This is a genomic window from Bacillus sp. ISL-41, from assembly GCF_018613235.1.
Taxonomy (GTDB): domain Bacteria; phylum Bacillota; class Bacilli; order Bacillales; family Cytobacillaceae; genus Mesobacillus.
Map to the genome: position 1 here is coordinate 1 of NZ_JAGGQP010000023.1, position 57,671 is coordinate 57,671.

Consider the following 57,671-nt stretch of genomic DNA (forward strand, 5'->3'; position numbering starts at 1 on the left):
AACAGGGCCGACAGGACCAACCGGACCAACCGGACCAACCGGACCAACAGGACCAACCGGACCAACGGGACCAACCGGACCAACCGGACCGACGGGACCAACCGGACCAACGGGACCAACAGGACCAACCGGACCAACCGGACCAACGGGACCAACAGGGCCAACAGGACCAACGGGGCCAACAGGACCGACCGGACCAACAGGGCCGACAGGGCCGACAGGACCAACGGGACCGACTGGGCCGACAGGACCAACGGGACCAACCGGACCAACCGGACCACAAGGACCAACAGGAGAATGTGATTGTCCAGATATTGGATGTATTTGTACTGAACAAATAAGAGAGCTTTTAGAACAAATTGTAGAAATTAATACTGATGATGACCCAGCTAATGATATTTCGATAAATATTAGGACTGAAAATGACGCTAGTACTGGAGCAGGATTCCCAGTTGAGATCATTGGTAATGGTGCAGTAAGACTTGAAGGTCCAGGAGGTCAACTAGTTGCTATAGTTAATATTTGCGAAATTGTTGCCATTTCACTTCAACAGGGTACGTTTACATCTAACGGATTAGAATTCCTAGTATTACCAGAGCCGGAGCCTCCATTAGATTGTGAAGAGGAATGTGAAGCTGCGATTAGAACAGCACTAAGTTCTATCCCACCAAATCAAGGAATTTCTATTAATGCCGGTGGAACTACTTTTACTGGTACGGTTGAGGGAGTATTTGTTGGTGCAGTTAATTTAGGTGATGATATAGCAATAGCAACATGTCATATAGGATATATTAGTTAAGGAGTTTTATTCCAACTAGTAGAGCATGTAAAAGAGGAAATTTGGCTATGTTAAACTTGCGTGATGATTTCTCTCGCTGCTTGCTTCGCTGTCACGGGAGGCCGGCGGCCCCTCCTCTGCCCTATTCACGCCTGTGGGGTCTCCCAGTTCCGTGCCTCCCTCAGGAGTCTCGCGCCTTCCGCTTTAATCAACGTAGTTTTAAAACAACATTGAGTTTTGACATAGCCAAAAAGTTAGAGGGAAGATTTTAATCTTTCCTCTATTTTGTTTTTTCTTGATAAACGTTTGTATTTATACAATTTGAGAGGGAATATTAAATAGATTCATTGTTAGATAGGCTGGTTCAAACGTAGAGCAATTGTCCCATTTAATGATTTTGGGCTCTGTTATTAATTCAAATAAACCGTGCATATAAAATGAGAATCATAATCCTTAAAGAATTAATAAAAGAAACATTTAATTAGTTAAACATAAATTACATTATACTGGTTTCTTTAAAATCAAAATCTCTTACCTCAAAAGGAATATCCTTAATGGTAATTTGGAGGTGTTTGCTATTGTTCCAAAAACTCAGAGCAAATGAATTCAATAAACGGTTATCACGTCTTCCTTATGCTAAAAAGCAACACGTAACTCAAGCAAGGAAAAGCAAGAAACAACAGCTCCATATTGTCTATGCAATGACCCTTGTAGCGATTTCGGGAGGAGTAAAAGTCATACTCGAACACGCAAATAAACTGACCAAAGCAGGAGCTAAAGTAACGTTGGTATCCCATTTCCAGCAGCCGTCATGGTTTCCGATTGAAGCCGAATATATCCAGGTTCCATTTGACATTGACCTGGCTAAAGGGATTCCGAATTGTGACGTGATTGTCGCGACTTATTGGGACCATATTCAGGCATGCATTGAAACGGGTATTGCCCCTGTTGTTTATTTTGAACAGGGTGATTTCCATCTTTTTGACTATGAAACAATGAATTCCACGCTGGAAAACTTCATTCACAAGCAATTTGATATCGTTCCATTCGTATACACTGTATCCAATCAAGCGTCGGAGCTAATCGGAGATGTTTATGGGAGAGAAGCAGAGGTTTTCCCGAATGCAGTAGATGACAAAATCTTCTCTGCACAGGGGGAAAAGGTGATGGGAGACCGCCCGTATATATTGATGGTTGGCGGTGAGAGCTCCTCGTTTAAGCGGATACCAGATATTATTGAAGCTTATGAAAAGGTAAAAAAAGAGATGGATATTGACCTTTATTGGATCACTCCAGAACAGCCATCAGACAAGATAAAAACCAGTGTCGCAAAAGTTTTTGTCAATCCTCCCCAACCAATGATCGGTAATTTATATAGAGGTGCGGATTTGTACGTATGCGGATCCTCTTATGAAAACTTCCCGTTGCCGCCTTTAGAAGCGATGGCATGTGGATGCCCTGTAGTTACCACTAATAATCGGGGGTCCCTGGAATATGCAGTTCATCAGAAAAATGCGTATATATGCAATATGAAGGACCCAGAGGATATGGCAGTCAAGATTTTAGAGGTTTTAAAAAATGATGAGATAAAAGAAAGTTTAATATCAAATGGATTAACAACGGCAAAACAGTACCATTGGGATACAATCATCCAGGACATCTACGCATATTATAAACAGATTGCATCTCATGACATAGAGGGTATGGATGATGACTGGGAGATAGCTGTCCAGCTTGAGGATTTTATAAAGCCCGGGGATTATGAGAAATTTAAAAAGTTTTTGAGAGTGACGAATGCCGATCTGGTTAAAGTGCCTGTCCTTCATGAGATAGAGAAAGTACCTCGAATAGCCAGATGGGAAGTAATGGCTCGCCGGAAAAATGGAGAGCAGGGCCTGACAGAGTATTGTTTTTGTCCTGTGAACGCGGTAAATAAGCTGCAGTTGCTGAATTACTCCGGTTACAGTTCATTTATAGTAAAGGACTATGAAAAAGCACTGGAAGAATTTCAGTCTCAATATGAACAGGGGAATCCAGAAGAAAAAGCTGTTACAGCCCGATGGATGATCCTGGCTCTCATGAGGCTGCAAAGAAAGCAAGAGGCTAAGAAAAGATTGAAGAATTTAAGGAACCTTTATCCTTACAATGCTGATTTTTACTTCCTGGCAAATTTAATCACAGATGAAGAAAATATGAAGGACTCCAATCATGAATATATGAAAGTACTCGGAGATGCAGCGTCTTATCCGGAATTCTTCTTTGATATTCAAAACTATTAAAATGATAGTGCCAATTTTAATAAGCCCTGCAGGATTTGCTCTAACCTGCAGGTTCTACTCAATCTATTATGGGGTGTTAAAATGATTAGTGTAATTCTGCCCGTATATAATGGGGAAAAGTTTTTGAAGGATACACTAGAAAGTTTATTAACTCAAACAGTCAAAGATTTAGAGATTATTATAATAAATGACGGTTCTACGGACCAAAGTGAGCAAGTGGTCAAATCATTCGATGATGAAAGGATTCGCTATTTCAAGCAGGAAAATAAGGGGGTGGCCGCCGCTTTTAATGCCGGTCTAACCCACGCTAAGGGTGAGTTCATTACCTTTCATGGTGCTGACGATTTATCTTTGCCGAATCGATTTGAACGATTGCTAGAAGGGCTTTGTGATGAAAATATCGGCTATTCCCATTCTGATATGCTGCTGATTAGTGAAACAGGTCAGCCTTTTGGCTATTGGCAATCCTTTAATATTTCTCCTGATGATATTTATCCCTTTTTTCTAAACGTCGGTACCCCTTTCAATAATGCCAGTATTCTTTTCAGGAAGGAAGCGGTAGAAGGCATCCTGTACGATGAATCGATTAAAGTGGGTTCTGACACTGATTATATTGTCAAGGTGGCACAGGGTAAATGGGTTCCTTACCATGTTCCTGAACCATTGTACCTGTACCGAAGGCACCAAACGAATGTTACGAACCAAAAAAGTCAGGAGGTGCTTTCAAGGCATGTCAAATTGAATATAACGGATGAACACCTTGAAGCACTTGGTGAATTAAACGCAAGGAGCGAATCAGACTATCAAAAATTATTTGCGGCTAAATTGATTGCAGGGATAGCACTTTCAAGACGTTGGATGATGAACGAGGCTTACACATTATTTTACGAAGCCATTCCTTTGATTAAAACGGACCGGGAACGGGTCTTCTATGAAGCGATGAAGGGGCTGATCGAGAAAGACTACCAGCGGACAGTGAATCATTTTATTAAAATTCAAAAGCGTAATCATTTAGATGAAAACTACCTGGGGGAAGCCTTGCTTTCCATGAAAAAGTATGACGAAGCGTACCGGCATTTCATGAAGGCTCTCGAAATTGAACCCTCGTATCGTTCACCTATGCAGAACATTAAAGCAGTCGGGATGCTGAAAAGCCTGAATGTCATTGATAAACATATGTACAGATATAAATAACCCCCAAGTGGTAAGGGGGTTTTTTGTTGCTTATTTTACGCCAATGCCTTTGTAGGCCATGCCCAGAGCTTCGATTTCTTTTTTATCAAGGACATTCCTTCCATCCAGAACAAGCTTGCAATTGTCAAAGCGTTTGAAGTCATAGCTTTTAAATTCATCATGGAATGCTTGCAGGATAATGATATCAATTTCTTCTGGCTTTATTTTTGAAAAAGGCATTACACCAAATGAGGTTATCTCCTCGTCGGTATATAAAGGGTCTTCCACATAAACAATCGCATTTTTTTGCTTAAGTTCTTTGATGAGCAGCAAAGTCGATGACTTGGTGTGTTCTTTCACATTTTCTCGAAATGAAAGGCCAAGGATCAGGACTTTCTGCTGCTCCAATGTATGGATTCTTTCCTCAATGCCCTTTACGGCATAAATGGCCATATTATCATTGATCTCTCTCGATAACGTCACCAGGCCATTTTCCAAACCATTGTTAATAAAGAAGTAAGGATATACAGGAATGCAATGCCCTCCTACACCGATACCTGGTAAATGAAGATGGGAAAAAGGTTCGCTGTTGGCGGCTTTGATCACTTCTTTTATATTTACACCTAATTGGTCTGCATAAACGGCCAGTTCATTCACCAATGCGATATTCACATCCCGATAAACACTTTCGGCCACCTTGGTGAACTCCGCTGTCTCCAGGCTGCTGACCTGTAAAATATCACAATTTAGAGCGTTCTTATAAAATTCTGTCGCCAGCTTAAGACTTTTCTCATCAAGTCCGCCAATTACTTTTGGATAAGCTGCCAAATCTTCGATAATTCGATTGGAATAAACCCTTTCCGGACTATAACCCAGATAAAAATCCGTTCCCATTGTTAAGCCTGAAATTCCTTCAATTCTTTTGCCAAATCGATTCCTTGTATCACCAGTTGGCAAAGTTGTTTCAAAGATGACCAAGGTCCCCTTTTTAATTCCTTTGCCTATTTCTTCAACAGCGGAATCGATATATTGATAGAGTACCTCATCACGGTCATTAATTAAAACGGGCACGATGACAATGACGATTTCTGAGTTCGATACAGCTTCTGCTGTGTTAGTGGTGGCCATAAGGGTCTGTTTTTTATGAGCCTCCTGGACCAGGCTTTCCAATCCTGGCTCATTGCTAATATGGGAAATCCCTTTATTTACTGTTTCAATTACCTCTTCTTTAACATCCGCTCCAAACACCCGGTAATGCCCGCTGTTTGCAAAAACGGCAGCAAGTGTCAGGCCGATCTTGCCTAATCCCACAACCGTTATATTTTTCATAATCACAGCTCCTTTGAATGACTTATTGAACCTGGCTGGTTGCCATCACTTTTTATTTTATGCATACCATGCGGGAGGAGTACTTTTAACTTGCAGGCAATGAAGGCAACTGGATAGAATCCAGTGCCGCAATTAAGAAAAGGCTCAATAACGTTTAACTTTTTGCAGATATTTTCATAGCTTAATATGAGGATTTTAGTATGAGCAAAAAAGTGATGAAAGTTTGTTTAAGAAAAGAGGGATTTATTTGAGTATTCCTGAAAGTGCGGCTATTGGGATGAATGTTGTCATAGAAGACAATGTCCATATCGGAGAAAATGTGACGATAGGCCATAATACGGTCATATTGGAGGGCACTTATATTGGTGATCACGTAGCAATCGGGTCGAACTGCGTCTTAGGAGTAAAACCAGCAGGCAATAAAAAAATGAGGAAATCGGACGGTTTCCAGCAGCCATTGCGAATTCAACCCTATACCCGGATTGGCAGCCTTGTATCGATATATGCAAATACAGAAATACATGAGCATGTTTTTATCGGAGACCATGCCAGTATCAGGGAAAATTCGTCAATCGGCAGCGGTTCCGTAATTGGCAGAGGTGCGATGGTTGAACTGAATACGAGGATCGGGAAGAATGTCACCGTCCAGACGCTTGCGTATGTAACAGGTGACACCATTTTAGAGGACAATGTCTTCCTTGGGCCATGTGTTTCAATGTCCAATGATAAATACATGGGTGCGAGGGAGTTCGCTTTAAAGGGGCCCCATGTTAAAAATGGGGCAAAAATTGGCAATAACGCTTCACTGCTTCCGGGTATTACCGTGGGAGATCAAGCTATTGTAGGGGCTGGCTCTGTCGTCATAAAGGATGTTGACGGCCATACCGTTTCTGCAGGAGTGCCTGCAAAAGCAATTACACCCCGAGGGACAGAGGGGGGAGGAATTTCATGAGGATTCCAATGGTGGATTTATATAAGGAGTATGAACTATATGGCGAACCGATTAAACGGTCTGTACTCCAGGTATTGGAAAGTGGGTCCTATATCCTGGGTGGGCGGGGAAAGCAATTTGAAGACGAACTTGCCAGGTATCTGGGCTGCCGGTATGCAGCAGGAGTAGCAAATGGGACGGATGCTTTGTTGCTGGCTCTTGAAGCCCTTGGAATTGGAACAGGCGATGAAGTGATCACGACACCTTTTACCTTTTATGCGACGGGGGAAATGATTGCACGAGCGGGTGCCGCACCAGTTTTTGTGGATATAGAACCAGATACCTATAATATTGACCCCAATAAAATTGAAGCTGCGATTACGGAAAAAACGAAAGCAATCATCGTCGTCCATTTGTTCGGAAAAGCCGCAGAAATGGATGCGATCATGAAGGTTGCTTCCGCTCATAATCTTAAAGTCATTGAGGATGCCTGTCAGGCAATAGGGACGGAGTATCAAGGGGAAAAAGCAGGTACTATTGGAGATATCGGCTGTTTTTCATTTTTTCCGTCAAAAAATCTTGGCGCATTTGGCGATGCTGGAATGACGGTGACAAATGATAAGGATATAAACGATAAGATATGCCAGCTTCGGAATCATGGAAGCAAGATGAGGTATATCCATTCTTATATAGGAGTCAATAGCAGGCTGGACGAAATCCAGGCTGCGGTCCTGAGTGAAAAGCTCAAGCTCCTGGATCTGTTTTTGTTTAAGAGGATGGGGGTTGCCAACACTTATACTCGCGAATTAAAGGGGCTGATGAAGACGCCTCCTTCCCTAAGTGACAAAGAGCATACCTATCATCAGTATTGTATAGAGACCGATAACCGCGATAAACTGTCTTCCTACTTAAACGATATGGGCATTGCTACTGGAATCTACTATCCTGTCCCGCTTCATTTACAGAAAGCTTTTAGCTATTTGAACTATAAAGAAGGGGATTTTCCTGTTGCTGAAAATGCAGCAAAAAAAATACTTGCCCTGCCGATTAATCCGACCATGACTGTCTCGGACCAGGAGTTCATTATCTCCGAGATAAAAAAAGTGGCAGGTGCATCCCAGTGAAACTGATCCGTATAGGTGTTGTTGGGACGGGAAAGATGGGGACGTACCATTGCCATAAATTGAAACAGATGAAAAATGTCGAGTTTGCAGGGATTTACGATAAGGATCTTGAAAAAGCAAGGGAGATTGCGAGTCAGATAGATGTAAGGGCTTTTGAAAGCTACCAGGATTTATTAAAAAATGTGGAAGCAGTAGTAATTGCAGCTCCTACAAGGCTCCATTTCGCATTAGTGAAAGAAGCGATTCTAGCAGATAAGCATATATTAGTAGAAAAACCTATCACCGTTTCCATAGAGGAAGCGAATAACATAAAGAGTCTGCTTAGCAATAAGGAGCTGATCTTCCAGGTAGGCCATATCGAGAGGTTTAATCCTGTCATCCAGCAGCTATCCAAATGCTTGGACAGAGATAAGATGATCAGCGTTGAAGCGAAACGTTTGGGGCTCTCTAACAGGATTAAGGATAGCGATGTTGTCCTGGATGTGATGATACATGATATAGATATCCTTTTAAGCTTAGTGGATAGTCCGATTTCCCGTATTGCTGCCGAGGGGGTCCGCGGCTCAAAAGTAAATCATTTTGATACCGTGACAGCCCTGATCTCTTTTGAAAACGGAGTGATCGCTACCCTGACAGCCAGCAATGCCTCTCACGAAAAGGAAAGGACACTAACAATTTTAGAAGAAGAAAAAGTAATCAGAACAGATTATCTGACAAGAAGGCAAAGAATTGTAAAAAACGGAACAGCTTCAGTAGAACATCCATTTGAAATAGAATCTGAGATTCTGATTTTGACAACCCCGTTGGCAGATCCGTTGCACCAAGAATTGGAACATTTTGCAGCGTGCATAAGAAATGAAGTCCAGCCGTTGGTTGGCGTGCACCAAGGGTATGCGGCCGTCGAGGTAGCTCTTGAAATCAAAGGATTACTCGAGAAAAAATAACTGTCAGAAAAAGTTTTACTTCGAACAAGATGGAAGTAAGGCTTTTTTGCGTAAAAAAAAATCCCCGCATTGGTGAAGAACGGGAATCCTTACGCTTCTATCGTATAAACCAACCTTTCACTCTTACATTTCACTAGCTTTTCCTAAGTACGCGGATGCCTTTGATATACCAATCAAGCAAATGTCCAAAATCCAAAGCTACTTTCTTTTGCTTGGCCAGCTCAACACAAATCAGGTTAGCTGGTATCCCTGCAGAAACAAGAGCGACATCAAATTCATAAGTACTCGCTTGATCAAGTATTTCTTCCACAGAGGAAATACCGGGTACTGGGATGGTGCCAACAATGGAATGATAGCCTTTGGCATTCAAAAATACCTTGCCGTCGTTTGCCCGGTTTCCGATCAGAAGGACTCGATAATGACTTAACAGGTGATGGTAGCAGTTGGTTTCTTCGTTCATTTTGTAATTAATCTGGGAACTTGTGAAGTATGTTTGGTTTAAAGGAAGTTTAATCTCCTTTGCCAGGTTATTGAACAACCGCTGGTAGGTAGGATATCTTGCTTCTGGAATGCCGACTATATCCGCTTCCTGCAGATTCTCTAGCAAGAGCTGCCTTTTTTCATGATTTGGAACCTTGAAACCGCCTAACGCATACTGTAATTTACCATTTTTATTAATCTCTTCTGAAGAAACGAGGATATCGTGGGCCAAAGCAAGGACCTCACCATCGCCTAAACGGATGACGCTTAACCCTGTCTTCTCGTCCAAAGCTTTCAGCACTCGGGCATAAACCTCTGCAGGCGTTTTTAAAGAAATGATCTCTTTAGAAAGCTGATTTAAGCCCGCTTCAATGATGTCCTCAATATTGTACGGGAGATACTGGCCATCCTCCAGATGCTTCTTTACAAGAGCTTCACCGCCTCTATACATTGCTTCTGCAGCAAGTGTGCCAATATCCCAGGTTCCGGGATACCCCACTTTAAAAATGTTTTCCCATTGCTCTTTCGTAAATGAATAGGCCAAAGCGCAGTCTCCTTTCATATATGATTCTTAACATTATATTGGTGTGTTGCCGCAAAGGTTCTGTTGAAAGTCCAAACAAGACATTGTGATGCTTCATATGTAAATAGTAAGGTTTTATTTTGAAATCCAGGAGGGTTAAAATGAAGGTTTTAATAACTGGAGGTGCTGGTTTTATTGGCTCACATATTGCAGATTCACTGGCGGACAAACGCTGTGAAACAGTAGTAGTGGATAATCTTTCTTCAGGAAAAAAGGACTTTCTGCATCCAGGGGCCGCCTTTTATTCATTGAATATACTGGATGACGGTTTAGGGTCTATTTTTGAAAAGGAAAGGCCGGATGCAGTCATCCATCTTGCAGCACAGATCAGTGTCCAGAAATCAACCGGAAACTCCGGTCTGGACGCTGAGACCAATATTTTGGGCACGCTAAAAATATTGGAACTATGTAAAAAACATCATTGTAAATTGATTTATTCATCGTCGGCCGCAGTGTATGGAAACCCCGTCTATTTGCCTGTGGATGAACGCCACCCTGTTCAACCTCTATCAAACTATGGCATTTCGAAATACACGCCGGAAATGTACATCTCCCTTTATTCCCAGCAATATGATGTGGATTATACAATCCTGCGCTATGCGAATGTGTATGGAGCCAGACAGGATGCAGAGGGAGAAGGAGGTGTCGTTTCGATTTTCATAAAAAAAATGATCAATAATGAACCGCCAGTAATCTTTGGAAATGGTGAACAAACAAGGGACTTTATTTATGTAGAAGACGTTGCTGCAGCGAATCTTGCTGCCTTGAAAAAGGATTGCCGCGGTGTTTTCAATATTAGCAGCAATCACGAAATGACCATTAACTCGCTCGTGGAAGAAATCAATGCATTACTGAATACGAAGCTGGCACCCATTCATAAAAAATTCCGGACCGGCGATATTCTCCATAGCTGCCTAAATAATCAATTGGCCAAAAAGAAACTGGGGTGGGAACCTAAGTTTTCTTTGAAAGAGGGATTGAAGAAGACAATTGACAGCTGGAAGTGATTCGTTATGATATGTAATTTATTCGGAATGAAAAAGAAGTAAGGGGGCAGCCTTACTTCTTTTCCTTTTTACTCTTCAAAAAATCGCTGAAAAATTTTTCGTTGAATAAAATCTGCTCGTCATGGGGGCGGTATTTTTTCGCCATTTTATTATGCTTTATAGATTTTTGGACATTTCCCAGTTCCCAATGGCACACGCAAAGCTGAAGATTCGGATACCAGGTTGAATATGCCTCGTTCTGGAAGCCGGCTGTGTCTTTATTTATTTGTGTGGCGGCAGTATACCAAAAAATTGCTGTTTGATAATTCTGTTTGGCCTTGAAAATATCTCCGATCCGGCAGCACGGTTCAGGCCGGGGTGCATCGAAAGACAGCGACTTCAGCAAAGCTTCCATTTCTTCGTCCTTTTCGCCTATATGGGCATGGCAATCAGCCAGATTCATACACGCTCTTATGTTATCCTCCACCCAGCCTTTTTTGCCTCCAAGGAACTCGTTGTAATAAATGATCGCTTTTTCATATTGCCTATGATCACGCAGCTCATTAGCATAATAGTACAGATCCCTTGGTGAAAAGTCCTCGCCTCTTTTAATCCGCTTTTCATATATTCTTAAATTCCTGTCAGATGATTGGCCAGTCGATTGTTTTTCATCCTTTTTATGCTCTATTGATATATCAGAGGATAAAATATTGCCGCTTACTTCAAGATATTCATGTACAGGTCCTATCCACTTGAAATTCTTATTCCTCTTCACCAGACGGTTCCTTCTGTAGTGGAAAGTCGGGTTCCCATATTCATCCCTGAGGATGACATATTTCATGGAGACAGCATCCACATCCGGATTCAGTTTTGCTTTCAGCTTTTTGAATTTTTGCTGGTCGTCCGGCAGCAAAATGTCATCAGCATCGAGCCAAAGGATATAATCCATCGTGGCATTGCTAAAGGCAAAGTTCCGGGCTGCGGAAAAGTCGTCAATCCATTCAAAATCGAGCACTTTATGAGTGTACTGCCTGGCTATTTCCTTCGTCCTGTCAGTTGACCCGGTATCGACAATGACGATTTCATCACAGATTTCCTGTACACTTTTGAGGCAGTTCTCCAATACTTCTTCTTCATTTTTAACAATCATGCATAGACTGATGGTGGCCATTATTGTCCCTCCTGTAAAAGAGTTTCTTCACATTTTATGTAAAGGGTTGAATATGTGAAACCCGTTCGAATGCGGATGTGGGATATTGGTGTCCAGGCAATGCTTTATTTTAACTAGCCTCGTGGAATGCTATTTGTTGTACAGTAAGTGAGAAGTTAAAATTACCATTTACGATCAGTTTGATAAAAAGTGCTAAAGCATGGTATAAGTGTAAATGGAGCAGGTGTATTCTGCTTTTTAATTTTGGGATACGGGGTTTGGCCTGATATCCCATGATGAGAGGGATTGAACGATTATGAAAGAAAATTTCTGGCGTGATTTACCACGGCCATTTTTTATATTGGCACCAATGGAAGAAGTGACAGATGTTGTTTTTCGTCATGTTGTAAGTGAAGCGGCGAGACCGGATGTGTTTTTTACAGAGTTTACAAACAGTGAGAGCTATTGTCACCCGGATGGGATCAAGAGTGTACGCGGACGTTTGACTTTTACAGAGGATGAACAGCCAATTGTCGCTCATATATGGGGGGACAAGCCTGAAAACTTCCGCCAGATGAGTATTGGCATGGCGGAAATGGGCTTTAAGGGTCTGGATATCAATATGGGCTGTCCGGTACCCAATGTGGTGCAGAACGGGAAAGGAAGCGGCCTGATCCGTCGTCCGGACGTTGCAGCAGAATTAATCCAGGCAGCAAAAGCAGGAGGATTGCCTGTAAGTGTAAAAACAAGGCTTGGCTTCACGGAAGTAGATGAATGGCAGAGCTGGCTGAAACACATATTGGAACAAGACATTGTCAATCTGTCCATTCATCTGCGTACAAGGGATGAAATGAGCAAAGTAGATGCGCATTGGGAGCTGATTCCGGAGATCAAGAAACTTCGTGACGAAGTGGCACCAGATACACTTTTGACAATCAATGGGGATATCCCTGACCGTCAGACCGGCTTGGAGTTGGTTGAGCAATATGGTGTAGATGGAGTTATGATTGGCCGAGGCATTTTCCATAATCCATTTGCCTTTGAAAAGGAACAGAAACAACATAGCAGTGAGGAATTGCTTGACCTCTTAAGACTGCATATGGAACTCCATGATAAATATTCACATTTAGAGCTGCGGCCGTTCACGGCTCTTCATCGCTTTTTCAAAATCTATGTTAAAGGTTTCCACGGGGCGAGTACATTAAGAAATCAATTAATGAACACAAAGTCAACGGATGAAGTGCGTGACTTGCTTGATCAATTTGCTTCTAAGAATTCTAATGGTATGGGTGAACAGTAAAAGATATTGTGGAAGCTATAAAGATCGAGGCCTCTATTCTGGAGGCCTCTATTTTTTGTGAACGGAAGTTCCTTAATCATGGTCCGCTCCTAAATTGGTAATCCAAAATGCCTGAGTCAATGAAGGAAATTAGAAGGACAAGGAGTCTGCCCGATATCCTGGAATTAGGCTATTTTATCCAGATTTTTAATTTATTCAAATAATTCTAATTATTCATGATATTTCGTTTCTGGAAATATATAATTAACCCATCCAATGGAAATTGATGGGAGGAATGGTATTTTGAAGAAGAAGTTTATTTTACCCGTGGTTCTGTCGTCGGCAATGTTGGTAGGTTCTATCCCGGTTAGCAGTGTGTTCGCGCAGCCAGCTGATTCAAGTCAGGCTGGCAGTGGACAAGCTTTCAAGGAATGGAATGAGAAAGCAAGTGTTCCTTTGTTCGTCAAGGAGCGATTCTCTGAGAAGTTCATTTCCAGCACAGCTTCTAATGCGTTAAATTATCTGAAGAAAAACCAAGACAAAACTGGAATTCCTCACCCTGATCAAAACCTCAAGGTAAAGAGCACTGAAAAAGATCAACTAGGCATGACTCACGTTCGCTTTAATCAATCTGTAAATGGTATAAATGTTGAAGGCGCCGAGGTTATTGTTCATTTTAATAATAATAATGAAATCGTGTCTGTCAACGGAAGAACCAATCAGACCATTACAGCAGATTCAGTCGACACAAATGCGTCATTAAGCAGCGATGAAGCTTTGAGCGCGGCTTTGGCTTCTGTCAATGCACCAGAAGAGTTGATATACGAACCAACTTCTGAGCTTGTTGTCCTGCCTTTTGAGGGTAAGAATTATACAGCTTATAAAGTGAATGTCAACTTCATGGGAGATGAGCCTGGCAACTGGTTCGTTTTTGTAGATGCAAAAACGGGAGAGGTAATTGATCAGTACAATGGCTTAATGCATGCTGATGAGCAAACGCAGAAAGGTGCAGGGAAAGGTGTACATGGCGACCACAGGGAGCTCCATATCACGCAGGTAAAAGATCCTAATGCCGGAACTAAATTTGCGTTGGCGGATTACTCTCATGAGAATCTTGGGGGCATCGTAACCTATGATGCTAAAAATGATAACACCTCTAGTAACGATACGGTGTATGTGGGGAACTCGGCATCGTTTATCAGCGATTATGATCGAGCGGCTGTCGATGCACACTATAATTCCGAAAAAGTTTATAATTATTTCCTGAATGAACATGGCCGAAATTCTCTTGATGGGAATGGGATGGCGATCATTTCTAAAGTTCACTATGGAAACAATTACAACAATGCTTCCTGGAATGGACGCTGGATGACCTATGGCGATGGTGACGGGAAGTTCATGATTTCCTTATCAGCTGGCCTCGATGTTGCAGCTCATGAGATGACACATGGTGTAATCTCTCATTCTGCAAAATTGGTTTATCGAAATCAATCAGGAGCACTAAACGAATCATTTGCCGATGTATTTGGTGCCCTGGTTGACGACAGCGATTGGGAAATGGGCGAGGATATTATGGCACCGGAGGCTAAGGCTAACGGTTCAACCGTATTGCGCAGCTTAAGCAATCCAAATGGGGTTATCGTCAGCAATGAGCAAAGAAGAGCATACAGTACAAATGGCGGAGTCTATCCAGACCACATGGACGAGTTTTATCATATGCCAACTTCGGTAGATGGGGGCGGTGTCCATGTTAATTCATCGATTACAAACCATGCCGCATACTTGATCGCTCAAGACCTTGGAAGAGAAAAATTAGGAAAGATCTATTATCGCGCTTTAACGGTTTACTTAACTTCCAATTCCGATTTCAGCGATGCACGACAGGCGATTGTCCAGTCAGCCATTGATCTTTATGGCGAAGGCAGCGAGGAAGAGGCAGCCGTTCATTCAGGATTCGATGCGGTCGGAATTTATTAATCAATATAAATGGTAATTTGAAATCCCTCAGGCTATGAGTTTGAGGGATTTTTAATAGGTCTAACCAGCATCTCTTGTGACTAAACGCATGTGGAGGCTGTTGCCAAAATAGTACTTTGCATAAAATTAGTAAGTCTTATTCGTTGGTGGATGAGGCCTTTTTTTTGCAAAAAAAAGAAAGATGGTTGAAATTTTGGTTTACTAAAGGCCCTGTTAAAGACCAATGTTGTTTTAAAGCCTGTTGATTGTAGTGGAAGGCGCGTAGACTCCTGCGGGAGGAGCAAGTCATGGGGAGACCCCGCAGGCGCATAAGCGCCGAGGAGGCTCCCCGACTGCCCGCGGAAAGCGAAGCGCCTGGAACGCAAATCAACAGCCTGGTTTAACAGAGCCTTATTAAAAAAGGGGTCTTTACTGGGTAGAATTATCTATTAACAGGTAAATACAATTCGATGTATTATTAACTGAGTATTTAGATAGTTAAGACTTTTAGTATATTAGAAGTTTTATATTGTAATATACTAATTTAGCGTCTATAATACACGAAACAAGGACATTTGTGTTTTTCCAGAGGACAACTATTATTCGATATTTATCCTAATAGTCAACTATCAATTTTGTGCCTCTTGAAAATCAAATGTGGAAAAGTAGGATGGCAGAGAGATTGCATGAGGGGGAAAAGACGATGAAAGATTTACTGAGGAAGTGGAATCAAGTAAGCCTGGTAAAACAGATTATCGCAGGATTGATCATCGGCGTGGTCTTGGCATTAACAATTCCGGAGCTTGCAAAGCCGGTTGCTATTTTAGGGTCTTTGTTTGTAGGTGCCCTGAAAGCAGTTGCTCCTGTATTAGTATTATTTTTGGTAATGTCGGCGATTGTCCAGCACAAACGCGGGCATAAAACAAACATGAAGACGATCATTTCTTTATATCTTTTAGGTACATTTGCAGCCGGACTTATTGCCGTTATTGCTAGTTTTATGTTCCCGGTGAGCTTGAAGCTTACAGTTGGCGCTGAGGGCATGACGCCTCCTGGAAGTGTGGTGGAGGTCCTCAAGACCCTATTGCTCAACATTGTTGATAACCCGGTTAACGCAATTATGAATGCTAATTATATCGGTATTTTGGCCTGGGCAACCCTGATCGGTTTCGCTCTAAAGAGTGCAGCTGATTCAACAAAAACTGTGATTGGAAATTTGGCCGATGCCATGTCCAAAATCGTTGCCTGGGTGATTAAATTCGCGCCGCTTGGAATCATGGGTCTTGTGTTCGAATCGATTACGACAAATGGTTTAAGTTCTTTGCTCGGCTATGGGAAATTGCTTGCCGTCCTGATTGGCTGCATGCTTGTAGTGGCGCTTGTTGTCAATCCGTTCATCGTGTTTACATTAATCAGGCAAAATCCATATCCGCTTGTATTTAAATGTTTAAAAGAAAGTGGCATTACTGCCTTCTTTACACGCAGTTCCGCTTCAAATATCCCAGTGAATATTAAAATATGCGAAGAATTAGGCCTTGATAAGGACTCCTATTCTGTATCCATTCCATTAGGAGCGACCATCAATATGGCTGGAGCAGCTGTGACCATCTCGGTTATGACACTGGCTGCTGTTCATACGCTTGGCATTCAAGTGGATCTGCCGACTGCTGTCATTCTAAGTGTTTTGGCTGCAGTCAGTGCTGCCGGCGCTTCAGGTGTAGCTGGCGGTTCCCTGTTGCTGATCCCGCTCGCATCCAGCTTGTTCGGCATCCCGAATGATGTCGCCATGCAAGTGGTCGCAGTAGGATTCATCATTGGTGTTCTACAAGATTCCTTTGAAACAGCCCTTAATTCATCCACAGACGTCCTGTTCACCGCCGCTGTCGAATTCAAGAAATGGCGTCATGAAGGCAAAGTGATTGAAATTAAAAAGGCGTCTTAATATGACCGAAATTTAAATTTACCAGTAAGCAGGAACCGATTAGGTTCCTGCTTTAATTTTGTGCTTGCGGTCGTGCATGGCATCAAAGTTCTAATCACTGCAAAAATACATATATATGAGTGGGTTGAACAATAAACGGGCTATGTGGGGTGAATACATGGATAAATCTTCAGGATTTGATGACTTGGAAAAAAGGAATCGGAAGAATGAACAACTTGATCAGTTCCGTGTACAAAACACTGGCGAAAAAATTACGACAAATGAAGGTCTGAAGGTCGCTAATAATGAAAATACCTTAAAAGCAGGCGACCGCGGTCCTGTGCTCATGGAGGATTTTCATTTTTTTCAGAAGCAGATGCATTTTGACACGGAACGGATCCCGGAAAGAGTTGTTCATGCCAGAGGATTTGGCGTGCATGGGGAGTTTGAATCGTATAGATCGATGAAGAAGTTTACAAAGGCTGGTTTTTTGCAGGAGCCTGGGATTAAAACGCCTGTATTTGTGCGGTTTTCGACCGTGCAGGGCGGCAAAGGTTCCATGGATACTGCCAGGGATGTACGCGGCTTTGCAGTCAAGTTTTATACAGAGGAAGGAAATTACGATTTACTGGGACTGCAATTACCTGTATTTGTTGTTCATGATGCTTTTAAATTTGTGGATTCACAGCATGCCTTAAAGCCTGAACCGCATAATGATATGCCGACTGCTTCGGCCGCACACGATAATTTTTGGGACTTTGTGGCTAATAATCAGGAATCGGCCCATTTTGTGATGTGGGTGATGTCTGATCGGGCGGTACCTAGAAGCTGGAGAATGATGGAGGGGTTTGGAATCAATATTTTCCGGTTTGTCAATGAACAGGGCAAAGCGCATTTTGTCAGGTTCCATTGGAAGCCTGTCCTGGGTGTCCATTCCTTCCTCAACGAGGAGTCGCTGATTATTGGGGGAATCGATCCAGATTACCATAGAAGGGATTTAAGGGAAGCAATCGAGCGTGGTGCTTACCCGGTATACGAACTGGGCGTACAGATGATTCCCGAGGAAGATGAGCATAAGTTTGATTTTGATGTGATTGATCCTACGAAGATTTGGCCTGAGGAACTGGTGCCTGTTGAATTAATCGGCAAAATGACCCTGAATCGCAATGTCGATAATTTTTTTGCCGAAACAGAGCAAGCTGCATTTGATGTAACCAATCTTGTTCCGGGAATCAACTTTAGCAATGATCCGATTTTACAGGGAAGGACATTCACTTATAAAATTACCCAGCAACACAGGCTGGGAGGATCCAATTACCCGGATTTGCCGATTAACAAATCTCTATGCCCTTTTCATAATAACCAACGGGACAGCTATAGCCGATACCGAATTGATGTTGATCAAGTAAACTATTACAAAAACTCTATAGCCAATAATACACCTGGCCCGACTCCTCCAGAACAAGGAGGATTTGTCCATTATCCTGAGCATGTGGAAGGACCGAAGATTAAGGCCAGCAGCGAATCTTTCAAGGATTATTTTTCGCATGCGAGGCTATTTTGGAACAGTATGTCTGGAGTTGAGAAACAGCATATTATTGATGCATTCAGTTTTGAACTCGCTAAAGTCAAACGGGAATCTGTTCGCCAGCAGGTAGTCGATATGTTTGTGAACGTCGATAGGGAAATGGCTGCCATCATTGCCGACAATGTGGGTGTGAACCCGCCAGCCGGCCAGAATGTTCCCGTCACAGCTTCTTCCCCGGCAGTAAGCCAGGAGAATACACCGCATTATCCTCATACATTAAAAACAGGCGTACTGATTGGAAATGGGTTTAACGGCCAAGAGGTGAAGAATGCAATTGAATCGCTGAAACAGCACGGTGTTTTCGTTGAAACGATCAGTGAAAAGCTTGGAACAGTTACCGGAGCAGATGGAACAAAAATAAAAATTGATCAGATATTTGTCTCCACTCACCACGTTCTGTATGACTCCATTTATGTAGTCGGCGGGCACACTGGAAATCAGCCGGCCTTCAATTCAAATGTTGCTGAGTATATTAATGGCACTTACAAATATTTTAAGCCAATCGGTGTTGCAGCCACTGGACAGTCTTATTTCCAGCCCTCTGAATATAATAATCTGGCCGGAGTGGTGTTTGCTTCAGGAAACCAAAACTTTGAAAATGAATTCTTATCTGCTATCACTGCCCGGCGTTTCTGGAATAGAAAGTAAGTTAATATTCTGAGAGTGACCATCCAGTTATGGGGTCACTCCTTTTTTCGTTGATTCTTATTGTTGTAGAAGTACTCTAGAGTATAAGTAAGAGGCAAATTATATGATGCCAGGACCTTTTGTATGGAGCTAGAACTTCAGGCAACAAATTTATTGGGGGCGCTTTCCTATGATTAGAGTAGTGAGCGTTCACATAATTGTCGATAAGTTCTAATAAAGCTTAATTTAATAGATACGTAATATGGTATTATTTTTTCAGCAGGTAACCAGCATAATGAAACTTCTCAAATCCTCTCGTATCCCGCTCTCAATTGTTTCTCCATTCAAACAATGATTCCTATATTAATACATGCAAATCTATTATAAGTTCCTCATTATTAAAACCTCGTATCTCCTGTAAAATTTTTCATATTATTTCTAAAATTTTTATTCAAGCGTGAAAGGAGTGGTATCCATGTGAACTTAACGAAGCTTCCAGCGTTTATATAACGTTGCAATTTCAATTTTGAAGGAGGAATATTAATGGGTCATGATATTTACGGCTTAAATAAAGCAAGGGAAGAAATTGCTTATGCGCGCTTTAGCATGGGGAATCATAATGCACTCCTGCTGTATCGTTTCCTTGATGCCTACCAGTTCTATGCCGGAGTCAGTGGGTCAGGTAAGAGTTCGGTCTTTTCGCTGCAACAAGTCGAAAAAGCTATGAAGGGCTATAAAAAATTCTTTAAAACTGCTGCACCGTCGGAAAGTGATTGTACATCCTGGGATCAAAAGCAAATCTTCCTCTTTATCAAAAGCTGTTTGGAAACGGCACAGAAAGAAAAAAGTGTAGAAGTGTATTTTGGCTAGCAGTCATTCATCGGAATCCAACCTTAGTTCCCCAATATTCCATCCTCTTTTGCCTTCAAACATAAAAGATTCCAATTATAAATACTAAATTCCTTGTCTCTTTCATAGTTATTAATGTTGAAAGTTTAATTATTTCTATTTTTACGAAAGGGGAAAGAAAATGGACAAGGATACTGCAAAGGTTGGAAAATGCCCGTTTACGCACGGGGGTGCTACTAGTCATAAAACTAGTGGGACGACGAATCGGGACTGGTGGCCAAACCAGTTACAATTGAATATTCTCCATCAGCATGACAGAAAATCCAATCCTATGGGAGAAGATTTTAATTATAATGAAGAATTCAAGAAGCTGGATTATGATGCTCTGAAACAGGACTTGCATGACTTTATGACAACAAGCCAGGACTGGTGGCCGGCTGACTACGGACATTATGGGCCATTGTTCATCCGGATGGCCTGGCACTCGGCAGGCACCTATCGTATTGGCGATGGCCGTGGAGGCGGCGGAACTGGATCGCAGCGTTTCGCACCGCTGAACAGCTGGCCTGATAACGGCAATCTTGATAAGGCGCGCCGACTGCTATGGCCGCTAAAGCAAAAGTATGGAAACAAGATTTCCTGGGCTGATTTGATTTTACTGGCAGGCAATGTGGCTATTGAGTCGATGGGCGGCAAGACAATCGGATTTGGGGCAGGAAGGCCGGATATTTGGCATCCAGAAGAAGACACATACTGGGGCGTTGAGTCAGAATGGCTTGGCGATAAACGGTACACTGGCGACCGCGAGTTGGAAAACCCGCTTGCTGCCGTGCAAATGGGTCTGATCTATGTGAATCCTGAAGGACCGAATGGCAAGCCTGATCCGCTGGCAGCAGCTAAGGACATTCGCGAAACCTTTGCGCGGATGGGCATGAACGATGAAGAAACTGTAGCGCTGATCGCTGGCGGGCATACTTTTGGTAAAGCCCACGGTGCAGGGGATGCGGCCAAGGTTGGTCCGGAACCAGAAGCTGCTGCTATTGAAGAAATGGGCTTAGGCTGGAAAAGTGCATATGGCAGCGGCAAGGGACGTGATACAATCACGAGCGGCCTGGAAGGTGCCTGGACGGCAAATCCGACACAATGGGATAATGGATACTTTGATTTATTATTCGGATACGAATGGTGGCTGACGAAGAGTCCGGCAGGTGCCTATCAATGGCTGGCTGTAGATCCAGCTGAGAAGGACCTTGCACCGGACGCTGAGGATGCATCTGTAAAAGTTCCAACCATGATGCTTACAACCGATATTGCCTTGCGCCATGATCCGGCATACGAAAAAATCTCGCGCCGATTCCATCAGAATCCAGAAGAATTCGCGGATGCTTTTGCGCGTGCCTGGTTCAAATTATTGCATCGTGATATGGGTCCTAAATCTAGGTATAAAGGTCCGGAAGTGCCTGAAGAAGACTTTGTCTGGCAGGATCCTGTCCCAGCTGTTGATTATGAATTAACCGATAAAGAAGCGGAAAAGATCAAGGAATTGATCCTGGATTCCGGGCTTACGATCGGCGAGTTGGTTACGACTGCCTGGGCTTCAGCAAGTACCTTCCGCGGCTCGGACTTCCGCGGAGGAGCGAATGGTGCCCGCATCCGTCTGGCTCCGCAAAAGGATTGGGAAGTGAATGAGCCGGAACAGCTATCAAAGGTGATCGGTGTACTCGAAGACATCCGAAGTCAATTGGATCAAGAAGTCAGCCTTGCCGACTTGATTGTACTCGGCGGAAGTGCGGCGATCGAGAAAGCTGCCCGAAATGCAGGCTTTGATGTAACCGTTCCGTTTGCTCCTGGACGCGGGGATGCGACTGAAGAGCAGACAGATGCTGAAGGCTTTGCAGTGCTGGAACCTTATGCCGACGGATTCCGCAACTATCAGAAAAAGCAGTATGGTGTGAGTCCGGAAGAGCTTTTACTGGACAAGGCACAGCTGTTAAATCTTAGTGCACCGGAAATGACGGCATTGGTCGGCGGAATGCGTGTCCTCGGTACGAACCATGGCGGGACAAAACACGGCGTATTTACTGACCGCATCGGCACACTGACGAATGATTTCTTTGTGAATCTATTGGATATGGGGATTGAGTGGAAGCCCGCTGACAGTGCTGTCTATGAGGGACGTGACCGCAAGACAGGTGATGTTGTTCGGACAGCCACTAGAGTCGACCTCGTCTTCGGTTCAAACTCACAGCTGCGTGCGATTGCAGAAGTATATGCACAGGACGATAACAAAGAGAAGTTTGTACGGGATTTTATTTCGGCATGGGTCAAGGTCATGAATGCAGACCGTTTCGACCTGAGTGAACAGGTTCGCAACACTTCGGAATTAGTGCTGCGCCATTAATAAATAGACTAGGAGATAGCAGATTGAAAGCCTTATCCTTTTGGTGGATAAGGCTTTTTTGTACGTAAAAAATTTAGTTCATTGAGGGTCAATAATTTGTATTAATAATAAAGATTTTCACTCAGTCCTTTTTTCACCTTGGTAATAATTGTAGAATGATAATAGGGAGAATCCTTGTATGAACTGAACTTGCACAACATAGTAATCTAGTAAAATACTTACATCTTATATATTTCTAAAAGACCGCCAAGATTTGCATACAATGCATCGACGGATTTTTGAAGCAATTAAAAATCGACAGCCAGACGAGCCGCGCCAGGCTATGCTTGAGCATTTACAGAATGTTCAGGACCGGCTATTCAAGTACATTGAGTAATTAGCGCAGTCGTCGGCTGACTTTTACCAGAGGTGGACAAATATGAAAGTATCCTTATTTAGTACGTGTCTGAGCGATATTCTTTTTGCGGATGTAGCGAAAAATACGCTTGAGCTTCTTGAGAGAGTTGGATGTGAAGTCGATTACCCGATGGAGCAGACATGCTGCGGCCAGCCTGCCTACAACAGCGGGTATCTGGAAGAGGCGAAAGCTGCGATGAGGCAAATGATGAAGGCTTTTCGTCATTCAGAATATGTTGTTGGGCCATCAGGCTCCTGTGTGAGCATGCTGAAGGAATATCCGCATATCTTTGCCGGAGACCCTCAGTGGGAGGAAGAAGCGAAAGTCTTTGGTGCTAAATGCTATGAAATTACCGAGTTCCTTGTGGATGTAATGGGCATTACCGATTTGGGCTCGACTTTTAAAGGAAGAGTGACCTTCCATTCCTCCTGCCATATGAAACGCCTGCTTGGGGTAAAAGAACAGCCGAAAATCTTGCTGCGCAATGTGAAGGGGGTTGAACTGGTCGATTTGCCATGGGAAGAGGACTGTTGCGGCTTCGGCGGAACGTTTGCCGTGAAAAACCCGGTGATCTCGCAGGAGATGGTGAGTGAAAAATCCCGGCATGTATCAGAGACTCAAGCGGAATATTTGGTTGGCGCCGATATGGGCTGCTTGATGAATATTGGCGGACGCATGGAGCGTGAAGGCAAAAAAGTAAAGATCATTCACATCACGGAGATTTTAAATACTCACTAAGGAATGGAGGGAAAAGAGATGAGTATCAAAATTGGTGAGGTTCCTTATAAAGAGAGAATCCAAAAAGGGATTAAGGATGATTTTATGCGGCAGGCTGTTTCCTCCGCGCAGGGAAGATTCCGGACTGGACGGATCACGCAGGCTGAGGAACTTGGAAACTGGGAGGACTGGCGCAATCTGGGGGAGGAAATCCGTACCCATACGCTGGAAAACCTCGATTACTATCTGCAGAAACTGAGTGAGCAAGTATCGAGACGCGGCGGACATGTATTTTTTGCTGAGACAGCGGAAGAAGCCAATCAGTATGTGAAAAGCATTATCCAAAAGAAACAGGCGAAAAAAGTCGTTAAAGCGAAATCGATGGTCACCGAGGAAATCGGCTTAAATAAGGCGCTTGAGGAAGTTGGGGCTGAAGTGGTTGAATCCGATCTTGGCGAATGGATTCTGCAATTGGACGAAGATCCGCCATCCCATATCGTGACTCCTGCGCTGCACAAAAATAAACAGCAAATCCGTGAGACTTTTGCGAAGAAAAAAGGCTATACCGGTTCTGATACGCCCGAAGAACTGGCCGCCTTCGCCCGTGAGCAGCTGCGTCAGGACTTTTTATCGGCCGATGTCGGCGTGACAGGCTGTAACTTTGCGATTGCGGAGTCAGGATCGATCACTCTGGTCACAAATGAGGGCAACGCCGAAATGGTGACAGCTCTTCCGGATACCGTAATTACGGTAATGGGCATGGAGCGAATTGTGCCGACATGGGAGGAAATGGAGGTCCTTGTCAGCTTATTGACGCGCGCGGCGGTTGGCCAGAAACTGACGAGCTATATTACCGCGCTTACTGGGGCACGTCTTGATGAAGAGGTTGATGGTCCAGAGGAATTCCATTTGGTTGTTGTCGATAATGGCCGCTCTAAGATACTCGGAACTGAGTTCCAATCCGCCTTGCATTGCATTCGTTGTGCAGCCTGCATCAATGCCTGTCCGGTTTACCGCCATATCGGCGGACATGCGTATAACTCGATTTATCCAGGCCCAATCGGTGCAGTCATCACTCCGTTGCTGGAAGGTTATGACGATCATAAAGAGCTTCCGTATGCATCAACCTTGTGCGCGGCCTGTACCGAAGCCTGTCCTGTTAAAATTCCATTGCATGAGCATCTGATCCGCCACCGCCAGATCATTGTTGAAAAAGAGGGGAAAGCTCCAACAGCAGAGAAGTTGATGATGAAGGGTTTTGCCGCATGGGCTTCTAACCCGTCGATCTATAATATGAGTGCGAAAATGGCCAAACCAGCTCTTGGGCCATGGATAAAAGACGGAATGATTGAAAATGGACCGGGACCATTGAAAGCTTGGACAGAAGTACGAGATTTTTACGCGCCACAGGGACAATCGTTCCGTTCGTGGTTCAAGCAAAGACAGAAGGACGGTGAATCCAAATGAGCATCCAAAATCGAGAAGCCTTTTTAGATAAGCTGGCGTCCAGGCTTGGTCGGGAGCGGCGGACAGAAGGAGTAGAGCGGCCGCAATGGAGCGTCACTCCGCAGGATGAAGTGTTCAAAGGCATGAGCCAGGACGAATTGGTCGAAGTGCTCGAAAAACATTGCAAGGTCATCCACACTACTTTTAAACGGACCGACCGTGCCGGGCTGACCAAGGTGCTGAACGAAACGCTTCAGGCCTATGAAGGCAAGGCGATTGTTACTTCTAAAGACGCGCGTCATCAGGAGTATGGAATCACGAAGCTTTTTGAAGAACAGGGCGACCAGCTGGATGTTCATGTGTGGGATGCCTCGCTTGGCAAGGAAAATCAAAAGATCGCGGAACAAGCGGATGTAGGACTTGTGTTCAGTGACATCACGCTTGCCGAGTCAGGCACCGTGACATTGTTCAATACCAAAGACAATGGCCGTTCGATCAGTCTGCTGCCGCGGACGTTCATTGCCATCATCCCGAAAAGCACCCTCGTGCCCCGGATGACCCAGGCAGCCAGACATATCCATCAAGCCCAGGCCGGAGGCGAGGACGTCCCATCCTACGTCAGCTTCATCACCGGTCCCAGCAACAGCGCCGACATTGAAATGAACCTGATCGTCGGTGTGCATGGGCCAGTCAAAGCCACTTATATAGTGGTAGATTAAGCGGCGGATGGATAATCGATGAAACCAAATAGCAATCTTGCGAAAAGCGCATCTTAATGGAGGTGCGCTTTTGCCAGTCTATGGCTTTGAAATATCGTTTTAAATCGTTATAGTAGTTACAGAGAACAGGCTGCAATTTTCATAAGAAGCAGGTTCTGTCTCATTTTTTGAAGCAGGGATTTTCAAATGTAATTGGTTTGAGCACCAGGATGAATAATTCAAGCCCAAGGGGTAGCGGGAAAAGTATAAGAAATGCTGCGGTTAATAGGTGAAGGAAGGTCCTACAGAATGAAAACTGAAAAAGAAAAGATGATGGCCGGGGAGATGTACAACCCTGCTGACCCAGTATTGGTTAAAGAGCGTGAGGAAGCCAGGCGAAAAGTGAGAATCTATAATTCAACCTTAGAAACGGAAGGAGAAAAGCGGACAAAGTTATTAAAAGAGTTGCTCGGTTCTACTGGAGAAACAGTCGTGATGGAGCCGAATATACGGTTCGATTATGGCTATAACACCCATGTCGGCGAGAACTTCTTTGCCAATTTTGACTGCACGATCCTTGATGTTTGTGAAGTCCGCTTTGGCGACAATTGCATGCTCGCACCGGGCGTTCAAATCTATGCCGCAACTCATCCGATACATCCAGATGAACGGAATTCAGGCAGGGAATACGCAAAGCCTATCACGTTTGGAAACAATGTCTGGATTGGCGGAAGTGCCATCATAAACCCGGGAGTCACGGTGGGCAACAATGTCGTCATTGCAGCAGGAGCAGTCGTGACAAAGGATGTGCCAGACAATGTTGTGGTTGGCGGCAATCCGGCCAGAGTGATTAAACAGATTGAACTATAATTATCGCGATTCCGATATTGGTATGTTAGGAGAGGCTCGTCCTTCGGATGAAAATTCGGCGAAGAACGAATATATGCCTGTACATGATCCACTAGGACTGTGATTGGAGGAAACGTTTATGAAGGAACCGGTCGTCATTATTGGGGCTGGCTTATCTGGGCTTCATGCTGCCGCTTTGCTGCAAGAAAAAGGAATAGGCTGCAGGGTGCTGGAGGCGCGGAACCGAGTTGGGGGCAGGGTTTTGAGTATGTCGGTCAAAGCCAGGCCGGAGATTGGCAGGTTTGATTTAGGCCCGACCTGGTTCTGGCCGAATCACGAGCCTGTTATCACCAAGTTGGTGAAAGAACTCGGATTGCCCACCATTGAACAGCATACTGCAGGAGCAATCCTTTTTGAGCAATCGCAAACTGGCCCGGTACAGCGGCATGTATTGCCAGAGGGCGCAGTTGAAAGGTCGGTGCGGCTGGAAGGAGGGATCCAGGCCCTGATTGATGCTGTCGCATCCTCACTTCCGCCGGAGACAATCGAACTGGATACACGGGTCAACGCAATCCGATTAGATGAAGCTGGTGAAGTCACCATAGAAGCAGAGAAATCTGATGGAGAAAAGAAAAGCATCCGTGCAGCAGCTGTGATCCTGGCGATGCCGCCTCGAATCGTGGCCGAAAGGATTGCTTTCTCTCCGCCACTCCCTGATGGACTTATGGCCAGCCTGAAAGACAAGCCGACATGGATGGCGGGACAGGCCAAGGTAGTAGCGGTATATGATCGGCCTTTCTGGAGGGAGGACGGTCTATCCGGCCAGGTCACCAGCTGGTCCGGCCCCTTGCAGGAAATTCATGATGCTTCGTCTGATAACGGTTATGGCGCACTCTTTGGATTTTTCGGGCTTCCGGCAAAAATGAGAGAAGAACTTGGGGAGGAACATATATTGAGACTTGTCATCGACCAATTGACGAGGCTCTTTGGACCGACGGCCGGAAAGCCAATTGAACTTCTTTACAAGGATTGGGCTATCGATCCTGAAACTGCTGTGGAGGAAGATGCACAGCCTCTAACGAGTTTCCCGGACTATGGTCCGCCAGTAAACAAGGAATCATGTGGAACGAAGATAATCTTTGCCGGGACTGAAACTTCTTCTGGATACGGCGGTCATCTAGAGGGAGCTCTCCGATCAGCAGAAGTTGCTGTTTTTGAAGTCATGAAAATTAAAAAGGGTCATTCCTGATAGAGTTACTGAATTACACCCTAACTCTTCATATAGACAAAAATGGATCCAGTTAGACATGTTCTTAAATAGAGAACCTTCATAAACGGACCCTTATGCGACGTTATTGTTGCTCATAAGGGTGCATTTAGGAGGTAAACGGACCCTTATGCGGCGTTATTGTTGCTCATAAGGGTGCATTTAGGAGGTAAACGGACCCTTATCCGGCGCTATTGTTGCTCATAAGGGTGCATTTAGGTGTTAAACAGAGTCTTATGCGTCGATATAAGTCTTCATAAGGGTACATTTGAGAGGTAACCGGCCTTTTTACCGTGTTCCGGCACATATTATCGACTAAACTGATTTGAATAATCATGTCTTTTAGGATAAATCCGCACAATTAATAGTTCATATTACCTAATAATGATATAGTAATAGCTAACTAACTTGAGAGGAAGCTGTAATCAATGAGTTGTAATGCGTGCGTGGTCGGGGATGTGCAATTTGAGATCAGGGTCGAAGGGGAGTGGAACTTATCCATTTATCCTGAAGTGGTTCGTCATATGGAGCGTAACGGTGAATTAATCCGGGCGGAGGGTGATTCACTGTTTGTAAAAGAACCGGGAATGAGAGATTTCCTTGATTTTTGCCATGATCACATGGAGCCGGATACAATCTTTTTTCGGCTTGATAGAGGAAACTGGCGGCCGTTTGAGGAGGCAAAAGAAACCCTCGAGAGCGAGTGGATTGATGGGGTTATCCGAAAAGAGCTTGTTACTTGTCATGCCCAGCCGATTGTTGATACAAAAGGAGAAATATACGCTCATGAGATGCTCGCCCGGTTTTACCGTGAAGATGGTTCGGTGATTTATCCAGGTGAAATCTTCGGTGCTGCCAGGAAGCGTGACCGGTTATATGCGCTTGATCGGATTTGCCGGATGGCCGCAGTCAGGGCAGCTTCCTATACGGACAGGAAGGCATTCATCAATTTTATTCCGACGTCCATCTATTCTCCGGAGTTCTGTTTGAAGTCGACAACGAATCTGGCTGATCGATTGGGCGTCGATCCCGGCAGATTGGTGTTTGAGGTGGTCGAAACAGAGAATGTGGAGGACACGGATCATCTGAAAAGAATTCTTTCTTTTTACAAAGAAAAGGGGTTTCGCTATGCGCTTGATGATGTCGGGGAAGGGTATAGCACCTTGGAGCTCCTTTCCGATTTGCAGCCGCATTACATGAAATTGGATATGAAGTATGTCCAGGGAGTTGCCGCCGATCCTAAAAAACAGCAGACTGCTTCCGCGTTTTTAGCCGAAGCCAAGAAGCTGGGGTCTGTTCCGCTTGCAGAGGGAATTGAGGATGAGGAAGATTTTGAGTGGCTAAAGGCGAATGGATATCAGCTGTTTCAGGGGTACTTGTTTGGGAAGCCGGCTCCGATTGAACAATTAGTTTGAAGTAAAAAAGAAACCGTCCGTCACGGTTTCTTTTTTGCTATATATTATTGGCCCAATTCGGGGAACATCTTGCTTCCCAAGCCTCTTTCATTTCTTTTATGGCTGCTGTCAGGAGCTCAATGTCCTTTAGAATTTGTTGTCTGATGACTAAGTCAGCACTTGATCGATACTCGTTTTTCAGTTGAATAAGTTCTCTTTGTAATAGAAAAAGCGTCAGCATCTTCATCTCCCCTTTGATGAAAAGAACTATCTTTCTCTTTGTATAGTACTAAATACCCAAATTGGCGATTTTGAAACATGAAATCGGATATTTATTCCAGTGACTAATTTAAGTTATTGGCGAAAAACAAAATATATCGATCACATTTTGAGATATATTAGCGGATTTTTAATTATATCGACCACTTTTGAGAATATATCGACCGCTTTTCGTAATTTATCGACCACGTTTGGAAATATGCTGATCTGATACTGTGTTGGATGGGGGAAGCCAACCAATTCTGGGTCATGATATCGGGAAGTCCCTAAGATAAATCACAAAGTGAAAAATAGTTGAAAAAGCGAGGAAGATGATTTACTATCAATTCATAACACGATATATTGTGTTAACGAATGGTTTCTATAACTAAATATTGAAATTACCGATAAGTATGGTGTCTGAACAAGACTTAATAGGGAATCTGGTGAGAATCCAGAACTGTTCCCGCAACTGTAAGTGCTGACGAAATAAGGATGAACCACTGTCTAAAAAATAGATGGGAAGGCCTTAAATTAGAGTGAAGCACAAGTCAGGAGACCTGCCATATTTATTCGTGTTATCTTCTTCGGGAATAGGGAAGGTATACGGGGATAAATTGACAGACTCATGCTGTTTTTTGCCGCTTCATATGAGTTGTTAATACATCAACGTTACTTAAACCCATCTTTCGAGATGGGTTTTTCTCATTTTTCAGGGAGGTTTCAGAGAGGAGTCAGGAATGGAAGGATTATCAGCAAATGTGTCAAGGACATTCCAGAACAGGCTGGTTTTGCCGCCGGATACAAACCATCTTGGAACGATTTTTGGCGGAACGGTATTGTCCTATATTGATGAAATTGCCGCTATCGCAGCTATGAAACACAGCAGGAGGGCGGTCGTCACTGCCTCGATTGACTCGGTTAATTTTCTGTCTTCCGCTGTAGTGGGCGATATTTTAACACTTGAAGCAGTCGTCATTTCAACAGGCAGAACGTCCATGGAAGTGTTCGTGAAAGTGGAAAGTGAAAACCTGAAAGCTTGCAGGAAAACGTTAACCACCACCTCGATTCTTACCATGGTTGCAAAGGACGACAATGGTGCACCCGTTCCGGTGGAGAAGGTCATTCCCGAGAATGACTTTGAATGGGAACTCTTTAAGACTGCCGATATAAGAAGGAAGCACAGGCTGGAAATGAGAAGAAGTAAGCAAGCAGGAGGAATCATTGATGAGCATTGAAGTAATGGATGAACATGCAGCCAAACTGATCGCAGAAATAGAGGGGTCATTCCCTGAATTGGAATTTCAACTTTTCAAAGAGAAGGTGGAACAGGCGCTTGCAGTGAAGAATATGACAGTGGACCAGGTTGAGAACATGTTGATTTTGACCGCAGTTGAACGGATCGACCGGAATGAACCTGACTGGACGTATGCAGCAGCGCGGTTTTACCTGAAAAAATTGTACATGCTGAGTTCCGGCTTTAGGGGAGAAGCTGGCTACGGTTCATTTTATGAATTAATCAATAGGTTGATAGAAATAGGGATTTATGATCGTCTAATCGCAGAATCCTACTCCCGTGAGGAAATAGAGTATCTGGAAAAGGTCATTGATCCAGAGAGGGACAAGCTATTTACATATATAGGGCTTTTAACGATGGCAGAAAGATATCTGGCACGCACACAAAATGGGAATTTCGCCGAACTGCCTCAAGAGCGGTTCATGATCATTGCCATGACACTGCTGGCTGAAGAACCAAAGGAAAAACGGCTTGAACTAGTCGAAGAGGCATACTGGGCGATTTCAAACCTCTATATGACAGTGGCTACTCCGACACTCTCGAATGCCGGCAAAAGCTACGGCCAATTATCAAGCTGCTTTATTGACACTGTTGCGGATGATTTAAGGAGTATTTACGATTCGAATACAGATATATCTACCTTGAGCAAAAATGGCGGCGGCATTGGCGTTTATCTTGGTAAGATCAGAAGCCGCGGCAGTGATATCAAAGGCTTTAAAGGGGTCAGTTCCGGAGTCATTCCCTGGATGAAGCAGCTGAATAACACAGCGGTTTCTGTTGATCAATTAGGGCAGCGCCAGGGTGCTATTGCCGTGTACCTCGATGTCTGGCATAAAGATATCTTCCCGTTCCTTGATGCAAAACTGAACAATGGAGATGAGCGGCAGAGGACACATGATTTGTTTTCGGGCATATGTGTCCCAGATTTATTTATGGAGCAAGTAGAAAAACGCGGCGACTGGTATCTGTTTGACCCGCATGAAGTAAGGAGAGTCATGGGGTTTTCGCTTGAAGATTATTTCGATGAGGAAAAGGGTGCAGGGTCATTTCGTGAAAAATATTGGGCTTGTGTCAACCACCCTGGTTTGCCCCATGAAGTGGTCCCTGCCATCGAAATTTTCAAATCAATCATGATCTCTCAGCTTGAAACCGGCACTCCTTATATGTTTTACAGGGATCAGGTTAACAGGCTTAATGCCAATCACCACAAAGGGATAATTTATTGCAGCAACCTTTGCACGGAAATCACCCAAAATATGAGTCCGACCCTTTTGGAAGAAGAAACAGTCGAAGACGGAAAGATTTTAATCTATAAAAAGCCAGGTGATTTTGTCGTCTGCAACTTGTCATCGATCTCTTTGGCGAAGAGCGTGGCGGATGGTGTACTTGAGAGAGTGATTAAGATTCAGGTCAGGATGCTTGATAATGTCATCGATATAAATGAAATCCCTGTGCTGCAGGCACAGATAACCAACAAGAACTATAGGGGCATTGGCCTGGGAACATTCGGCTGGCACCACCTTCTCGCCCTTAAAGGAATCAAATGGGAAAGTGAAGAGGCAGTCGAGTATTGTGATAGTCTCTACGAAACTATTGCCTATTTAACGATCAGCGCAAGCCTCGAGCTGGCAAAAGAAAAAGGGGTATACCCTTATTTTCAAGGTTCCGACTGGTCGACAGGTCAGTTTTTTGAGAAGAGACAGTATGTTGGTGAAAGATGGGGGAAACTCGCTGAGGAAGTAAAACAGTACGGAATCAGGAACGGCTACTTAATGGCAGTTGCACCAAACTCCTCAACCTCGATCCTTGCGGGTTCAACAGCAAGCATTGACCCGATTTTCAGACTTGAATATTCCGAGGAGAAGAAAGATTACAAGATTCCAGTCACCGCACCGGACCTGTCAGCTGAAACGATGTGGTTCTATAAGACAGCCTACAACCTGGATCAACACTGGAGCATCAGGCAGAATGCCCGGCGTCAGCGCCATATCGATCAATCGATCTCGTTTAATTTTTATGTAACAAATACGATCAAGGCAAAGGCACTGCTGGAGCTGCACATGGATGCCTGGAAATCTGGATTGAAAACCACTTATTATGTCCGCTCCACATCAAGCAGTGAGTTTGACGAATGTGAAAGCTGTCATAGTTAAGAGGAAGGGACGGGAAACCATGAATCATTTGATGAAAAGAACACTTGTTGATGTCGATGCTCCCAATGCTTCGACCGGGATTATAAATGGCCAAAGTTCCAATATACTGAACTGGGATGATGTCCGCTTCCCATGGGCCTACCCAAAATATAAGAGGATGCTGGGTAATTTCTGGACCCCTTTTGAGATCAATATGTCAAAGGACATCAAGCAATTTTCGATGCTTTCAGAAAAAGAACAGGATGCCTTTTTAAAGATTATCGGGCTCCTGGCACTCCTTGACAGCATTCAAACAGACTATGCCGGTAAAGTTGCTGATTACCTCACCGACTCCAGCTTAAATGCACTGATGATCATTTTGGCACAGCAGGAAGTCATCCATAATCATTCCTACAGCTATGTGCTGTCAAGCATCGTATCCAAGTCGAAGCAGGAGGAAGTGTTCGACTATTGGAGGGCAGAACCAATCCTGCGCAAGCGAAATGAATTTATCACGGATGGCTATAAAGGTTTTGCGGAAAATCCAAGCATTGAAAATTTATTGCATTCCATAGTCTATGATGTCATTCTTGAAGGCCTGTTTTTCTACTCGGGCTTCGCCTTCTTTTATAACCTTGCGCGGAACCAGAAAATGGTCGGCACCAGCACGATGATTAACTACATTAACCGTGATGAACAGCTTCATGTAGGGTTATTCGAAAAGATTTTCAAAGAGATCCTGAGTGAAAATCCTGAATATGACACAAGTTCATTGAGGGGATTTGGGACGGAAGCATTCCGGGAAGCTGCACGGCTGGAGATTGAGTGGGCTGATTATATACTTGGCAACCAAATCGACGGCCTGCTAATGTCAGACCTGGAATCATATATAAAGTTCATGGCAAACAAACGGGCAGAGCAACTCGGCTTTGCTGCACCCTTCGAAGGACACCGGACCAATCCATTAAGATGGATTATCGCCTATCAGGAAGTAGACATGGGCAAGACCGATTTCTTTGAGCAAAAATCAAGACAGTATACGAAAACTTCCGATGAGAATGGGTTTGATGAGCTTTAAGACTGCCGTCGGAACAACAAGCCATAGCGTTGATCCAGAAGGATTAACGCTCTTTTTGTAGAATTCCTTATTGAACAAAAGGGGCAGGGAATAAGGATGTTCGTTTTTCAAACCAATAATCGATTGAGGAGCGATTATTTATGACACTTAAATGGTTGTGGATATGGGTTATTACATTTAGCATTTTAGAATGGGTTTCTATCCCATTCATATCTGCATTTACAGAACAACTGTATCAAGTAGTTGATGCAATATTAATAATTGCTTTTGTTATTTACCCATTGTTTTTCTTGATTTCCCTTTTGCTATTAAAAAAAGAGTTAAAAAAGGTTGGAGCAGTGATTTTACTTATTCCACTAATCGCATATGCACCTTTACTAATTGGGCTTCAATCATTGCTTAAGTAGTAATGTATTACTTATTGAGCTAAAGGTGCAGGATGGTTGAAGATATTGCAACAATATTCTGTAAATAAAGAAATAATTATGGTTATCATTTCTATTTTACAGTAAAAAATAAAAGGCGTTGTAACATATTACAACGCACACTTCTTCGTCTTATTTCTTTAAATTTTTTGCTAAGAATTTCCTATCAATCGCTTCAGGTAGTTTTTCAAACCATCCATGTTTTACCATAACATTGTAACAAATAGCACCAGCCTCCGTTGCATGGGTAAATACTTTCAAATAGTTTACAAGTATATCCGATCTAAAGCTGGAGCCTAATGATGCACCATAATAAGAAAGTGCTGCATTTACTAATAATGCTGCATGAAACATCATCAATTTGTCCGAAAATGGACTTTCAGTGGACTCAGTAATCTCAGCATCCCATTTCTCAGGTATTGGTAAATTATCTTGTCGTAGAATAGAATCAAAGCTTTCTGCATCTTTCCCAGCTAATTTAACATTTTTCAGCATAAAATTTCGAACATCCTCCATCTTTGCCACTTGACTAAAACCCAAACTTAACGAACTGATAAATCCAGTTTTCTTTGAATTAAAGAACAGAGTACTGATTTCGGAGCTGTTGAGAGGTCTTTTGTCTCCAATTAAATCTGAAATGATTCCCGTTGTTTCCATAAACTTTGTTCCATGAGGGGAAGGAATGGTAGGAAAACTTGAATATTTAGGTTGATTTTTAGCCAATGTCACTATTTTTTGAAACAATTCCTTAGAAGACAACGTACATTCAGTAAAATAATCTTGTATATCTGACCTTTCCGAGTTTGTTATAGCTAAGCTATAGGCGTTCACCCCATGTATGGTCATTATATACGAGTAAAAAAGTAAAAATTGATCAGAAAACAGACGTGGAGCACTGACATTCACATCATTCTTTGTAAATCCTATTGGGACTTGAAAATTTGCACTTTTCAAGAATTCGGAGATTTTGGTAATATGGGACTCTGCTAACTGTAAAGAAAGTTCTAAAATGGGTTTGATTTCTTTATTTTCAACAATGTTTAGAAAATATTTGTAAACACATATAGCCATACTATCACCCTGATATTGAAACCATAGGGCGGATACTTCAGCAGCAGTTAAACTGTTTGTTTTTAGTTTCCTGAAAATCCCCAAAGGAAATACCTCCAATTTTCAAATTTGGTTCTTAAATAATTATATTTTATTGGTGAATTTATTAATCTAAGGTACTTTTGACTGCACTTTCGTTAAGGTTTTTAAAAAAGAGAAAACAATCCATCCTTTTGCTTATATGTTTTCCAAATCAATTAGAGATATGTGCGAAAGACCATATTACTTATTGAACGAACGAAGCAGGATAGTTGAACAAGGTTTTCATTTATTTGGTAAAATATATAAAGGGGGATAGATAAATGGAAAAACTTATAACTATATTTTTAATGTTATTTATAATTGCTAGTTGTTCAAATAAAGAGATTAAAACGATAAATCCAAATGAAATTACTTTTGGAACGCTTAAAATTCAAAAAGATGGTTCACTTGTGAAAGATATCAGTTTAATGGAAAATGAAAAATTATTGAAGGAAGCTGTTGAGACCTATAATAACGCTAAATTTCTTTCAGTCGAAGAAGGAGAAAATGAAAATCAAGTGAATGTTGACCCTATCCCAACAGATGGGACTTTAGAGGAAGAATTATCAGCATCTTATTTTACAATTAGCGTGGAATCCACGGGGAACGATTATTATATCGGCTACAAAGGAGATAACATATTTAAAGTAATCGCTTCTGGAGATAGTTTTAAGAATAGACCTTTAGAATACTTCCTTGAAAGTAAAGACTTAAAGGAAATTATTATTGAAAATGAATAAATTTTATCTTTCGCTAACGGGTGTGTTGATCCAGAAAGGATTAGCGCCCTTTTTTGTTGAGTTTCATATTGAACAAACGGTGCAGTTTAGCTGCACCAGGTTAGGGAAATTATGGATAATTACCCAATGTTTAGCCATTTAACGAGGGATAATAAAATGATTAAATGGGACTTTATTGAAATAAATGTAAAAGAGGGATAACTAGGATAAAGAGATTAAATCTTTCTCTATATGATGAATTAGAGGTTCTAAAACAAAAGGGAATGTTGAAATTTAAAGGTTTGTTATTGAGGCAACGGGTGCGTTGATCAAGAAGGATTAACGCATTTTTTGTTGATTATTAAGCTATAGAAGCAGTTTAACAAGGAAGAAATTTAATAGATGAAATTTATGGTAAATTAAAGATACAGAAGTGATTGCAAAGGAGGGATTATCTTGTTAGAAATATTTCCTGTTTATATGACTTCCTTCAAACAAGATAGGCTAATTAGAGTATATCTACCTAAGAATTACAATGAAGGAAGGAAAAAATACCCTGTCTTATATATGCACGATGGACAAAATATTTTTAATGATGACGATGCAATTGGCGGCACATCTTTAGAACTTGAAAACTACTTAGATGAAAATGGATTAGAAGTTATTGTTGTCGGAATAGACCAAAATACCAAAGACCGAATAAACGAATATTGTCCTTGGTTAAATGGTGAATATAGCAAAAAAATATTAGGACACGTTAGTACATCTGGCGGAAAAGGGATAGAGTATGTTGACTTTATCGTGAATGAACTAAAGCCATTTATAGACAATAAATACCGTACGGTAAAGGAGAATACAGCAATGGCAGGTATCTCTTTAGGGGGACTTATTACCACGTATGCTATGTGTCGTTATCCTCAAGTATTCAAAAATATAGCCGTATTATCTTCTGCATTTTACCGTAACCAAGAGGAAATTGAAAAGCTAATAAAGGATTCTGATTTGTCTTTAATTGAAAGGATATACTTAGACTGCGGAGATAAGGAATCTGGAAATGAAGAAATCATAAATAAAGAATTTTTAGTTTCAAATAAAGCCATTTATGATATTTTAAAAGAGAAAGTAACAAGTACAGAGTTTGCAATTATTATTGATGCTGAACATAACTATTCATTTTTTAGAGAAAGAGTTCCTAAAATTTTTTCTTTTTTATCAATAATTTAAGATAAAAGTTTTGTACTTAAACAAACAGGTGCGATAGTTTAAAAAAGTTGCAATGCAGTTTTTTTATGGAATCTGGCGTAAAAATGAATGTAACTTAATGGATGTTTTGTTACATTCAAGGAACCCAAAAAGGCAAAAATGGTTGCTAGCAGTAGTTAATAATTTATATGCTCAATATTATGATAAAAAAAATAAAATCGCCTTTATACATAATTGAATATAGAAAGGAGATCATAAAATGAAAAGAATAATTTTTGGTTTAGTGGCAGTAGGAATCATATCAGCAGGATTAATCTTCGGTAGTGGAACTATAGAAAAACAAGCGGAAGGTAGTAAAAAACCCAATATAGACGCATTGTTAGCTGAAAATGGATTTACAGCAGAACCACTGTCGAATGATGAAATGAAAGAAATGGATTTATATCTTGAAAAATATACAAAAAATTTTTCAATTGATAGAACTGTAATAGGAAAAGTGAAAAATCAGGAAAATTCAAAGGTTATAGAAGTTGCCATATCACAAACATCTGGTATTCTTAGTGAAATTCAGGCTGAAAATCCAGAAGAAGCTGAAAAGGTTAGAAAAGAAAAGGGTTTGTCTTTCATTCCTATATATTTTAATCATGATTCAGATAGATAAAGTAAATCCCCTTTATTAATTTAAAGGGGATTTGTATTTAAGACGGATAATCTATAGTATTTGAAAAAAATCACTTGAACTCCCGGGTGCTAATGTTCAACAAAAGATAACGCTCCACGCATTGTTCTAGGCCTATTAACTTGCCAAATTGGCTGCTATTTTAAGTGGGAAATTCTTTGCGCATAGAACTGTTAATTTGTACCTCACAAGTCGATACCGTTATAAAAAGCCTTACCCGTTTTTAAAAACGGATAAGGCTTTTGTTTGTGCACTATTATGCTGTGGTTGCTGCCTTTTTCTGTGTACTTGTTGCTTCTGAAGTTTTTCTCTGGTAGTAATACCAGTTTAGAATGATCGACAGTACATAGAAGCCGATGAAGATGAAGAATGCTGGCACATAACCACCTGAGATATTGACGGACCATCCGAACAGCTTTGGAATCAGGAAGGATCCGTAAGCTGCGAAGGCTGCGGTGAAACCTAGTACTGGTGCAGCTTCTTTCGGTACGAAGATTCCAGGGATCATCTGGAATGTTGAACCAGAGCCGATTCCGGCAGCAATGAACAGGATCAAGAATGATGCAAGGAAGCCGCCGAATTGCTTAGTGCCAAGGAAGTAAATGACGCTTCCGGCACCAGCCATCATCACAACCAGGACGATGGATGTCAGCTTGGCACCTCCCATTTTATCAGCCAGCCATCCGCCGACAGGACGTGATGCGGCAGCAAGGAAAGCACCTAAGAATGCTAAAGAGATATATTCAGGGAATTGTGATTTCAATAATAGCGGGAATGCCGCTGAGTATCCAATGAAAGAACCGAATGTTGCAACATAAAGCCATGTCATGATCCAAGTGTGTTTTCTTTTTACAATGACGAATTGGTCAGAGAATGATTGCTTTGTTCCAGGCAGGTTATCCATCCCGAACCAGGCTGCGATCGTGACAATCGCGATTGGTAAAAGCCAGATGAATGCTGCGTTTTGCAGAAATACTTCCTGGCCGTTAGACAATTTCTGTCCATCGCCAGCGATAAAAGCGAAAGTTCCAGTTGTAATGATCAATGGTGTTACGAATTGAACGACTGATACACCCATGTTACCTAAACCGCCGTTAATGCCAAGCGCGGTTCCACGTGCTTTTTTCGGGAAGAAGAAGCTGATGTTGGATGAAGAACTGGAGAAGTTACCGCCACCCAAGCCGGAAAGTGCTGCCAGCAAAAGCATGACAGAATATGGTGTATCAGGATTCTGGACAGCGAAACCGATGCCGACTGCCGGAATCGCGAGTACAGCTGTTGACAGGACCGTCCAGTTACGGCCGCCCATCATCCCAACGCCAAACGTATACACAAATCGTAAAGTTGCACCAACAAGACCAGGCATTGCTGCCAATGTGAAAAGCTGCTGATCAGTAAAACTAAAACCAATATCATTTAATCTAATAGCGACTACAGACCAAATCTGCCAGACTATGAACGCGAGCATCAGGGAAGGAACAGAGATCCATAAGTTCCGCTTGGCATGTTTTTTGCCTTCGGATTGCCAAAAACCATCGTCTTCAGGATTCCATTTATTTATGCGAGCCATTTTAATTCCTCCATATATTTTCGAATGGGTGTTTACAAGATTAATAAACCATTTATATCACACATCAGTTGTGACGAACCTCACATCTCGAGACACCATCACAATTCTGTCAAAAAGTCTTGAACATTCTTTGACAGAGAGTGATAAAAGTCAGTACCCATAGGGGTTTAACCTTATATAGATACCTTATTTGTGAGGAAATAGAGGAGGGAATTAGCCTGCGGGGTGAATAGTCATAGACACCTCACAAAATCGAAACCTTCATCCTGTGGTTATGTGATTTAATAGAAAATATAATGTGAAATTGTGAGCATAAGAGAATGGAGGCAGATCTAATGAATTATCCACTTTTGTTTTCGGTCGGGAAAATAGGCAGTTTAACACTCAAGAATAGGGTGGTGATGCCTGCAATGGGAACCGGATTGGCCAGTGCGGATGGAGAAATGACGGAGCAGCAAATCCGTTATTACGAGGAAAGGGCCAAAGGCGGGACGGGTTTGATCATTACTGAATTTACAACGATCGATTTTGAAATGGGACGGGGAGCAGCAAACCAGCTTAGGGTGGATAATGACCGGTTTATATCCGGGTTTCGCCGTCTGGCTGAGGCAGTCCATACATATGGTGCAAGAATATTTGTCCAGCTTCACCATGCCGGCAGAGAATCCAGCTCCTATTTGACAGGAGGAAAGCAAATTGTCGCTCCCAGTCCGGTTGCCTGTAAAGCAATTGGCGAAGAACCAAGGGAATTAACAATTTCTGAGGTGAAAGAAATCATCGGAAAATTCGTGGAGGGGGCAGTCCGCTGCAAGTCAGCAGGCATAGATGGAGTAGAGCTCCACGGTGCGCATGGTTATTTGATCAACCAGTTTTTAAGCCCGAATACCAATCTTCGTAAAGATAAGTATGGCGGCAGCTTTGAAAAAAGGATGCGATTCGTGGAGGAGATTGTCCGGGGGATCAAACAGGAGTGCGGTGCGGATTATCCTGTTACCGTAAGGCTTAGCGTCGATGAATTTGAAGAAGGCGGCATGGACCTTACCTTAAGCCGTAAAGTAAGCCGATACTTTGAGAAAATAGGGGTCGATGGCATACATGCAAGCTCAGGAAACTACAATACGATGGAGAAGGTCATCGAATCTCCTCTTTTTGAAGAAGGCTGGAGAGTTTACCTGGCAGAGGAAATCAAGAAAGAAGTCAATATCCCGGTTTTTGCGGTAGGGAATATCCGCGATCCTCAATTTGTGGAGTCTATTTTGGCTGAAGGCAGAGCAGATTTTGTATCAATTGGCCGCGGACATATTGCAGATCCTGATTGGGTGCGAAAGGTAGCCGAGGGTCGAGAAAAGGAAATCAAAATGTGCATTTCCTGCCTGCACTGCGTTTATACGAAGGGGCATATTGAGTGTTCAGTCAACGTCAGGGCAGGACGGGAGCTGGAATTTTTAGAAATGTCTCCTATTGAAAAAAAGAGACATGTAGTGGTAGTTGGGGGCGGTCCTGGCGGAATGGAAGCAGCAAGGGCTTTGGCCATAAGAGGTTTTGATGTGACCCTTCTTGAAAAGAGTGGCAAGCTCGGCGGGCAGCTAAACCTTGTTACAGACCCGGTCTATAAAAAGAAAATGGCAAGATACGTAAGATACCTCATCAATGAAATGGAGCGGCTGAATATTGACATCCGCCTGAATTTAGAAGCTTCTGTCGGGCTGATTAAATTAATGAAACCGGATGTGGTTCTGCTGGCGACAGGCGGTACCCCGCGTGTCCCGGATTTTGAGGGTCTTGATCTTCCGCATGTAAGCAATTATCGCGATGTCAAAGTTGAAAACAGTGTTTTTACCGGCCAAAAAATCGCAGTAATTGGAAGCGGGATGGTTTGTCATAGTACTTCCCGCAGACTTTCCGAGCAAGGTAATGAAATAACACTCATTGAAGTACTCACAGAATCAGCCAGAAAAATAAGCCCGCAGACCAGAATGAAACTGATGGAAAAGCTTAGATTGGAAGGCATCAAAGTCATTACCGGCCACGACGTCAGCGAAATCACGGCTGAAGGAGTCATTTTAACAGAGGACAAAACTGGTGCAACTAAAGCGATAGAGGTGGATCAGGTTGTCATAGCCATGGGAGTGCAGGCTTATAACCCGCTGGAACAATATTTGAGAGGAATTATGAAGAATGTCTATGTAATTGGGGATGCAGCAGGCAAAACATCTTTAGCAGATGCCACAAGAGAGGGGTTTGAACTAGCCTGTGCTCTGGGATAACAAACTGGCTAGCGATACTATATGTTTATAGAAAAAAGGGCAAAGCTTTGTGATGAGCGTTTGCCCTTCTTTATTTGGTTATTCGTATAGTAACAAATCCATTATTCTCTATTTATGCTGACAGGATATAGATATGGAACTTCCGGTTCTTCGGTAATTTCCCATTTAGAGACTTTGACAAGCGGGATGGGGGTGTCCATGTAGGACCCTGTTTCGATGACGCCTTCTATTTTAATCCAGGTGTCTTTTTCGATCGTCGCTGCGTCCGGGAACTCAGATAAAAATCCGATAATGCTGGCATCTGCGACACAGTGGGTGACCAAGAAGCGTGATACGACCAGTTGGTCTTCTGTAAAGCCTTCCTCTTTATAAACGAAGCCGTATAGACTTACCTTCCGGCCTTGGAACTTATCGATGTCGGAGCTGATTTTCTCATAGTAAGATGAATAGATACTGTCATTGAAAATAATAGTCCCTGTCTCCAACCCTTTCATCTTTGTATTGTATTCTTCATCTGTCATTTGATTTTCGTAACCTGTGGCAGTCTCGGTGCCTTCGGGTATGTCAGTACCTTGCTCAGCCTGATAATCGCTCTCTTCTGGTGGTTGGCCAGCTTCGCCAGTTCCCTGGCTGTCTTCCTGTTCTGGCGTTTCACTCGTTGTCTGTCTGCCCTGACCGCTTTTACTTGAGCCGGCAATCGACAGCATCGCTCCCTTTTTATCGGCGATCGCGGAGTCAAGGACCTTTGCAGGCAGGAAAAATCCTGTCAGTAAAGGCAATACGATGATTGAGTATGATAACAGTTTTTTTACTGAAAAAGGTGATGTGCCATGGTCATGAAAATGGTCATGGTGATCATCATGAGAGCAGCATTCACCCGCATGATTGCAGGAGTCGTGATTGTGTTCCCCTTTTATTGTCCAAACTCGTGTAATCTGGATGAAAAACAGGAGCAAAAATAGGAACGCGGCTGCCTGACTTAAAAGCAAATACTTTGGATTAATGAATAAATAAATCTTACCTGTAAAATGCAGCATATAAATCAAAGCGGAAAATCCAAGCAGGATCAGGGACCTTGCCGCCTGCTGTGCATGGAATTGCATGGACAAGACCTCCTATAGCATGCCGCCAAACAGCATGAGAATAGTGAATACAGTCCCAGCGACGAGCGCAAGAACGGTAATGACGAATTTAAATCGGAACACACTCATCATAATCAGCGTATTTTTCAAGTCAATCATCGGCCCGAAAATCAGGAAGCCAAGGATCGAGGTTGAAGGAAAGATGCTGCTGAAGGAAGCCCCAATAAAGGCATCTGCCTCAGAGCAAAGGGACAGGAAGAACGCTAGTCCCATCATGACAGCCAGTGAGGAAGCGGCACCACTGCCAATTTCCAATAATGTTTTTGCCGGCATATAGGTCTGAACCAGAGCGGCCAGGAATGCGCCGATGATTAGGTACTTGGCCATATCGAAAAACTCATCAATTGAATGCTGGAGCATGGACCAGAACTTTTCGAGGAAGGTCTGTTTTCCAGAATGGCTATGGATGAGCAATGAGGTGCTTTTTTTGAACTGCGTTCCTTTGAAAATCATTCCAACCATGAAGGCGACAATGATCGCGATGGCCAATCCCAATCCCATTCGAAGCGCAGCGATTTTAAAATCGTTGCCAAAAGCCATATATGTAGACGCAATGACAATAGGGTTGATGAGGGGGCCCGTCAACATAAAACCAATGGCAGCGGCTATTGGGACTCCTTTGCCAACTAGCCTGCGGATGATTGGAACGATTCCGCATTCGCACGCTGGAAAAAGAGCGCCAACACTGCAACTCATTACAATCGCCAAATATTTGTTCTTAGGAATCCACCTGCTTATATGTTCCTCGGTGACAAAAATCTGAATCATCCCCGCAATCAGCACCCCAATCAGAACGAACGGGAAGGCTTCTATTAAAATGCTGAGAAATATCGTATTCAGATTCAGAATGGAAGAGGGGATTTCCAACTCACTCTGAAATCCCATCCCCAGGCTTAGCAGCATGAGAAACGCCAGAATGACAGCAAAACCTGTAATGTCCAATAAATTAGACCGGATTAATCGAATCATTTTCTCCTCCTGGATACTTTTACTAGATTGTACTGCTTGAATAAAGAAAATATGTACAATCTAGTAAAAGAGACTATTAATTTAGCATTTTTTCCAGCGTCTTAAGATTTTTTCGCATCAGGCTGAAATAGTCCTCTTGATTCTTCATATCTTCAGCTGAGATGGACTCAAGGTTATACAAGGTAACTGTCTCAGCACCGATTTCGCTTTGAATCATTTCTGCCACGCGTGACGAAACATTCTGTTCAAACGCAATGTAACTCAAATCATGTTCTTTAGCTTCTTCAATTAACTTTGTCAATTCTCGTTGTGAAGGCTCTTGTGTGGGAGAAAATCCATTGACAGCGATCTGGATGATTCCATATCTATTTGACCAGTATCCATACGCTTCATGGGCGACAAGCAGATGCTTGTTTTCGGCCTGATTGATTGTAGTTTTAAATTCATTGTCCAAATCCTTTAGGTCTTTCTCAAGCTGCGCGAAATTCTGTTCAAATTCCTGTTCATGCTCCGGCATCTGTTGAATTAGGGAATCTTTGATATTTAATGCCAGTTTGATAGACAGGATTGGATCAAGCCATACATGTGGATCTAAGTTTTTAGCATGATGGTCCTCATTATGGTGTTCTTCTTCAGAATGAGTGGCTTGCTCGTCGTGATGTTCTTCTTCAGAGTGAGCGGCTTCCTCGTCATGGTGTTCTTCTTCGGAATGAGCATCTTCCCCTTCATGGGAATGATCATGCGAAGACTCAATCATATCCACATTTTCTGCGGCTTTTACAATCATGACCTTTTCATTTTTTAAGGCTTTCTCCGCTTTTTCCACAAACCCTTCGATCCCGGAACCGGAATAAATAAATAAATTTGCTTCTGCAAGCTTCATCATATCCTTAGTGCTTGGTTCGAAGCTGTGAGCGTCTACATTCGGTGGGTAGAGGCTTTCCACTTCAACGAATTCCCCGCCAATTTTTTTCGTGAAATCCTGAAGAGGGTAGATGGTGGTATAGACCGTCAGCTTATTAGCTTGAGAATTATTTTGGTTGGCTGATTTCTCGCTGGACGAACAGCCCGCTAGTGTCAAACCCACTAATAGCAGTAAACCAAGTAGTTTAGTGATTTTCATAGTGATCTCCTTAATCTATATTTTCCTTAATCGAAATGATTACGATTTAAAGTGTAAAACAGAAATTTATTTTTGTAAATGATTTTAGGAATCATTACGATTTAAATAATTTTGATAAGAGCTCAATTATAGGCAGACTGGAAGGTCATTTCTGGAATGCTGGTCCGGATTTTCTGAAACTAATTAAGGCTCCAACCGTACTAATGGGTAGGAGAGGGTGATGGATATGAAAAAATATTTGTTGTTTGCCGGAAGTTTTATTATAGCTTTTATCGTGTTGCAGGTAGTATCTGGTCTGCTGTTAACCGCTTTTTATTCGCCTGAAATCCCATCGGAAGCGGTAAATTTACCTTCGCAGGTAGAGTTCGGGAATACAAACTCAATCCCATTGGTGATCTCTGTATTGTCATTGGGGATAGCATTTGGTGTAACCAGATTTTTTAGCAAAAGCCAGAAATCTTGATGAAGTGCTGCAGCTCCCCGGTCTAAAAATGCCTCCAGACGCTTGTGAAGGTGAAAACTATAGGCATTTTTAATATTTAATGGTAGACTGCAATAGTTAATCGGGAATACTAATGGTACAGCTTTTTATAGGAGGCTTTTTTAATGCTTAACAATGATATAATGATCCGGTTACGGTACGCATTGGATATCAAAGATACTGATATGGTAGAGATATTCGAGCTTGGCGGCGTGAACGTGACGAAGGACGATGTCCGCATGATGCTGCAGAGGGTAGATGAAGATGAATATGGTGAAGAGATTGTCCCAGAGGGCTACATAAGAGTCAACAATGCAATGATGGAGCAGTTCTTGAATGGCATGGTTACTTTTAAAAGAGGGAAGCGTCCGGGGGAGACTGGTGCTCCGCCACTAACCGGGGAGGCTGTGAATAACCAGCTTCTGAAGAAGGTGAAAATCGCCCTGTCACTCACGAGCGAGGATATGCTCGAGATTTTTGACCTTGCGGGAGTCCGTGTATCAAAGGGTGAGCTCGGTGCGATTTTGAGAAAAGAAGGGCATAAGAACTATCGGGAGTGCGGCGATAAATTCGCACGGAATTTCCTGAAGGGTTTGGCCCTGAAATTCCGTGAATAGAGATTTTTAGAGACGGTTCTCATGAAGCATGAGAACCGTCTTCTGGTTTTGTAAGCTGGATTTCTTTGATTTTCTGACGCTGTTCCTCTGGCCACCATGCTCCACAATCATCGGAGACGATGCAGGCTGCGCATTTTTCTAAATCATAGACTTTCATCCCGCTGATGGGCGGCGAATAGAGGTGGAGAGTGACGAGCCCGTCTGGACCGTCTGCCTGCATTTTATGGACGCCTTTTTTAGGCGCGAAAAAGAGTTGTCCTTGATGATGATACTCTTTGAATATTTCTTTAGGAAGTTTGTTGTTTTTGACCTCGTAGACAGAGTTGATGGAAGTCCCATTAAGGACATGGATCCATCCATGAGAGTCGCCGTGGTCATGGGGGGCGCATTCCAATGATGACCAGTTCATCACAAGCAGCTCGACATCCTCACTTTTGTATAGAAGTTTCCGATAGTAAGGCTTTCCGGAAGATGAATGGAGTAATGGCTCCAATTCATCTACAGACATATTAAGCTCCGCCAGCGCTTCCTTCATCTCATGTCTGGAAGGAATTTTTAATGAATCCAACACGTTTTTTGCCTGAGGCTTCAAAGTCATGGACACTCCCACCTTCTTCATTTTTTAAAAATGGTACTCACCAGTAAGCGTGCAAGACCGCCATTGACAATGGCCACTCCTATAATAATTATGATTCCGCCAATGGCACTTATGAGGATAAATTTTTCATGTAAAAGAAAGATGGCGGCAATCAGGGTGACCAAAGGCTCGAGGTAGATGAACATGGATACTCTTGATGCATCCAATACTTCCAGCGCCTTTCCCCAATACCAATACCCAATTCCAGATACGAATATCGCAAGGAACAAAAGATGTGCCCACTCTGTCTGTGTCAGCAAGGGCAGGGATTCCCAGCCTTTGTTGCGGATGATAAAAGGGAGAGTAAGCACAAACCCGATTAAGCTCATGTAAAATGTCACCAAAAGAGCAGGATACGGGATTTGCAGCCTTTTTAACAGGATCGAATAAACCGCCCAGTTCAGGGTGCTCAGGATCATCAGGATGAAGCCGATGTTCAGCGCAAATTCGAAAGAATGCCCGCTGCGGGTGGTAGTGACAAGAAAGACACCTGTTATGGCGACCACCATTCCAAGTGCTTTTTTCACGTCCATCTTTTCATGCAAAAACAGGACCGACAGGATGACGGTGAAAATCGGAGAGAACGAAATCAGCCATCCGGCAGACGAGGCATTGATTGTTAACAAGGCCGTTGCCTGCAGGACCTGGTGAATAAACACACCCAGTATTCCGAGGACAACCAAATGAGGAATGTATCGAATCGAAATTCGCAAAGTATAACGATTCAGCAGTAAAATCATCAATAAAAACAATGCTCCTAGACCAAAACGCAGCACCAGGAGGGAAAACGGGTCAAGCTTTCCGAGTACGGCTTTAGCAGAAACAAAGGAAACTCCCCAAAAACTGATTGATAATAAGGCATACATAGAAGCAGTGAGCTTCTCACGAAACGGAATCATGGCACGGAATCCTTTCTGGTGGACAAGTTTTCTACTAATTTATGCTTGTCCTGAAGGAAGAAGAATCATGAAAAATTACCCATAAATATTTACAAAATTATGTAAACCTGAGATAATGAAGCAAATGATTGAGGAGGGAAAGTAAGTTTATGGAACCAACATCTAATTGCTAATTATTAATTTTAATTTTATTAATAAGGATTTTGTACAGAGTGTAAAAAGCCTATGTGTATAGGTTTATTTCGTTATGCTCTTTATGGGATCACAGCAATTAGAAGAAAACTTACTTTACTGAATCGTGATCGGGAATTTTTGGCATGGGCTTATTTGGCTTGCTGAAAATGTTGATTCAAGACTGTAGGGATTTCTACGGTCTTTTTTTATTGGAAAAATTGAATAGTAAATAGGTTCTTCTTTGTGCTGTCCATAAAAGCGTAGCTTCATTATGGATGAAAGAAGGAATTGATATGTTAGAACTTAAAGTGCATGGAATTAAAAAATATATGGAAGCGACGCTGGTCGTGAAAAGTTTTACATTGGAGGCATTTGAAGGGGATAAAATCGGGATTGTCGGGGCGAATGGCAGCGGGAAAAGTACGATTCTGAAGGTGATTGCAGGAATCGAGAGGATGCATTATTATCCTGGCTATCCGCAGACCTCGAGCCCGGGTTATGATGAGGGGCTGGTCCATCGTCCGAGGGGAGCATCGTTTGCTTACCTTGAGCAGATGCCTTCGTATCCGGCCGGCCTGAGGGTGATCGATGTCTTGAATCTGGCATTTGAAGAGGTTCATGAGATTGAAAAACAGATGCGAGAGCTAGAGGGGCAGATGCAGGTTTTAGAGGGGGCGGCTTTGGAGAAAACGCTCAATAAATATAGTGATCTCGTGAATCTGTATGAAGCAAAGGGCGGGTACGAACAAGAGGAGAAGCTGAGCAAGGTTTGCACCGGGCTCAAGTTTACCGAGGGCTTTTTACAGAGGGATTTCGATCTGCTGAGCGGCGGTGAGAAGACGACGGTAGGTCTCGGAAAAATTCTCGTCCATCAGCCGGATATCCTGCTGCTCGATGAGCCGACGAATCACCTTGATATGGAATCGATTGAATGGCTCGAAGGCTTTTTGAAAAATTATAAGGGCATCGTGCTGATTGTTTCGCATGACCGCTATTTCCTCGATAATGTGGTCAATAAAATCGTCGAGATCGAGGATATGGAAACGATTAGCTACAGGGGGAACTATTCAAGCTTTATCAGCCAAAAAGAAGAAAATATGCGGGTGCAGTATGAGCAGTTCCGCGAGCAGCAAAAGAAGGTCAATAACATGGAAAAGCAGGTGACGAGCCTACGGGACTGGGCGCTGAGGGCGGACAATAACAAATTTTTCAGGCGTGCGGCCAGCATCCAGAAGAAGCTCGATAAACTGGATCGCATTGAGAAACCGATTTTTGAGCGACGGAATATGCGTTTGAATTTTAACGATGCAGTGCGCTCCGGGAATGAAACGATCAAGGCGGTTGCTGTTTCTAAGCGCTATGGAGATAAGGTGATTTTTGAAGGCGCTGATCTGATGGTTCATTACGGTGAGCGGGTCGGCCTTGTTGGTCCAAATGGCAGCGGCAAGACGACGTTCCTGAAGATGCTTCTCAGGGAGGAGCAGCCGGATGCCGGTGTGGTCGAGTTGGGTGCGAATGTGATGGCCGCCTATCTGCCTCAGAAGATTGACTTTAAAAATGAAGAGCTGACGGTGCTTGAGTGTTTCCGTGAGGATATCTCGATTGTGGAGGGAAAAGCGCGCGAGTATCTGGCGAAGTTCATGTTTTACAAAAAGAGTGTCTTCAAGAAAGTGAAGTTCCTGTCCGGGGGCGAGCGGATTCGCTTGAAGCTGGCGATGCTGATGTTTCAGGATATCAATTTGCTGATCCTTGATGAACCGACGAACCATCTGGATATCGATTCGATTGAGACGCTTGAAGCGGCCCTGGAGGATTTTAAAGGTACGATATTCTTCATTTCACATGACCGCTATTTTATCAATAAAATCGGCGAGCGCGTGATTGCGGTTGAGGATTTTGGCTTGAAGAGCTATGAGGGGAATTATGATGATTATAAGAGGGAGAGAGCGTTGCTAGAAGTGGTGCCGAATGTGAAGGAGAAAAAGGAAAAGGTGCAGCGAATGGTGAAACCAGACCCGGGGGGTGGGCTGCTGAAGAAGATTGAAGGCCTAGAAAAAGAAATCACGGAGCTCGATCTGGTGATGGGAATCAAGCAGGATTATGAAGAGCTGGATCAGCTGTATAGCAGGAAACAGCAACTGAATGAAGAACTCGAGCTGACAATGGAAATATGGTTGAGTGTCGGGGAGTGAGGGAGAGGAAGCATGGGTATTTTTTCATGCTTTCTTTTTTCTGTTTCGTGGCATTGATGAAAAAACACTATAAACAAGTTGGAAAAATAAGAATTATTACCCACAAGAGGGAATATTTATGATATAAATATATAGGTAAAAAGTTCTAGAGGGGGATGAGGATGACTTTATATGGAGGGTTGGTTTTAGTTCATGTAATCGCCGCCGTTGTTGGTTTAGGAGCGAGCTTTGGAATGCCTGTTGTCGCCAAATTTGGTGCTAAGTCAGTAACGAACGCAAAAGTGTGTTTTGAGATTAATAAGAAGATAGAGATGTTTGCAAAGGTTGGATCGCTTACCTTGTTAGCAAGCGGAATACTGATGGCCATCGTCAATCCGGTGCTTTGGTCACAGGGATGGTTCATCGGTTCCTTGATTATATATGTACTGATTCAGCCTGTCGTCGCAGCAATGTTGCCAAAAACAATCGAAAAGCAAGTCGACATCGTGATGAACAGCGGCGACGGCGAACTGCCAGCCGAGTATCATCAGCTGGATAAAAAAGCGGCCAAGCTGAACGGCATCGCACATGTCGCAGCTGTCGTGCTCATCGTGCTTATGTCAACAAAACCATTCTAGGGGGAAACGCAATGCAAGCAAAGCCAATGTTTTATGATGGTAGCGGGGAAAACAAACAGACGGCGGGTGCTGCAGCTACAAAGACATCCAGTGTCGTGATCACTGAAGAAATGAGGAAGTCCATCGGCGGCAATCCTTATGTGTTTGTGAAGTAGGTTGATCAGGGAAAGTGCTGGCCATTGGGGCTGGCGCTTTTTTATTTTAAAGACAGGTTTGAGGTCGCAAGAGTAAGAGTTGTCAGAAGTGAGGACAGGTTTGTTTGTGTGAGGAGAAAAGCTGTCAAGAAACCGAAGGAATTGTGACAGGTATGAGGTCATGAGGGCAAAAGCTGTCAAGAAACCGAAGGAATTAAGACAGGTATGAGGTCATGAGGGCAAAAGCTGTCAAGAAACCGAAGGAATTGTGACAGGTATGACTGGCATGAGGGCAAAAGCTGTCAAGAAACCGAAGGAATTGTGACAGGTTTGAGGTCATGAGTCCAAAAGCTGTCAAGAAACCGAAGGAATTAAGACAGGTTTGAGGTCATGAAACCAAAAGCTGTCAAGAAACCGAAGGAATTAAGACAGGTTTGAGGTCATGAGGCCAAAAGCTGTCAAGAAACCGAAGGAATTAAGACAGGTTTGAGGTCATGAGGGCAAAAGCTGTCAAGAAACCGAAGGAATTAAGACAGGTTTGAGGTCATGAGTCCAAAAGCTGTCAAGAAACCGAAGGAATTAAGACAGGTATGAGGTCATGAGGGCAAAAGCTGTCAAGAAACCGAAGGAATTGTGACAGGTATGAGGGCATGAGGGCAAAAGCTGTCAAAATAGATAATCATCACAAGCTCATTTCGCAGTCACATAGTTTTTTTTTCACTAAAACTAGGCAATAGTAAGAAAAAGGCAGGTGACAAGAATGAACGTTCTAAGCGTGAATGGAAAAATAGATAAGGGCAAGCTCGCCAAGGAGCTGTTGATTCCGGTGGTCGGCGGTATGGTGACGGGGATGATTGCGACGCGGCGGGCGAAGGAGAAGTACATCAGGCTGGAGAAACCGGATTATGCGCCGCCATCATGGGTGTTTCCTGTCATGTGGACAGGCTTGTATGCATCGATGGGGCTTGCGAATTACCGGGTTTCGATGAAAAAGAAACCTACCGCCACCGCGGAAACACTCTATGATATCCAGCTTGGATTGAATTTTCTCTGGTCGTTCTTATTTTTCAAATTGAACCTTCGAGGAACGGCGTTTGCGGAGATCGGCCTGTTGCTGAGTATGATTACATTAACAACGTATCAATACTATCAAAAAGATAAAATCGCTGGCCGGTTGATGCTGCCGTATATTGCCTGGGTCGCTTATGCGCTTCAGCTTAACTATAGCATGTGGAGTTTGAATAAAAATAAATTGTAAAACTTTTACTGAATTATGCAACTTTTCCAATCTATCCTCCGTCAAAACTAGTAGACTGCCAATCCTTCTAAAAATTGGGTGAATAAAAGTTTGCTAGAGCGGGAATACTATAACCAACAACATATTAACAACGGAGGTAGATTAAGATGAAAGAAATCAAGGAATTCATGAATGAAGAGGGCTTTGAATTGAAAGGTTATATTTCACAGTTATTTGAACAGGTTTCCGATAAAACTGATAAGAAAAAACGCTGATCGCGGCTAAAGCTGATCAGCGTTTTTTCATTTGCTTCAAAACTTCATCAATTTTTGCGTGATCCTCAGGTGATTCATCGATATGCTTCCACAGGAGTTCCCCGTCAGTTGAATAAAGCCATGTTCCTCCCTGGATGTAGACGTCCTGTGTCTTCATCGAGTTCATGACGAATTCTTTCTGTTTTCCATCTTTAGGGATGAAATCTTTGACCTGGCCAGTCACAAATCCGAAACCGGCTTTCGCCAGCAGCTTCCACTTCGGCATCGTTTTATGGCCCATACCTCGATATGCTTGCCGCGATGGGTCACCTAAAATCGGAAAAGGAAATGGTCCGAACTGATCCACGAATTGCTTGATAAAAGATCCTTTCGAAGGGGCAACCGCAACAACCTGGTAGCCTGTAGCTTCTACTTCATTGATTCGCTCGCGCAACTGCGCAAGATATTCCCGACAGACTGGTCAGCCAAGGTGGCGGACAAACACGACCATCGTCGGCATTCCCTGGATCGCTGTACGCAGGGTCAGTGATTTTTCAGGATCGGTTGTTTCTAATATATAGTCCATCTCGAAACCTCCTTTTCCTCACTATATATAACTTCTCCCCCTAAGGAAAGAATTAACATTCCTTAACAAACCTTTTCAATTAATTTACAACGCCTTAAAACCCTATTAATAACTGTCTAGTAATCTTGTACTTGTAGCAACGGACATAATATTAGGGGGAATTAAGGAATGAAGAGTTTTAAAAAGTTAGCGATGTTTATGATGCTTGCTGGTGTAATGGCTTTCGGAACGGCTTGTTCGGATGGAGAAAGCAATGCGGAAGCGACGAATGGTTCTAATGAAACTGAAACTCAACTTGAAGGCAGCGTCGTGATCGACGGTTCTGGAACTGTATACCCATTCATGGCAAAAATGGCTGAGAACTATATGGATAAGCAAGAGGATGTATCTGTAGAAGTAAGCCGATCCGGGACTTCCGCTGGTTTCAAGAAATTCCTCGTTGAAGACGGTACAGACTACAATGATGCATCACGCCAGATCAAAGACGAAGAAAAGGCAAAAGCTGAAGAGCTTGGCATTGATGTGAAAGAAATGAAAGTCGCTTTGGATGGTTTGACAATTGTCATCAATAAGGACAATGACTGGGCAAAGGAACTGACGAAAGAAGAAATCATCGACATCTTCCTGGCTGAAGGCGGCAAAAAGAAATGGTCTGATGTTCGTCCGGATTTCCCGGCTGAAGCTATTAACACATACGGCCCGAACGAAAATCATGGAACGTACGAATTCATGTTTGAAAACATTCTTGATGAAAAAGATCTTGTTGAAGGAATTAACCTGCAGCAGGACTACTCTACACTGGTTGACCTCGTTTCAAAGGATAAAAATGCGATCGGCTTTTTCGGATACGGCTATTATGCAAACAACAAAGATAAGCTCGCTGCAGTAAAAGTAGATTTCGGCAATGGCCCTGTTGAACCTTCTCTTGAAACCATCAAGGAAGATGGCGACTACGGTCCATTCACACGCCCGGTGTTCACATACTTGAACGTAAACATGGCTAAAGAGAAGGCACAAGTACTTGACTACGCCATCTATACGATGGAAAATGCCCAGGATGTTGCCGCTGAAACAGGCTTCGCACCATTGACAGATGAAGACATACAGGCAACATTGGCTGAACTTCAAGAATTGAAATAAGTGAAGTGAGAGGATGGGGATCTCCCCATTCTTTTTTTACGCAAAAAAATAACAGTGATTTACACTGTTATGGACGGTCTAATGTCGTTATGAGTTTCTGGCGCTTTTTCGCGTTTTTTAGGATTCGTTCGATGGCTTCCAGCAAGGAAACTCTTTCCTCGACTGTGTTTACGTTCAGCAACCTAAGTTTAAGCTCCACAAGTTTTTGCTTTTCCTCTGCTGTCAGGCTTTCCCTCATCTTTTCACCCTCCTTATGCTGTTTCATATAAGTCTAGATGAAGAGTGTTAAAGAAGTTGAGGGATTTTATTAATTTTTCGAATATCTAACCAGTCTTTACTTATTGGCAACCTTCCTGATGACTCCCATGACGAGCCTGACAAGGAGAAAGGTAGAGCCGATTGAAACGAAGCTATGGACCGAAGTCCAATTCTTCTTATATTTGATCAGCTTCGTGTTCCGTTCAAGCCAATGCTCGGCAACGGCGGATGGTGCTGAGAACAATAGGGATTTCAGTAAAATCGAATTAATGCCTGAATGCCTGGTGACCTGATTAAAGTAAACGCACACAACCGGAAAAATCAAATAGCTGAAAATGACACTAACGTCAAAGGTCTTAAATAAGGAAACTGGATATCTCAGATACCCTTTCTTGACGAGCAAATTATCGAGGATGGAGGCGATGTAGCTTTTCAAAAAGAAGATGAGCAGCCAGTCTCTGACAGGAGGTTTTCGAACCAATCTGTAAAACGCCAGGATGCCGATGGCTAGCAGAGCTCTCAGTATGTTTTCTTCTGTTTTCCTCTTCATGGCGGCAGCCTCCTCGGTAGTAAATTTGCCGAACTGGCGGATAACTATATGTATCTTGTCTTTTTTCGCGATAATTATTCCATGACTGTTAACTGAGTCTATTGGCTATACTAAAACCGATTTCCTTTATTTGTAAAAGAAGAGGCGGAATTATGGTCAATACTATTTATGGGTTAATTTGGGCAGGAATTTTAGTGAAATGGGGAGACTGGAAGAACTGGCGGAAGTACTATCCGACCGTTCTTTTCTTTATCCTTGGTGATTTTCTCTACATGTACTTATTATCGGATCATTATCCAATGTGGAGATATTCTCCATCATCTGGAGACAATGATATGGGGATCACCAATACGCATATTTCTTTTTCCATTATGGCAATTAAATATCCAGCGACATGCCTCGCGTATTTAGCTCATTTTCCAACTCATGGTCTTTGGAAAAAAGTCCTTTATTATCTGGCGTGGGTACTTGTCTATTTTGCGAATGAACTGGTTGATATCCATTTTCAGTTAATCAAATATTTTAATGGCTGGAATCTTTGGTGGTCTGCGCTGTTTAATTCGGTTATGTTCCTCATTTTAAAACTGCATTTTCACAACCCGCTGTTTGCTTGGATAGCGTCTGCTGTTTTTGTTTTGTTTTTATGGAATCAGTTCGATGTGCCGTCAACAGTCTTTCGTTAAAAGTTCCATAGAGTAAATATGCCTGATCCTATGTAAGGAATCAGGCAGTGTTTTTTTCGATTTTAGACTGTTGGTGAATCTGTGAAAGTGAGGCAGCCAGATTACTCAACTTTCTGCCTATCAGGTCGTTCGCTGAATTTGAACCTATAGGTTTGTTGTAAATCGCGAATTACTTGGTTGTGCTGTACCTTTTTTTAATCCAAACGAATAAGTCCGTCGTTAATTTGGCAAAAATCAGTACAGAAAAATAGCTGAGGAATAAGTGAAAGTAGTTAATCGACCCATACATTCTAAATAGTCCTAGTCCGACAAGCATAGGTTTGAAAACAAACGACAAGAATACCGCTGTCATAGTCGCATACAGGTAATATTTTTTATTACTGTTAAGTGTCGATTGATAAACGAAGATAAAAGTGATCGGAATCAAGCTGGAGTCGAGTGTAATTCCAGGTAACGCTGGAATGACAGGAAAAGGGTAATTCCAATAACCCATATTTCTCCCAAATAAATCGTGATATCCGAATGACATATGGATACTGTAGCCATAAAAGAGAATTTGGAATAGCTTGTTTTTATTAACTTTCAAAAAGAGAATCACGAGAGGTGCCACTAGGAATAAGACCATCAGCCAATACTCAAAAGAGGTATATAAAGCATAATCCCACCAATACTGATTTAATGCCTTTTGCCCTTCCTTACCCATCTCGACAATTTTATCAAATCGTGAAAGACGAATATCTTCCAATTTAATCACCCTTTTAGATCCGGCTTTGCATACATATCTATAGATTGTCATGTTCAATAATTTCGTATGCACTGTGTAAGGAATGTGGAAAAATATTATCCAAAAATGAGTAAGTTCATCTTGATGCGGGAAAAAGAGAAAGATAATCAATAGAACTTTGAGATTCTCACTATTAGGAGGTATTGTTATGCCGTTTAACTATACAGAAGAAGATGGCCGTTTTGTTGCGAAGGATTCAGATGGACTCGAAGTAGGGGAAGTCACATATACTCGTGACGGAGATGAGGTTCTTGTCATTAACCATACGGGTGTCGACCCTGCGAACCGCGGCCAGGGAGTAGCGGAGGAGCTGGTTCGCCAAGTTGTGGAGAAGGCGAAGAATGAAGGCTTGAAGGTGGAGCCGGTTTGTTCCTTTGCGCAAAAAGAATTTGAAAGGAAAGATGAATATAAAGAAGTTCTAAAACAATAGCTGGAAAGCCTTTGAGTTTAGCTCAAAGGCTTTTGCCCCGGGGTTGACATTAAAATACCCTGCGTGATAAAATTATCTCGAATTCAAGATATTATGTTTTTTTCGAAGTCATTAAGGATAAAGTAAGAATAGATATTTTTCGGATTAATATCTCGGTTTCGAGATAAAGGGGGAGAAAACTTGAACGAGTTAAAAGGGATTCACCATGTTACCGCCATTACAAGCAGTGCGGAAAAGAACTATGAATTTTTCACATATGTGTTAGGGATGCGTCTTGTAAAAAAGACCGTCAACCAGGATGATATCCGGACTTATCACTTATTTTTCGCGGACGATAAAGGATCGGCGGGCACGGATATGACATTCTTTGATTTCCCAGGGATTCCTAAGGGGTCACATGGAACAGACGAGATTTATAAAACAGGCTTTCGTGTTCCTACAGATGACGCGCTTGAATACTGGGTGAAGCGTTTCGATAAATACGACGTCAAGCATACTGGCATCAAAGAACTTTTCGGTAAAAAGACGATTTCATTCGCTGATTTTGATGATCAGCAATACATGCTGGTTTCGGATGAACACAATGAAGGTGTTGCATCAGGAACGCCATGGCAAAACGGTCCGATACCGTTGGAGTATGCGATCACAGGTCTTGGACCGCTCCACATTCGGATCTCGCGCTTTGATTATTTTAAAGAGGTATTGGAAAAAGTCATGCATATGCGTGAGGTTGGGCAGGAAGGTTCCCTGCACTTGTTTGAAATGGGAAAAGGCGGAAACGGCGCACAAGTCATCGTTGAGGACAATAAAGTGCTGCCGGCAGGACGCCAGGGATTCGGCACCGTGCATCATGCCGCAT

At 42.9% G+C, this 57,671-nt stretch carries 52 protein-coding genes, 1 pseudogene and 1 riboswitch (1 of these 54 running past the window's edge); of the genes and pseudogenes, 38 read left to right on the plus strand and 15 right to left on the minus strand.

Annotated features, from left to right (window positions below):
• The 3 genes from J7I80_RS10720 to J7I80_RS10730 all read left to right on the plus strand — a co-directional run.
• Positions 1–799: hypothetical protein (locus tag J7I80_RS10720; protein WP_214738324.1), on the plus strand; the 799-nt coding region annotated here is incomplete at its 5' end.
• Positions 800–1,356: 557 nt separating this feature from the next.
• Positions 1,357–3,057 carry a glycosyltransferase family 4 protein gene (locus tag J7I80_RS10725; protein WP_214738325.1) on the plus strand — a complete coding sequence of 567 codons (1,701 nt, stop codon included), beginning with the start codon at positions 1,357–1,359 and terminating at the stop codon, positions 3,055–3,057.
• Between the two features lie 81 nt (positions 3,058–3,138).
• Complete coding sequence (locus tag J7I80_RS10730; RefSeq protein ID WP_214738327.1) at positions 3,139–4,251, plus strand: glycosyltransferase; 1,113 nt, start codon at positions 3,139–3,141, stop codon at positions 4,249–4,251.
• Between the two features lie 30 nt (positions 4,252–4,281).
• Here J7I80_RS10730 and J7I80_RS10735 read toward each other — a convergent pair whose 3' ends face one another.
• Positions 4,282–5,559: a nucleotide sugar dehydrogenase gene (locus J7I80_RS10735; RefSeq protein ID WP_214738329.1), complete on the minus strand. Its 1,278-nt coding sequence runs from the start codon at positions 5,557–5,559 to the stop codon at positions 4,282–4,284.
• Positions 5,560–5,806: 247 nt separating this feature from the next.
• On the opposite strand from J7I80_RS10735, the gene J7I80_RS10740 reads away from it, so the two are divergent.
• The 3 genes from J7I80_RS10740 to J7I80_RS10750 are packed head-to-tail and all read left to right on the plus strand — an operon-like array spanning position 5,807 to position 8,558.
• Complete coding sequence (locus J7I80_RS10740; RefSeq protein WP_214738331.1) at positions 5,807–6,511, plus strand: DapH/DapD/GlmU-related protein; 705 nt, start codon at positions 5,807–5,809, stop codon at positions 6,509–6,511.
• Positions 6,508–7,614: a DegT/DnrJ/EryC1/StrS family aminotransferase gene (locus J7I80_RS10745; RefSeq protein ID WP_214738334.1), complete on the plus strand. Its 1,107-nt coding sequence runs from the start codon at positions 6,508–6,510 to the stop codon at positions 7,612–7,614. Before J7I80_RS10740 ends, J7I80_RS10745 begins: the two co-directional genes overlap by 4 nt.
• Positions 7,611–8,558 carry a Gfo/Idh/MocA family oxidoreductase gene (locus J7I80_RS10750; RefSeq protein ID WP_214738335.1) on the plus strand — a complete coding sequence of 316 codons (948 nt, stop codon included), beginning with the start codon at positions 7,611–7,613 and terminating at the stop codon, positions 8,556–8,558. The genes J7I80_RS10745 and J7I80_RS10750 overlap by 4 nt, the downstream gene beginning before the upstream one ends.
• 133 nt (positions 8,559–8,691) lie before the next feature.
• Here the strand turns inward: J7I80_RS10750 and J7I80_RS10755 are convergent, their stop codons facing one another.
• The gene (locus J7I80_RS10755; RefSeq protein WP_214738337.1) at positions 8,692–9,582 is read right to left on the minus strand and encodes a GT-D fold domain-containing protein; all 891 of its coding nucleotides are present in this window, start codon (positions 9,580–9,582) and stop codon (positions 8,692–8,694) included.
• Between the two features lie 140 nt (positions 9,583–9,722).
• On the opposite strand from J7I80_RS10755, the gene J7I80_RS10760 reads away from it, so the two are divergent.
• The gene (locus J7I80_RS10760; protein ID WP_214738339.1) at positions 9,723–10,628 is read left to right on the plus strand and encodes an NAD-dependent epimerase/dehydratase family protein; all 906 of its coding nucleotides are present in this window, start codon (positions 9,723–9,725) and stop codon (positions 10,626–10,628) included.
• Between the two features lie 52 nt (positions 10,629–10,680).
• Here the strand turns inward: J7I80_RS10760 and J7I80_RS10765 are convergent, their stop codons facing one another.
• The gene (locus tag J7I80_RS10765; protein ID WP_214738341.1) at positions 10,681–11,778 is read right to left on the minus strand and encodes a glycosyltransferase; all 1,098 of its coding nucleotides are present in this window, start codon (positions 11,776–11,778) and stop codon (positions 10,681–10,683) included.
• Between the two features lie 295 nt (positions 11,779–12,073).
• Between J7I80_RS10765 and J7I80_RS10770 the strand changes: the two genes are divergently transcribed.
• From J7I80_RS10770 to J7I80_RS10830, 13 genes are all read left to right on the plus strand, one after another.
• Positions 12,074–13,057 (plus strand): tRNA dihydrouridine synthase, encoded by a 984-nt coding sequence (locus tag J7I80_RS10770; protein ID WP_214738343.1) that lies wholly within the window; start codon positions 12,074–12,076, stop codon positions 13,055–13,057.
• 282 nt (positions 13,058–13,339) lie between these two features.
• Positions 13,340–15,013: a M4 family metallopeptidase gene (locus J7I80_RS10775; protein ID WP_214738344.1), complete on the plus strand. Its 1,674-nt coding sequence runs from the start codon at positions 13,340–13,342 to the stop codon at positions 15,011–15,013.
• Between the two features lie 682 nt (positions 15,014–15,695).
• On the plus strand, positions 15,696–16,934 hold the full coding sequence (sstT, locus tag J7I80_RS10780) for a serine/threonine transporter SstT (RefSeq protein WP_214738346.1): 1,239 nt from the start codon (positions 15,696–15,698) through the stop codon (positions 16,932–16,934).
• A 157-nt stretch (positions 16,935–17,091) separates the two neighbouring features.
• Positions 17,092–19,149 carry a catalase gene (locus tag J7I80_RS10785; protein ID WP_251027711.1) on the plus strand — a complete coding sequence of 686 codons (2,058 nt, stop codon included), beginning with the start codon at positions 17,092–17,094 and terminating at the stop codon, positions 19,147–19,149.
• Between the two features lie 522 nt (positions 19,150–19,671).
• Entirely contained in the window at positions 19,672–19,998 is a 327-nt protein-coding gene (locus tag J7I80_RS10790) for a hypothetical protein (RefSeq protein WP_214738348.1), read from the plus strand.
• 160 nt (positions 19,999–20,158) lie between these two features.
• A complete protein-coding gene (gene katG / locus J7I80_RS10795; protein WP_214738349.1) occupies positions 20,159–22,378 on the plus strand; it encodes a catalase/peroxidase HPI in 2,220 nt (739 codons plus the stop codon).
• Positions 22,379–22,607: 229 nt separating this feature from the next.
• The gene (locus tag J7I80_RS23660) at positions 22,608–22,754 is read left to right on the plus strand and encodes an FCD domain-containing protein (protein ID WP_353050104.1); all 147 of its coding nucleotides are present in this window, start codon (positions 22,608–22,610) and stop codon (positions 22,752–22,754) included.
• A gap of 42 nt (positions 22,755–22,796) precedes the next feature.
• Positions 22,797–23,513 carry a (Fe-S)-binding protein gene (locus J7I80_RS10805; RefSeq protein WP_214738353.1) on the plus strand — a complete coding sequence of 239 codons (717 nt, stop codon included), beginning with the start codon at positions 22,797–22,799 and terminating at the stop codon, positions 23,511–23,513.
• An 18-nt stretch (positions 23,514–23,531) separates the two neighbouring features.
• Positions 23,532–24,959 (plus strand): LutB/LldF family L-lactate oxidation iron-sulfur protein, encoded by a 1,428-nt coding sequence (locus J7I80_RS10810; RefSeq protein ID WP_214738356.1) that lies wholly within the window; start codon positions 23,532–23,534, stop codon positions 24,957–24,959.
• Positions 24,956–25,657, plus strand: coding sequence for a LutC/YkgG family protein (locus J7I80_RS10815; protein WP_214738358.1), 702 nt, complete (start codon positions 24,956–24,958; stop codon positions 25,655–25,657). The genes J7I80_RS10810 and J7I80_RS10815 overlap by 4 nt, the downstream gene beginning before the upstream one ends.
• 288 nt (positions 25,658–25,945) lie before the next feature.
• Positions 25,946–26,506, plus strand: coding sequence for a sugar O-acetyltransferase (locus J7I80_RS10820; protein WP_214738360.1), 561 nt, complete (start codon positions 25,946–25,948; stop codon positions 26,504–26,506).
• 118 nt (positions 26,507–26,624) lie between these two features.
• Positions 26,625–27,734 (plus strand): flavin monoamine oxidase family protein, encoded by a 1,110-nt coding sequence (locus J7I80_RS10825; RefSeq protein WP_214738362.1) that lies wholly within the window; start codon positions 26,625–26,627, stop codon positions 27,732–27,734.
• A gap of 446 nt (positions 27,735–28,180) precedes the next feature.
• Positions 28,181–29,167 carry an EAL domain-containing protein gene (locus tag J7I80_RS10830; RefSeq protein WP_214738364.1) on the plus strand — a complete coding sequence of 329 codons (987 nt, stop codon included), beginning with the start codon at positions 28,181–28,183 and terminating at the stop codon, positions 29,165–29,167.
• A gap of 37 nt (positions 29,168–29,204) precedes the next feature.
• Here J7I80_RS10830 and J7I80_RS10835 read toward each other — a convergent pair whose 3' ends face one another.
• Positions 29,205–29,387 (minus strand): hypothetical protein, encoded by a 183-nt coding sequence (locus J7I80_RS10835; RefSeq protein ID WP_214738366.1) that lies wholly within the window; start codon positions 29,385–29,387, stop codon positions 29,205–29,207.
• Between the two features lie 414 nt (positions 29,388–29,801).
• Positions 29,802–29,986, plus strand: a riboswitch (cobalamin riboswitch).
• A gap of 158 nt (positions 29,987–30,144) precedes the next feature.
• Between J7I80_RS10835 and J7I80_RS10840 the strand changes: the two genes are divergently transcribed.
• The 4 genes from J7I80_RS10840 (at position 30,145) to J7I80_RS10855 (ending at position 34,318) form a co-directional block, all read left to right on the plus strand.
• Positions 30,145–30,642 (plus strand): acyl-CoA thioesterase, encoded by a 498-nt coding sequence (locus J7I80_RS10840; RefSeq protein ID WP_214738368.1) that lies wholly within the window; start codon positions 30,145–30,147, stop codon positions 30,640–30,642.
• The gene (locus J7I80_RS10845) at positions 30,632–32,854 is read left to right on the plus strand and encodes a ribonucleoside-diphosphate reductase subunit alpha (RefSeq protein WP_214738370.1); all 2,223 of its coding nucleotides are present in this window, start codon (positions 30,632–30,634) and stop codon (positions 32,852–32,854) included. Before J7I80_RS10840 ends, J7I80_RS10845 begins: the two co-directional genes overlap by 11 nt.
• Positions 32,855–32,873: 19 nt before the next feature.
• Positions 32,874–33,911, plus strand: a complete 1,038-nt coding sequence (locus tag J7I80_RS10850; protein ID WP_214738372.1) for a ribonucleotide-diphosphate reductase subunit beta — start codon at positions 32,874–32,876, stop codon at positions 33,909–33,911.
• A 140-nt stretch (positions 33,912–34,051) separates the two neighbouring features.
• Positions 34,052–34,318, plus strand: a complete 267-nt coding sequence (locus tag J7I80_RS10855) for a hypothetical protein (RefSeq protein ID WP_214738374.1) — start codon at positions 34,052–34,054, stop codon at positions 34,316–34,318.
• 150 nt (positions 34,319–34,468) lie between these two features.
• Here J7I80_RS10855 and J7I80_RS10860 read toward each other — a convergent pair whose 3' ends face one another.
• Entirely contained in the window at positions 34,469–35,491 is a 1,023-nt protein-coding gene (locus J7I80_RS10860) for a DUF3231 family protein (RefSeq protein ID WP_214738376.1), read from the minus strand.
• Positions 35,492–35,748: 257 nt separating this feature from the next.
• Between J7I80_RS10860 and J7I80_RS10865 the strand changes: the two genes are divergently transcribed.
• From J7I80_RS10865 to J7I80_RS10875, 3 genes are all read left to right on the plus strand, one after another.
• Entirely contained in the window at positions 35,749–36,207 is a 459-nt protein-coding gene (locus tag J7I80_RS10865) for a hypothetical protein (RefSeq protein ID WP_214738378.1), read from the plus strand.
• Positions 36,208–36,642: 435 nt separating this feature from the next.
• On the plus strand, positions 36,643–37,410 hold the full coding sequence (locus J7I80_RS10870) for an alpha/beta hydrolase (protein ID WP_214738380.1): 768 nt from the start codon (positions 36,643–36,645) through the stop codon (positions 37,408–37,410).
• 238 nt (positions 37,411–37,648) lie between these two features.
• Entirely contained in the window at positions 37,649–38,050 is a 402-nt protein-coding gene (locus tag J7I80_RS10875; RefSeq protein WP_214738382.1) for a hypothetical protein, read from the plus strand.
• A gap of 274 nt (positions 38,051–38,324) precedes the next feature.
• Here J7I80_RS10875 and J7I80_RS10880 read toward each other — a convergent pair whose 3' ends face one another.
• Positions 38,325–39,638 (minus strand): MFS transporter, encoded by a 1,314-nt coding sequence (locus tag J7I80_RS10880; RefSeq protein ID WP_214738384.1) that lies wholly within the window; start codon positions 39,636–39,638, stop codon positions 38,325–38,327.
• 335 nt (positions 39,639–39,973) lie between these two features.
• Here J7I80_RS10880 and J7I80_RS10885 point away from each other — a divergent pair, with 335 nt between their 5' ends.
• Complete coding sequence (locus J7I80_RS10885) at positions 39,974–41,905, plus strand: oxidoreductase (RefSeq protein ID WP_214738386.1); 1,932 nt, start codon at positions 39,974–39,976, stop codon at positions 41,903–41,905.
• Between the two features lie 101 nt (positions 41,906–42,006).
• Here J7I80_RS10885 and J7I80_RS10890 read toward each other — a convergent pair whose 3' ends face one another.
• The 3 genes from J7I80_RS10890 to J7I80_RS10900 all read right to left on the minus strand — a co-directional run bounded on the left by J7I80_RS10890 (position 42,007) and on the right by J7I80_RS10900 (position 45,139).
• A complete protein-coding gene (locus J7I80_RS10890; RefSeq protein WP_214738388.1) occupies positions 42,007–43,008 on the minus strand; it encodes a TIGR03943 family putative permease subunit in 1,002 nt (333 codons plus the stop codon).
• Between the two features lie 12 nt (positions 43,009–43,020).
• Complete coding sequence (locus J7I80_RS10895; protein ID WP_214738390.1) at positions 43,021–44,016, minus strand: permease; 996 nt, start codon at positions 44,014–44,016, stop codon at positions 43,021–43,023.
• A gap of 76 nt (positions 44,017–44,092) precedes the next feature.
• On the minus strand, positions 44,093–45,139 hold the full coding sequence (locus J7I80_RS10900; RefSeq protein ID WP_214738392.1) for a metal ABC transporter solute-binding protein, Zn/Mn family: 1,047 nt from the start codon (positions 45,137–45,139) through the stop codon (positions 44,093–44,095).
• Between the two features lie 220 nt (positions 45,140–45,359).
• Between J7I80_RS10900 and J7I80_RS10905 the strand changes: the two genes are divergently transcribed.
• On the plus strand, positions 45,360–45,602 hold the full coding sequence (locus J7I80_RS10905) for a hypothetical protein (RefSeq protein ID WP_214738393.1): 243 nt from the start codon (positions 45,360–45,362) through the stop codon (positions 45,600–45,602).
• Between the two features lie 143 nt (positions 45,603–45,745).
• Positions 45,746–46,237 carry a YehS family protein gene (locus tag J7I80_RS10910; RefSeq protein ID WP_214738394.1) on the plus strand — a complete coding sequence of 164 codons (492 nt, stop codon included), beginning with the start codon at positions 45,746–45,748 and terminating at the stop codon, positions 46,235–46,237.
• Between the two features lie 19 nt (positions 46,238–46,256).
• On the opposite strand, the gene J7I80_RS10915 is transcribed toward J7I80_RS10910, so the two are convergent.
• Positions 46,257–46,835 (minus strand): cysteine dioxygenase, encoded by a 579-nt coding sequence (locus J7I80_RS10915; RefSeq protein ID WP_214738395.1) that lies wholly within the window; start codon positions 46,833–46,835, stop codon positions 46,257–46,259.
• Positions 46,836–46,852: 17 nt separating this feature from the next.
• On the minus strand, positions 46,853–47,773 hold the full coding sequence (locus J7I80_RS10920; RefSeq protein WP_214738396.1) for a DMT family transporter: 921 nt from the start codon (positions 47,771–47,773) through the stop codon (positions 46,853–46,855).
• Positions 47,774–48,240: 467 nt separating this feature from the next.
• On the opposite strand from J7I80_RS10920, the gene abc-f reads away from it, so the two are divergent.
• The 4 genes from abc-f (at position 48,241) to J7I80_RS10940 (ending at position 52,148) form a co-directional block, all read left to right on the plus strand.
• Positions 48,241–50,139, plus strand: coding sequence for a ribosomal protection-like ABC-F family protein (gene abc-f, locus J7I80_RS10925; RefSeq protein WP_214738397.1), 1,899 nt, complete (start codon positions 48,241–48,243; stop codon positions 50,137–50,139).
• Between the two features lie 161 nt (positions 50,140–50,300).
• On the plus strand, positions 50,301–50,756 hold the full coding sequence (locus J7I80_RS10930) for a DUF2269 family protein (protein ID WP_214738398.1): 456 nt from the start codon (positions 50,301–50,303) through the stop codon (positions 50,754–50,756).
• A gap of 11 nt (positions 50,757–50,767) precedes the next feature.
• Entirely contained in the window at positions 50,768–50,911 is a 144-nt protein-coding gene (locus tag J7I80_RS10935; RefSeq protein WP_214738399.1) for a hypothetical protein, read from the plus strand.
• 739 nt (positions 50,912–51,650) lie between these two features.
• Complete coding sequence (locus J7I80_RS10940; RefSeq protein WP_214738400.1) at positions 51,651–52,148, plus strand: TspO/MBR family protein; 498 nt, start codon at positions 51,651–51,653, stop codon at positions 52,146–52,148.
• Between the two features lie 270 nt (positions 52,149–52,418).
• Here J7I80_RS10940 and J7I80_RS10945 read toward each other — a convergent pair.
• Positions 52,419–52,850 (minus strand): annotated as a pseudogene (locus J7I80_RS10945) (AhpC/TSA family protein); the annotation flags it as partial.
• 285 nt (positions 52,851–53,135) lie between these two features.
• Between J7I80_RS10945 and J7I80_RS10950 the strand changes: the two are divergent.
• Positions 53,136–54,107, plus strand: a complete 972-nt coding sequence (locus tag J7I80_RS10950; RefSeq protein WP_214738402.1) for a PstS family phosphate ABC transporter substrate-binding protein — start codon at positions 53,136–53,138, stop codon at positions 54,105–54,107.
• Positions 54,108–54,174: 67 nt separating this feature from the next.
• Here J7I80_RS10950 and J7I80_RS10955 read toward each other — a convergent pair whose 3' ends face one another.
• Both J7I80_RS10955 and J7I80_RS10960 read right to left on the minus strand, forming a co-directional pair.
• Positions 54,175–54,345, minus strand: a complete 171-nt coding sequence (locus J7I80_RS10955) for a hypothetical protein (protein WP_214738403.1) — start codon at positions 54,343–54,345, stop codon at positions 54,175–54,177.
• A 96-nt stretch (positions 54,346–54,441) separates the two neighbouring features.
• Positions 54,442–54,915 carry a CBO0543 family protein gene (locus J7I80_RS10960; RefSeq protein ID WP_214738404.1) on the minus strand — a complete coding sequence of 158 codons (474 nt, stop codon included), beginning with the start codon at positions 54,913–54,915 and terminating at the stop codon, positions 54,442–54,444.
• 152 nt (positions 54,916–55,067) lie between these two features.
• Between J7I80_RS10960 and J7I80_RS10965 the strand changes: the two genes are divergently transcribed.
• Positions 55,068–55,598, plus strand: a complete 531-nt coding sequence (locus J7I80_RS10965; RefSeq protein ID WP_214738405.1) for a CBO0543 family protein — start codon at positions 55,068–55,070, stop codon at positions 55,596–55,598.
• A gap of 169 nt (positions 55,599–55,767) precedes the next feature.
• Here the strand turns inward: J7I80_RS10965 and J7I80_RS10970 are convergent, their stop codons facing one another.
• Positions 55,768–56,343, minus strand: a complete 576-nt coding sequence (locus J7I80_RS10970; protein ID WP_214738406.1) for a hypothetical protein — start codon at positions 56,341–56,343, stop codon at positions 55,768–55,770.
• Positions 56,344–56,530: 187 nt separating this feature from the next.
• Here J7I80_RS10970 and J7I80_RS10975 point away from each other — a divergent pair, with 187 nt between their 5' ends.
• Positions 56,531–56,812 carry a GNAT family N-acetyltransferase gene (locus tag J7I80_RS10975; protein ID WP_214738407.1) on the plus strand — a complete coding sequence of 94 codons (282 nt, stop codon included), beginning with the start codon at positions 56,531–56,533 and terminating at the stop codon, positions 56,810–56,812.
• 180 nt (positions 56,813–56,992) lie between these two features.
• Positions 56,993–57,671, plus strand: partial view of a ring-cleaving dioxygenase gene (locus tag J7I80_RS10980; RefSeq protein WP_214738408.1) — the 5' portion only. Its footprint extends 305 nt past the window's final position; only the first 679 of its 984 coding nucleotides appear in the window; its start codon is at positions 56,993–56,995; its stop codon lies beyond the right edge, outside the window.

Coding starts and splice junctions, on each gene's coding strand:
- J7I80_RS10730 (WP_214738327.1), top strand. CDS start 3,139: ATGATTAGTGTAATTCTGCCCGTATATAATGGGGAAAAGTTTTTGAAG.
- J7I80_RS10735 (WP_214738329.1), bottom strand. CDS start 5,559: ATGAAAAATATAACGGTTGTGGGATTAGGCAAGATCGGCCTGACACTT.
- J7I80_RS10745 (WP_214738334.1), top strand. CDS start 6,508: ATGAGGATTCCAATGGTGGATTTATATAAGGAGTATGAACTATATGGC.
- J7I80_RS10760 (WP_214738339.1), top strand. CDS start 9,723: ATGAAGGTTTTAATAACTGGAGGTGCTGGTTTTATTGGCTCACATATT.
- J7I80_RS10765 (WP_214738341.1), bottom strand. CDS start 11,778: ATGGCCACCATCAGTCTATGCATGATTGTTAAAAATGAAGAAGAAGTA.
- J7I80_RS10770 (WP_214738343.1), top strand. CDS start 12,074: ATGAAAGAAAATTTCTGGCGTGATTTACCACGGCCATTTTTTATATTG.
- sstT (WP_214738346.1), top strand. CDS start 15,696: ATGAAAGATTTACTGAGGAAGTGGAATCAAGTAAGCCTGGTAAAACAG.
- J7I80_RS10785 (WP_251027711.1), top strand. CDS start 17,092: ATGGATAAATCTTCAGGATTTGATGACTTGGAAAAAAGGAATCGGAAG.
- J7I80_RS10790 (WP_214738348.1), top strand. CDS start 19,672: ATGGGTCATGATATTTACGGCTTAAATAAAGCAAGGGAAGAAATTGCT.
- katG (WP_214738349.1), top strand. CDS start 20,159: ATGGACAAGGATACTGCAAAGGTTGGAAAATGCCCGTTTACGCACGGG.
- J7I80_RS10805 (WP_214738353.1), top strand. CDS start 22,797: ATGAAAGTATCCTTATTTAGTACGTGTCTGAGCGATATTCTTTTTGCG.
- J7I80_RS10810 (WP_214738356.1), top strand. CDS start 23,532: ATGAGTATCAAAATTGGTGAGGTTCCTTATAAAGAGAGAATCCAAAAA.
- J7I80_RS10815 (WP_214738358.1), top strand. CDS start 24,956: ATGAGCATCCAAAATCGAGAAGCCTTTTTAGATAAGCTGGCGTCCAGG.
- J7I80_RS10820 (WP_214738360.1), top strand. CDS start 25,946: ATGAAAACTGAAAAAGAAAAGATGATGGCCGGGGAGATGTACAACCCT.
- J7I80_RS10825 (WP_214738362.1), top strand. CDS start 26,625: ATGAAGGAACCGGTCGTCATTATTGGGGCTGGCTTATCTGGGCTTCAT.
- J7I80_RS10830 (WP_214738364.1), top strand. CDS start 28,181: ATGAGTTGTAATGCGTGCGTGGTCGGGGATGTGCAATTTGAGATCAGG.
- J7I80_RS10835 (WP_214738366.1), bottom strand. CDS start 29,387: ATGCTGACGCTTTTTCTATTACAAAGAGAACTTATTCAACTGAAAAAC.
- J7I80_RS10840 (WP_214738368.1), top strand. CDS start 30,145: ATGGAAGGATTATCAGCAAATGTGTCAAGGACATTCCAGAACAGGCTG.
- J7I80_RS10845 (WP_214738370.1), top strand. CDS start 30,632: ATGAGCATTGAAGTAATGGATGAACATGCAGCCAAACTGATCGCAGAA.
- J7I80_RS10850 (WP_214738372.1), top strand. CDS start 32,874: ATGAATCATTTGATGAAAAGAACACTTGTTGATGTCGATGCTCCCAAT.
- J7I80_RS10855 (WP_214738374.1), top strand. CDS start 34,052: ATGACACTTAAATGGTTGTGGATATGGGTTATTACATTTAGCATTTTA.
- J7I80_RS10865 (WP_214738378.1), top strand. CDS start 35,749: ATGGAAAAACTTATAACTATATTTTTAATGTTATTTATAATTGCTAGT.
- J7I80_RS10875 (WP_214738382.1), top strand. CDS start 37,649: ATGAAAAGAATAATTTTTGGTTTAGTGGCAGTAGGAATCATATCAGCA.
- J7I80_RS10880 (WP_214738384.1), bottom strand. CDS start 39,638: ATGGCTCGCATAAATAAATGGAATCCTGAAGACGATGGTTTTTGGCAA.
- J7I80_RS10885 (WP_214738386.1), top strand. CDS start 39,974: ATGAATTATCCACTTTTGTTTTCGGTCGGGAAAATAGGCAGTTTAACA.
- J7I80_RS10890 (WP_214738388.1), bottom strand. CDS start 43,008: ATGCAATTCCATGCACAGCAGGCGGCAAGGTCCCTGATCCTGCTTGGA.
- J7I80_RS10895 (WP_214738390.1), bottom strand. CDS start 44,016: ATGATTCGATTAATCCGGTCTAATTTATTGGACATTACAGGTTTTGCT.
- J7I80_RS10900 (WP_214738392.1), bottom strand. CDS start 45,139: ATGAAAATCACTAAACTACTTGGTTTACTGCTATTAGTGGGTTTGACA.
- J7I80_RS10905 (WP_214738393.1), top strand. CDS start 45,360: ATGGATATGAAAAAATATTTGTTGTTTGCCGGAAGTTTTATTATAGCT.
- J7I80_RS10910 (WP_214738394.1), top strand. CDS start 45,746: ATGCTTAACAATGATATAATGATCCGGTTACGGTACGCATTGGATATC.
- J7I80_RS10915 (WP_214738395.1), bottom strand. CDS start 46,835: ATGACTTTGAAGCCTCAGGCAAAAAACGTGTTGGATTCATTAAAAATT.
- J7I80_RS10920 (WP_214738396.1), bottom strand. CDS start 47,773: ATGATTCCGTTTCGTGAGAAGCTCACTGCTTCTATGTATGCCTTATTA.
- abc-f (WP_214738397.1), top strand. CDS start 48,241: ATGTTAGAACTTAAAGTGCATGGAATTAAAAAATATATGGAAGCGACG.
- J7I80_RS10930 (WP_214738398.1), top strand. CDS start 50,301: ATGACTTTATATGGAGGGTTGGTTTTAGTTCATGTAATCGCCGCCGTT.
- J7I80_RS10935 (WP_214738399.1), top strand. CDS start 50,768: ATGCAAGCAAAGCCAATGTTTTATGATGGTAGCGGGGAAAACAAACAG.
- J7I80_RS10940 (WP_214738400.1), top strand. CDS start 51,651: ATGAACGTTCTAAGCGTGAATGGAAAAATAGATAAGGGCAAGCTCGCC.
- J7I80_RS10950 (WP_214738402.1), top strand. CDS start 53,136: ATGAAGAGTTTTAAAAAGTTAGCGATGTTTATGATGCTTGCTGGTGTA.
- J7I80_RS10955 (WP_214738403.1), bottom strand. CDS start 54,345: ATGAGGGAAAGCCTGACAGCAGAGGAAAAGCAAAAACTTGTGGAGCTT.
- J7I80_RS10960 (WP_214738404.1), bottom strand. CDS start 54,915: ATGAAGAGGAAAACAGAAGAAAACATACTGAGAGCTCTGCTAGCCATC.
- J7I80_RS10965 (WP_214738405.1), top strand. CDS start 55,068: ATGGTCAATACTATTTATGGGTTAATTTGGGCAGGAATTTTAGTGAAA.
- J7I80_RS10975 (WP_214738407.1), top strand. CDS start 56,531: ATGCCGTTTAACTATACAGAAGAAGATGGCCGTTTTGTTGCGAAGGAT.